The 57,671-nt window shown below is 58.0% G+C and carries 47 protein-coding genes and 5 tRNA genes; 30 read left to right on the forward strand and 22 right to left on the reverse strand.

The annotated features are described in order from the left end of the window. Window positions 1–102 precede the first annotated feature (102 nt). The 7 genes from DSM3645_RS26420 (at window position 103) to DSM3645_RS26450 (ending at window position 6,671) form a co-directional block, all read left to right on the forward strand. Entirely contained in the window at window positions 103–1,146 is a 1,044-nt protein-coding gene (locus tag DSM3645_RS26420; RefSeq protein ID WP_040353416.1) for a Gfo/Idh/MocA family protein, read from the forward strand. Between the two features lie 204 nt (window positions 1,147–1,350). Then, on the forward strand, window positions 1,351–1,821 hold the full coding sequence (locus DSM3645_RS26425; RefSeq protein ID WP_002655731.1) for a VOC family protein: 471 nt from the start codon (window positions 1,351–1,353) through the stop codon (window positions 1,819–1,821). Window positions 1,822–2,135: 314 nt separating this feature from the next. After that, window positions 2,136–3,194 (forward strand): DUF1559 domain-containing protein, encoded by a 1,059-nt coding sequence (locus tag DSM3645_RS26430; protein ID WP_040353039.1) that lies wholly within the window; start codon window positions 2,136–2,138, stop codon window positions 3,192–3,194. 88 nt (window positions 3,195–3,282) lie between these two features. Beyond that, window positions 3,283–3,723 (forward strand): carboxypeptidase-like regulatory domain-containing protein, encoded by a 441-nt coding sequence (locus DSM3645_RS26435; RefSeq protein WP_237564942.1) that lies wholly within the window; start codon window positions 3,283–3,285, stop codon window positions 3,721–3,723. A 712-nt stretch (window positions 3,724–4,435) separates the two neighbouring features. After that, on the forward strand, window positions 4,436–5,020 hold the full coding sequence (locus tag DSM3645_RS26440; protein ID WP_131282848.1) for a hypothetical protein: 585 nt from the start codon (window positions 4,436–4,438) through the stop codon (window positions 5,018–5,020). A gap of 87 nt (window positions 5,021–5,107) precedes the next feature. Next, window positions 5,108–6,115, forward strand: coding sequence for a hypothetical protein (locus tag DSM3645_RS26445; RefSeq protein ID WP_002655736.1), 1,008 nt, complete (start codon window positions 5,108–5,110; stop codon window positions 6,113–6,115). Window positions 6,116–6,392: 277 nt separating this feature from the next. Further along, a complete protein-coding gene (locus tag DSM3645_RS26450) occupies window positions 6,393–6,671 on the forward strand; it encodes a DUF1294 domain-containing protein (protein ID WP_002655737.1) in 279 nt (92 codons plus the stop codon). An 18-nt stretch (window positions 6,672–6,689) separates the two neighbouring features. On the opposite strand, the gene DSM3645_RS26455 is transcribed toward DSM3645_RS26450, so the two are convergent. Further along, the gene (locus DSM3645_RS26455) at window positions 6,690–7,067 is read right to left on the reverse strand and encodes a hypothetical protein (protein ID WP_002655738.1); all 378 of its coding nucleotides are present in this window, start codon (window positions 7,065–7,067) and stop codon (window positions 6,690–6,692) included. A gap of 781 nt (window positions 7,068–7,848) precedes the next feature. On the opposite strand from DSM3645_RS26455, the gene DSM3645_RS26460 reads away from it, so the two are divergent. Genes DSM3645_RS26460 through DSM3645_RS30755 form a run of 4 tightly spaced genes read left to right on the forward strand, consistent with a single transcriptional unit; the run spans window position 7,849 to window position 10,810 of the window. Further along, the gene (locus DSM3645_RS26460) at window positions 7,849–8,079 is read left to right on the forward strand and encodes a FeoA family protein (protein WP_002655741.1); all 231 of its coding nucleotides are present in this window, start codon (window positions 7,849–7,851) and stop codon (window positions 8,077–8,079) included. Next, on the forward strand, window positions 8,076–8,300 hold the full coding sequence (locus DSM3645_RS26465) for a FeoA family protein (RefSeq protein ID WP_002655742.1): 225 nt from the start codon (window positions 8,076–8,078) through the stop codon (window positions 8,298–8,300). The genes DSM3645_RS26460 and DSM3645_RS26465 overlap by 4 nt, the downstream gene beginning before the upstream one ends. A gap of 30 nt (window positions 8,301–8,330) precedes the next feature. Beyond that, entirely contained in the window at window positions 8,331–10,562 is a 2,232-nt protein-coding gene (feoB, locus tag DSM3645_RS26470; RefSeq protein WP_002655743.1) for a ferrous iron transport protein B, read from the forward strand. A gap of 41 nt (window positions 10,563–10,603) precedes the next feature. Then, window positions 10,604–10,810, forward strand: a complete 207-nt coding sequence (locus DSM3645_RS30755) for a FeoB-associated Cys-rich membrane protein (RefSeq protein ID WP_040353040.1) — start codon at window positions 10,604–10,606, stop codon at window positions 10,808–10,810. Window positions 10,811–10,904: 94 nt separating this feature from the next. Here the strand turns inward: DSM3645_RS30755 and DSM3645_RS26480 are convergent, their stop codons facing one another. Beyond that, the gene (locus DSM3645_RS26480) at window positions 10,905–11,825 is read right to left on the reverse strand and encodes a DUF4282 domain-containing protein (protein WP_002655745.1); all 921 of its coding nucleotides are present in this window, start codon (window positions 11,823–11,825) and stop codon (window positions 10,905–10,907) included. A 233-nt stretch (window positions 11,826–12,058) separates the two neighbouring features. On the opposite strand from DSM3645_RS26480, the gene DSM3645_RS26485 reads away from it, so the two are divergent. The 8 genes from DSM3645_RS26485 to DSM3645_RS26525 all read left to right on the forward strand — a co-directional run bounded on the left by DSM3645_RS26485 (window position 12,059) and on the right by DSM3645_RS26525 (window position 20,939). Next, on the forward strand, window positions 12,059–13,756 hold the full coding sequence (locus DSM3645_RS26485) for a M3 family oligoendopeptidase (RefSeq protein WP_002655746.1): 1,698 nt from the start codon (window positions 12,059–12,061) through the stop codon (window positions 13,754–13,756). Between the two features lie 20 nt (window positions 13,757–13,776). Continuing rightward, on the forward strand, window positions 13,777–14,925 hold the full coding sequence (locus DSM3645_RS26490; protein ID WP_002655747.1) for a YcxB family protein: 1,149 nt from the start codon (window positions 13,777–13,779) through the stop codon (window positions 14,923–14,925). A gap of 38 nt (window positions 14,926–14,963) precedes the next feature. Beyond that, a complete protein-coding gene (locus DSM3645_RS26495) occupies window positions 14,964–16,106 on the forward strand; it encodes a YcxB family protein (protein ID WP_002655748.1) in 1,143 nt (380 codons plus the stop codon). An 83-nt stretch (window positions 16,107–16,189) separates the two neighbouring features. Then, entirely contained in the window at window positions 16,190–17,362 is a 1,173-nt protein-coding gene (locus tag DSM3645_RS26500; protein ID WP_002655749.1) for a YcxB family protein, read from the forward strand. Window positions 17,363–17,549: 187 nt separating this feature from the next. Next, on the forward strand, window positions 17,550–18,860 hold the full coding sequence (locus DSM3645_RS26510; protein WP_002655750.1) for a hypothetical protein: 1,311 nt from the start codon (window positions 17,550–17,552) through the stop codon (window positions 18,858–18,860). 390 nt (window positions 18,861–19,250) lie between these two features. Then, window positions 19,251–19,673 carry a hypothetical protein gene (locus tag DSM3645_RS26515; RefSeq protein WP_002655751.1) on the forward strand — a complete coding sequence of 141 codons (423 nt, stop codon included), beginning with the start codon at window positions 19,251–19,253 and terminating at the stop codon, window positions 19,671–19,673. Between the two features lie 73 nt (window positions 19,674–19,746). Next, on the forward strand, window positions 19,747–20,196 hold the full coding sequence (locus DSM3645_RS26520) for a response regulator (RefSeq protein ID WP_002655752.1): 450 nt from the start codon (window positions 19,747–19,749) through the stop codon (window positions 20,194–20,196). Window positions 20,197–20,423: 227 nt separating this feature from the next. Next, complete coding sequence (locus tag DSM3645_RS26525) at window positions 20,424–20,939, forward strand: REP-associated tyrosine transposase (protein ID WP_002655753.1); 516 nt, start codon at window positions 20,424–20,426, stop codon at window positions 20,937–20,939. A 196-nt stretch (window positions 20,940–21,135) separates the two neighbouring features. On the opposite strand, the gene def is transcribed toward DSM3645_RS26525, so the two are convergent. Further along, window positions 21,136–21,720 carry a peptide deformylase gene (gene def, locus DSM3645_RS26530; RefSeq protein WP_002655754.1) on the reverse strand — a complete coding sequence of 195 codons (585 nt, stop codon included), beginning with the start codon at window positions 21,718–21,720 and terminating at the stop codon, window positions 21,136–21,138. Between the two features lie 238 nt (window positions 21,721–21,958). Further along, window positions 21,959–23,413: a DUF1570 domain-containing protein gene (locus DSM3645_RS26535; RefSeq protein ID WP_002655755.1), complete on the reverse strand. Its 1,455-nt coding sequence runs from the start codon at window positions 23,411–23,413 to the stop codon at window positions 21,959–21,961. Window positions 23,414–23,908: 495 nt separating this feature from the next. Here DSM3645_RS26535 and DSM3645_RS26540 point away from each other — a divergent pair, with 495 nt between their 5' ends. From DSM3645_RS26540 to DSM3645_RS26565, 6 genes are read left to right on the forward strand one after another with little or no spacing between them, the layout of a single operon-like run. Further along, window positions 23,909–24,898: a hypothetical protein gene (locus DSM3645_RS26540; RefSeq protein ID WP_002655756.1), complete on the forward strand. Its 990-nt coding sequence runs from the start codon at window positions 23,909–23,911 to the stop codon at window positions 24,896–24,898. Further along, window positions 24,895–25,914, forward strand: coding sequence for a tetratricopeptide repeat protein (locus tag DSM3645_RS26545; RefSeq protein WP_002655757.1), 1,020 nt, complete (start codon window positions 24,895–24,897; stop codon window positions 25,912–25,914). Before DSM3645_RS26540 ends, DSM3645_RS26545 begins: the two co-directional genes overlap by 4 nt. 19 nt (window positions 25,915–25,933) lie before the next feature. Beyond that, a complete protein-coding gene (locus DSM3645_RS26550; protein WP_237564961.1) occupies window positions 25,934–26,764 on the forward strand; it encodes a MotA/TolQ/ExbB proton channel family protein in 831 nt (276 codons plus the stop codon). Continuing rightward, the gene (locus DSM3645_RS26555) at window positions 26,761–27,189 is read left to right on the forward strand and encodes an ExbD/TolR family protein (protein WP_002655759.1); all 429 of its coding nucleotides are present in this window, start codon (window positions 26,761–26,763) and stop codon (window positions 27,187–27,189) included. The genes DSM3645_RS26550 and DSM3645_RS26555 overlap by 4 nt, the downstream gene beginning before the upstream one ends. Then, the gene (locus DSM3645_RS26560) at window positions 27,189–27,635 is read left to right on the forward strand and encodes an ExbD/TolR family protein (RefSeq protein ID WP_002655760.1); all 447 of its coding nucleotides are present in this window, start codon (window positions 27,189–27,191) and stop codon (window positions 27,633–27,635) included. The genes DSM3645_RS26555 and DSM3645_RS26560 overlap by 1 nt, the downstream gene beginning before the upstream one ends. A gap of 9 nt (window positions 27,636–27,644) precedes the next feature. Beyond that, complete coding sequence (locus DSM3645_RS26565; protein ID WP_002655761.1) at window positions 27,645–30,128, forward strand: hypothetical protein; 2,484 nt, start codon at window positions 27,645–27,647, stop codon at window positions 30,126–30,128. Between the two features lie 17 nt (window positions 30,129–30,145). On the opposite strand, the gene DSM3645_RS29065 is transcribed toward DSM3645_RS26565, so the two are convergent. The 8 genes from DSM3645_RS29065 to DSM3645_RS26605 all read right to left on the reverse strand — a co-directional run bounded on the left by DSM3645_RS29065 (window position 30,146) and on the right by DSM3645_RS26605 (window position 37,812). Further along, entirely contained in the window at window positions 30,146–30,610 is a 465-nt protein-coding gene (locus DSM3645_RS29065; RefSeq protein WP_050769513.1) for a hypothetical protein, read from the reverse strand. 20 nt (window positions 30,611–30,630) lie between these two features. After that, window positions 30,631–31,506, reverse strand: a complete 876-nt coding sequence (locus DSM3645_RS26575; protein ID WP_002655763.1) for a DUF1559 domain-containing protein — start codon at window positions 31,504–31,506, stop codon at window positions 30,631–30,633. 207 nt (window positions 31,507–31,713) lie between these two features. After that, window positions 31,714–32,589, reverse strand: a complete 876-nt coding sequence (locus DSM3645_RS26580) for a ThuA domain-containing protein (RefSeq protein WP_002655764.1) — start codon at window positions 32,587–32,589, stop codon at window positions 31,714–31,716. A 57-nt stretch (window positions 32,590–32,646) separates the two neighbouring features. Beyond that, window positions 32,647–33,258 (reverse strand): thioredoxin family protein, encoded by a 612-nt coding sequence (locus tag DSM3645_RS26585; protein WP_002655765.1) that lies wholly within the window; start codon window positions 33,256–33,258, stop codon window positions 32,647–32,649. Between the two features lie 249 nt (window positions 33,259–33,507). After that, window positions 33,508–35,385, reverse strand: a complete 1,878-nt coding sequence (locus DSM3645_RS26590; protein ID WP_002655766.1) for a vWA domain-containing protein — start codon at window positions 35,383–35,385, stop codon at window positions 33,508–33,510. Between the two features lie 53 nt (window positions 35,386–35,438). After that, the gene (locus DSM3645_RS29070) at window positions 35,439–35,918 is read right to left on the reverse strand and encodes a TadE/TadG family type IV pilus assembly protein (protein ID WP_002655767.1); all 480 of its coding nucleotides are present in this window, start codon (window positions 35,916–35,918) and stop codon (window positions 35,439–35,441) included. Between the two features lie 48 nt (window positions 35,919–35,966). Continuing rightward, window positions 35,967–36,443 (reverse strand): TadE/TadG family type IV pilus assembly protein, encoded by a 477-nt coding sequence (locus tag DSM3645_RS29075; RefSeq protein ID WP_081445021.1) that lies wholly within the window; start codon window positions 36,441–36,443, stop codon window positions 35,967–35,969. 316 nt (window positions 36,444–36,759) lie between these two features. Next, window positions 36,760–37,812 (reverse strand): twin-arginine translocation signal domain-containing protein, encoded by a 1,053-nt coding sequence (locus DSM3645_RS26605; protein WP_002655770.1) that lies wholly within the window; start codon window positions 37,810–37,812, stop codon window positions 36,760–36,762. A 101-nt stretch (window positions 37,813–37,913) separates the two neighbouring features. Between DSM3645_RS26605 and DSM3645_RS26610 the strand changes: the two genes are divergently transcribed. Both DSM3645_RS26610 and DSM3645_RS26615 read left to right on the forward strand, forming a co-directional pair. Then, on the forward strand, window positions 37,914–40,919 hold the full coding sequence (locus DSM3645_RS26610; RefSeq protein WP_002655771.1) for a DEAD/DEAH box helicase: 3,006 nt from the start codon (window positions 37,914–37,916) through the stop codon (window positions 40,917–40,919). Between the two features lie 15 nt (window positions 40,920–40,934). Next, window positions 40,935–41,771, forward strand: a complete 837-nt coding sequence (locus DSM3645_RS26615) for a SecDF P1 head subdomain-containing protein (RefSeq protein WP_002655772.1) — start codon at window positions 40,935–40,937, stop codon at window positions 41,769–41,771. A gap of 124 nt (window positions 41,772–41,895) precedes the next feature. Here DSM3645_RS26615 and DSM3645_RS26620 read toward each other — a convergent pair whose 3' ends face one another. After that, complete coding sequence (locus tag DSM3645_RS26620; RefSeq protein ID WP_002655773.1) at window positions 41,896–42,831, reverse strand: FxLYD domain-containing protein; 936 nt, start codon at window positions 42,829–42,831, stop codon at window positions 41,896–41,898. 814 nt (window positions 42,832–43,645) lie between these two features. Here DSM3645_RS26620 and DSM3645_RS29085 point away from each other — a divergent pair. The 3 genes from DSM3645_RS29085 to DSM3645_RS26635 all read left to right on the forward strand — a co-directional run bounded on the left by DSM3645_RS29085 (window position 43,646) and on the right by DSM3645_RS26635 (window position 52,620). Then, window positions 43,646–45,298: a tetratricopeptide repeat protein gene (locus DSM3645_RS29085; protein ID WP_002655775.1), complete on the forward strand. Its 1,653-nt coding sequence runs from the start codon at window positions 43,646–43,648 to the stop codon at window positions 45,296–45,298. Window positions 45,299–45,438: 140 nt separating this feature from the next. Beyond that, window positions 45,439–47,712 carry a serine proteinase gene (locus DSM3645_RS26630; RefSeq protein ID WP_002655776.1) on the forward strand — a complete coding sequence of 758 codons (2,274 nt, stop codon included), beginning with the start codon at window positions 45,439–45,441 and terminating at the stop codon, window positions 47,710–47,712. Between the two features lie 357 nt (window positions 47,713–48,069). Beyond that, window positions 48,070–52,620, forward strand: coding sequence for a DUF885 family protein (locus tag DSM3645_RS26635; RefSeq protein WP_002655777.1), 4,551 nt, complete (start codon window positions 48,070–48,072; stop codon window positions 52,618–52,620). Window positions 52,621–52,641: 21 nt separating this feature from the next. Here the strand turns inward: DSM3645_RS26635 and DSM3645_RS26640 are convergent, their stop codons facing one another. The 9 genes from DSM3645_RS26640 to DSM3645_RS26680 form a co-directional block, all read right to left on the reverse strand. After that, window positions 52,642–53,379 carry an NPCBM/NEW2 domain-containing protein gene (locus DSM3645_RS26640; protein WP_002655778.1) on the reverse strand — a complete coding sequence of 246 codons (738 nt, stop codon included), beginning with the start codon at window positions 53,377–53,379 and terminating at the stop codon, window positions 52,642–52,644. Between the two features lie 228 nt (window positions 53,380–53,607). Then, the gene (locus tag DSM3645_RS26645) at window positions 53,608–54,006 is read right to left on the reverse strand and encodes a hypothetical protein (protein WP_002655779.1); all 399 of its coding nucleotides are present in this window, start codon (window positions 54,004–54,006) and stop codon (window positions 53,608–53,610) included. Window positions 54,007–54,141: 135 nt separating this feature from the next. Continuing rightward, a complete protein-coding gene (locus DSM3645_RS26650) occupies window positions 54,142–55,245 on the reverse strand; it encodes a slipin family protein (protein ID WP_002655780.1) in 1,104 nt (367 codons plus the stop codon). Between the two features lie 445 nt (window positions 55,246–55,690). After that, window positions 55,691–55,761 (reverse strand) — tRNA-His (locus tag DSM3645_RS26655). Window positions 55,762–55,961: 200 nt separating this feature from the next. After that, a tRNA-Cys gene (locus DSM3645_RS30570) sits at window positions 55,962–56,033 on the reverse strand. A 349-nt stretch (window positions 56,034–56,382) separates the two neighbouring features. Continuing rightward, a tRNA-Asp gene (locus DSM3645_RS26665) sits at window positions 56,383–56,457 on the reverse strand. Window positions 56,458–56,494: 37 nt separating this feature from the next. Further along, window positions 56,495–56,569: transfer RNA gene (locus tag DSM3645_RS26670), tRNA-Gln, on the reverse strand. Window positions 56,570–56,681: 112 nt separating this feature from the next. Continuing rightward, the gene (locus tag DSM3645_RS26675) at window positions 56,682–56,975 is read right to left on the reverse strand and encodes a hypothetical protein (RefSeq protein ID WP_002655783.1); all 294 of its coding nucleotides are present in this window, start codon (window positions 56,973–56,975) and stop codon (window positions 56,682–56,684) included. Between the two features lie 17 nt (window positions 56,976–56,992). Continuing rightward, window positions 56,993–57,064 (reverse strand) — tRNA-Phe (locus DSM3645_RS26680). Window positions 57,065–57,671 lie beyond the last annotated feature (607 nt).

The following is a 57,671-nucleotide window of genomic DNA, read 5'->3' on the forward strand; positions in this document are numbered from 1 at the left end:
TCAACGGTTCGCCACTTCAAAAATAACCAAGAACGCCGCGCCGCTTTTCGCATCGCGCGGCCGCAAACCATTTACGAAAACTGCATCAGGAGCAAACAGACTATGATTCGCGTTGGCATCGTCGGAGTCGGTTTCATGGGCTGGATTCACTATCTGGCCTACCAAAAAGTTCGTTCGATGAAACTGGCCGCCGTCAGCTCGCGCGATCCCAAACGGCTCAAAGGGGACTGGCGCGGCATCAAAGGCAACTTTGGTCCTCCCGGCGAAAAGATCGATCTGAAGGGAGTCGCGACCTACACGACCTACGAAGAGATGCTGGCCGACGATTCAATCGATATGGTCGACCTTTGCTTGCCCCCGGCGATTCATGCCGACTTCACCATCCAAGCCTTCGAAGCCGGCAAGCATGTGCTGGTCGAAAAGCCGATCGCCGTGTCGGCGGCCGACGCCAAACGCATGGTCAAAGCGTCGCAAAAGAGCGGCAAGCTGCTGATGACTGCGCATTCGCTGCCGTTTTTCCCCGAGTACAACTTCGCGCTGAAAGCGGCTCGCAGCGGTCAGTATGGCAAACTGCTCGGCGGCAGCTTCAAACGGTCGATCTCCGATCCAACTTGGGTCGACGGCTTTTGGGACGCCGAGAAAGTGGGAGGCCCGATGGTCGACCTGCAGATTCATGACTCGCATTGGATTCGCTTGCTGTTCGGCATGCCGACCGCCGTCACCAGCCAAGGTCGAATGCGCGGCGACGTCGTCGAATATGTCAGTTCGCAGTTCGAGTTCGCCGACCGCAGCTTAGTCGTCAATCTAAACGCCGGCGTGATTGACCAGCCGAGCCGCTCGTTCGCCCACGGCTTTGAGATTCACTTTGAAAAAGCGACGCTGCTGTTCGACTTCTGCGTGATCGACGACCAACCGGTCCTTTCGATGCCGCTGACGGTCATCCCCAAAAAGGGAAAATCGAAGCAGCCGAAGCTCGCCGGCGGCGACCCGGTCGAAGCGTTCATCGCCGAGATGAAAGAAGCGGCCACGTCGATCGAAACCGGCACGCCGTCCGATATCCTCGCCGGAGAAACCGCCGCCGACGCGCTGGTCCTGTGCCACAAACAAACCGAAGCCGTCATCAAAGGCCGCAAGGTGAAGATCTAATTTCAACCGTAGACCGAGGCGCGAGCCGCGGGAATGCGGCCGGATACTTCCAACGGTTTCAGCATCGCCGAGCGGTTTCACTCGGCTCGCGACTCGGGCTACAATTTTTTGCCGAATAGAGCGCTAGCGCGGTGTGTGCATCAACATTTCGTCTGACTTTGCCCAGGCTTTAACGCAAGCATCTCAACCAAGGACCATCCCCAGATGAAACCCAAGAACACGATCTGCTTGTGGTTCAAAGAAGACATGTTGGCCGCAGCGAACTTTTACGCCGCTACCTTTCCCGATAGCCAAGTCACCGCCGTTCACCACGCTCCCAGTGATTATCCCGGCGGCAAGCAGGGAGACGTGCTCACGGTGGAGTTCACCGTCGTAGGCATCCCCTGTCTCGCCCTCGGCGGCGGCCCAGGGTTTACCAACGGCTTCTCCTTTCAGATTGCGACCGACGATCAAGCGGAAACCGACCGCTACTGGAACGCGATCCTCGATAACGGCGGCACGGAACTCGCCTGCGGCTGGTGCAAAGACCGCTGGGGCCTGGCTTGGCAAATCACGCCGCGCGTTCTAACCGACGCTCTGGCGGCCGGCGGCGAAGAAGCAGGCCGAGCCTTCAACGCGATGATGACAATGAAAAAGATCGACGTCGCCGCAATCGAAGCGGCGCGGCGAGGGTAAGATCAACGCTAAGAAGAAAGCGTAAGCCGGCGCCGCCCCCGCCGACTGTCATCCATTTCAACGCATCGTCGATCCCGTTCGCCGCATGGTTCCCTCTTGAACCACGGTAATGAGGAGCACTATATTTTACCGACAAGGCAGGATGATCTCCCCTTGCCGGTGTTAGAATTTTTCAAAACCAATCCAAAATACAGCCGCGGGGTCAGCTTTCCCCCTTGTGTTGCGGTTGCTCCTGGCTACAGTGGCGGTATAAGTTCCTCTTTTTCCATCGTAGCGTATCTCTTGTGTTACTTACGCTCTTAAGGATCCATTCTATGAACAGGTCGGTTCCGAGACGGCGCGTTTCTGCGTTCACGCTCGTTGAATTGCTTGTAGTGATCGCAATTATCGGCACCCTCATCGCTCTCTTGCTTCCCGCCGTACAGCAAGCTCGAGAGGCTGCCCGCCGCATGCAATGCAGCAACAATCAGAAGCAACTCGGCATTGCCTTGCACAATTATCACGACACGTTTGGCGCCTTTCCGGCTCGGTCCTCCGGGACGGGTGCGCCGGGCACCGGTGGAGAGGTATCGCGTCTGTCTGGGACGTTTTTCCTGCTGCCGTTTATGGAGCAGCAGGCCCTCTATGACAACCTGCGAGGAATATTCGTGTGGAACGATCCGTTCAAAATTCGGGTGGGTGCGATGCTCTGCCCCTCGGACTCGGAAATCGCTCCTGACGGAAAGGATCCCAACGGGCAGAATGCCGCCGGAGTCACGAACTATGTTCTCTGTAGCGGCGATAGCCCTGTTGGCATCTGTGAAACGACGAACCGCCCCAATCCGGCCGTCCCCCGTACGTCCCGCGGGATGTTCGCCTACATGACCTGGTACGGTTTCCGCGACTGCACCGATGGCTCCTCGAACACGTTGGCCTTCTCAGAACTGGCCCGCGGTATCGAGAAGCGGAGCTTGGGCATGGTCTCGAATACGACGGCCACGAATCCTGCCGCTTGTACAGCGAGCATTAGCACCAGCGCTTCGAATAAATACAGTGCCGATAGCTGGTCCAGCGGCGCCAACCGCGGCTTTCGCATCTTTGACGGCAGCGAAATCTTCGCCGGGTTCAATACGATCACGCCCCCCAACGGCGCTTCCTGCTTCACCGGAACCAAAGATCACTACGAACCAGGAATGTTCGCCGCGAGCAGCCGACACCCCGGTGGAGTGCTGGGCTGCTTCACCGATGGTTCCGTCAGTTTCATCACCGAGACCATCAATACCGGCGATCAGTCAACGACGGCGCCTGCACGAGACGACGGGGGACAGTCGCCCTACGGCGTCTGGGGCGCTCTTGGCACGAGAAGCGGCGGCGAATCGAAGCAGCTTCCTTAGGCAAATTTCACGAAGGTGATTGATCGATCCGCCGCGATCCGGTTCGCTTCGGCCGTTTTTATCTGGGACTCTTTTTAAAATCAACGACATGAACACCATCCATGCAACTCTATTCTTGATCGCCGTTGCTTTCGTTGGATGCACCCAGAAACCTGATTTGCCCGAGGGCACGCCTCCGCTCTATCCTCTTACCGGAACGGTCGTATACGACGGTCAGCCGCTGACCGATGCGGTGGTCGTGTTCAACCCCACTCAGGGTGAAGTCGCCGGCTCGGCGATGACCGATGCCGAAGGGAAGTTTAGAGCTCGTGCCTATCCACCGCATGATGGTCTTCCCGAAGGTCCCTATATCGTCACGGTTAGCAAGACCAAGGATATCCCACTTCCCGCAGATAAATACGGGCAAACCGGCTCCCGCACGGAAGATGTCATCCCGGCAAAATACAAAAACGCCAAGACGTCTCAGTTGACCGTCGACGTGGCGCCGGAGTACGACAACGACGTGACGCTCGAACTCCAAGCGAAGTAAGCAAAGTGATGGGCCGCGCCAGCTTCGCGGCTGTCGCGGTTGCCCACTCCAGCCATTTCGTCGGGCGGGGGGAGCAAGCGAATCTGATCCGGCAACTTAAAATTAGCGCCGGTCGTTGGGGCAGCTCACTGCCTACATAGAACTCGGCTTCTAGCCAGTGCTTCGGCCAAGGCGCCAAGCTACCAGAATCGCCGCTTATCCAATCCGAGCTCTAACCGCCGGTCAGCAGTTCCAGAACCCGAGGCAGTTGGACGGCGCCGCCCCAGCGATTCACTTTGCATCCAAACCGCCAGCCTGTGGCGAAGTGGTTTCCATCCCTTCAACATGGTGGGCCAAAAACCAAAGCCGACGCCTATCGTAAGCCATCGAACTTTCGAAGTGTTAAATTCTCCTCCGATTTCTCGGAACGCGATCATGCTCTTTGCATCTTGTGCATAGAGACAATAGATCGCCGCACAGAGCAGCGTGCGTCGCTACGAATGAGCTCCAGTTGCGACGAAGAACTCCGCAACTGGCATAGTTGTTGCGGCTTCCTTCCTGACGAAGCAATGCGATTGCCGCCGAACGCTCTGCATTCTTTCGTCCGCGTCTCGAAGCGAATAAAGGGATTGTCATTCGATACTGCGAGATAGCGCAGATTGCGGCGCCCCGTCATTGCAAGTAGCAGGAGGCATTCTGTTTTATTCCTTAGTGAACCCCTTAGGAGGTAAAGATGAACTGGCTAAAGAGGGCAAGACTTTCACTTCTCATATTGTTGCTGGCTGGCGGCGCCGCGCCGCTGACGGCCCATGCGCAAGACGCTGGACAAAGTGACGATTCGCGTGGAGTCACCAACCAAGAAAACAACCGCAACGAAGAGAGCAGGACGAATAACGCAGCTCAATCGTCCGAGCACCAAGATTGGAGCGACAACTGGTGGAAATTAGATGTGAGCCTTTCTAGCCCTAATCGGCAGGCGAACAACACCCCAAGCGCCGGCAATCAACAAGTCGCCCAGCCGAGCAATCAAGCTTCTGAAAATTGGCTAGAAGTTAATCTCAGCCTTTCTGGCAGCGACTGGTGGGAAGAATTCACCGAGCAGGACAATGACCAACAACGCCAGGAACAGCGAGCTAGCCGGCAACCGCTTGAACAGGCAGAGCGGGCCGCTCAGCGGCAAGCCGACCAAGTCGAGCGGGCCACCGAGCGAGAAGTCGAACAGGTGGAACAGGCTAGTGAGCAGCAAGTCGAGGAGGTCGAAGAGCAGGTCGACCAATCTACCGACGATTATTCCACCGATTCGTGGTGGGACTGGTAATCAGCTGTCGGCTCAGTTGCAGAAAACGGAGACGACAACCCTTGATGAAACCATTCTTAACTCACTTATTCAAAGAAAGTAACAATCATGCATTGGAAAAATTGGCAACTCGGTGCGCTAGCCCTGACGGCGACTTTTGGTTTGACCTCCCTGGCGCAAGCTCAACTTAACGACAATCAACGACGTAGCGACAATATCTCGCAACAAGATGATCTGCGCGAGCAACGTTCGCAGTCCAACCCCAACCAAGCGACGGAGCAATCCGCGAATCAAAACCGCCCGAGCGACAACCAAACTCAGTATCGGGTCAATCTGGACGGCTGGGCCCAGATTGCAACCGATTACGATCGCGACGGAAAGTATGACGCTGTCGAAACGATCTACTTGTTTGATTTGGAGAACGCCCGGAAAGCAAGTCGGGCCCGCGCTCAATCTGGCCAAAACGGTCAGGCGTCAGCCAAGCTGGAGCAGCGCAAAAAAGTGCACGTCGCGGGAAAGGTGAAAAGCTTAGAGCATAAGTCGCTGATCAGCTCCAAAGAGAAAAAGGTAGTCGCCAAGATCAGCACCGACCAAGGCGAAACGAAGACCGTCTGCTTGGGCAAGGAGAGCAAAGTTCAGCAGCTCGATCTGCAAACAGGGGATCAGCTGCAAGCCTCCGGCGTTCGTGCTCGGATTGACGGCCAAGAGGTCGTACTAGCGAGCCATGTCTCGGCCGGAGATCGCTCCATCGATAATCCTTTGCCGCAACAACGCGGACTCTCGCGCTATCAAGGCGAAGTTCAAGATACGCGGAAGACGACCTTCCAAGGTCGCAACGGCGAATTTTTGATCGCCACGGTCAAGACTAAGGATCACGGCGACAAACAAGTGAATTTGGGACCGAGTCGAGAAATCACCGATCTTGATATTCACAAGGGAACGCAGATCAAGATGTTGGCCCGCCAGGGAAAAATGAATAATCAAGAAGCCCTTATCGCCGAGGTGATTCGGGTCAATGATCGCAGTGTCGATATTCGCGAAGCGACCAAGCGGACACTGAAGGGCCAAGACTCGCAACAGTCGCAGCAAAGCGATCGTCGCAGCAGCGATAACTAACAAGAGCGGATAGACGCGCATAGCGCGCCTGTCTGAAACTTGGCGATAACGCGAAGGCGGCTTTCCCAGAAAGCCGCCTTCTTTTTTTGCGCTTTTCAAACCGTAACTAAAGCGCTGTTTAGCCAGCTGAACAAATAGTCGTTTTTCTCTCCGGCTTCTCTCCCCATCAGCCGTGCGGCTGATGGGGAGAGAAGCGATAGACAGAGGATGAGACGCCGCTTTAAGATGGGTGAGCGTTTTCTAACTAGAGCGACCCCAGCCCCAAAACGAATGATAAATGTTGATCTTCTACGCGCTGCTGGTCTCGGTAGTGAGTTGCGTTACCTTCGTCGCCTACGGCATCGACAAACGGCGTGCCCAGTTGGGTCGACATCGAATTTCTGAAAACACGCTGCAACTACTCGCGCTCAGCGGCGGCTGGCCAGGAGCGTGGGCCGCGCAGCAGTTCTTTCGGCACAAGACGCAGAAACTCTCCTTCCTGCTCGTCTACTGGCTAATCGTCGCGATGCATGTCGTCTTGCTCGCGGGACTGTGCTATCTGTGGTTAATCGGATAAGAGCCGAGTTGCGCCGGCTCAATCGTCGGACGCAGACGCCACAAAGGACAAGTACACGAGCCCAGGCAGCGCCCCCAGCCCGGCGCCAATCAGCAGTTCCAAGCTAAAAAAGTTGCCGGAGTCGATCAGCATGGAACGGAGGATGACATAGGCGTGGACGCCCACAACGGCGCCGACTCCCATCACCGCTCCGCCGATGCCGCCGTGGATCCACCGCAGCGTGTAGATCGCAGCGCCAACCGCGCCGCCGGCGCCGGCGATCGCCAGCCAGACGAAATACGGCAGCGCGTTCCACTCGGGCATAAAGCCGCTGACAATCATGGAAGGAAGGATGATCGTGATCGCGGCGATCCAGCCGCCGATCATTTCGTTGGGCGTTTCATTATCGCCGCTCATTTGTGGTTGTCCTTGGTTGTTGGCTGAACCAATGTCCCTGCTAGCGATCTCGATTCTAGCACCTACCAAACGCGAACTTCCACTGTTTTTTCGAGCGGCGAAGGAGGATCGCCAGCGGGGCGAACAGCCCCCGCGAATCGCTCGAATTGGGTTGGCTCGGCGACAAACATTATCTCTCGACAAAACGCACGACTTGCGGATGGAATAGGGGATGAATCGATCGGCGGTCAGCAAAGACCGCCGCGAGCGGAGACTGCTGCGCGGTCGGGAACTCGACCGTTGATCGTTCGCCTAGATACCTTTTGCGCATGGCTTGTCCGGTCCAAGCAGGGGAAAATGTCGAAATCTGAACGCCGAATACGGCGAAACGCGGGGCTCAAAAAAAACGCGCGGCGGTCCGGTCCTGTCCGGTCCTGTCCGATCCGGTCCTGTCCGATCCAACGTGGGGAAATTTCGAACGTCGCAACCAGAATGTCGAATGCTCTGGATCGCTGGACTCAAAAAAAAGCGTGGCGGTCCGGTCCAACCCTGTCTATTCGAACCTTCTGGGCAATTGCCAAAATCAATATCGGGAAGTAGCAGCGCCTTGGTAGAGAACCGGATTCGTCATTCACCACTCCCGTCATTCCTGCGGCATTCGGATTTCGACATTCGTCATCGCAATCTCCCCCTCCGTTCCCATTACGACTGCAATGCCTTGCATCGAGCTAGTCCAGCGGGTAAAGTTAAGTCTCGTGACCTGAGATCTAATCTCAATACCAACAAGCCCCCACCGCCTGACATGATGCCACTCGACATGCTTCCGATCGGCCAATCGGCCGAGATTGCTGAAGTTCTGGGAGACCAGAACGACGTCAAGCGCTTGGCCGAGATGGGGTTGAGCGCCGGAGTCGTTGTCCAGGTCGTCCAGCAAGGGAGTCCTTGCATCGTGCGCGTGGCTGGATCGACCCTTTGTTTTCGTGAATGTGACCACCTGCAAATCTTTGTTCAGCCGGTCGCTTCCGTCGCATGAAGTCATTATCCGCCGTCCAAGTTGGAGATCGGGTTACGGTCAACTCGATTGAGGGTGACGATGACATCGCGGTTCGCTTGCTCGAGATGGGTCTAGTGCCGGGGGTCGAACTGACGATCGTCGGCTGTGCCCCGCTGGGGGATCCGATTGAGATCGAACTGATCGGGTATCGGTTGTCGCTACGAAAAACAGAAGCGTCGCGCGTGCTGCTTACCGATTAAAACTCTTTCCGCGAATCCCTCCTGATTTCTATGTCGCTAGAGCAGCAGACCCAGTCGATCGCCGTCGCTTTGATCGGCAATCCGAACACCGGCAAGTCGACGCTGTTCAATGCGCTCTCCGGCGTTCGGCAGCGGACCGGCAACTATCCCGGCGTGACGGTCGAAAAGAAGCACGGCACGTTTCGGATCGGCGACAAATCGATCGAGTTGATCGACTTGCCTGGCTCGTATAGCTTGGCTCCGCGATCGCCCGACGAGATGGTCGCGGTCGACGTGCTGCTCGGCCGCTTGCCGGCCGAACGCAAACCGCAAGCGGTGCTGGTGATTTTGGACGCCGGCAATCTAGAGCGCAATCTCTATATCTTGAGCCAGGTGCTGGAGCTCCGCTTGCCGACGATCGTCGCGCTGAACATGATCGACGTCGCGCAGGACAAAGGGGTGACCGTCGATGCTCCTCTGTTGGCGCAACGTCTCGGCGTTCCCGTGCTAGAGACCCGCGCCAATCATGGCGCCGGAGTCCAGCAACTGCGCGAAGCGCTGGCCCATATCGCAGCCCAGTCGCCGCCTGAGTACACGAGCCCCTTTCCACCGGCGTTTCGCGAAGAAGTCGCCGGCCTGCAAGGGAAAATGGTCGCGAGCAACGTCTCGGCGCCCCGCTATCTGGTCGAGCGTTTGCTGCTGGATACGAGCGGCTATCTCGAAAAAGAACTGGAGCTGGGTGGGGACAATTTCCACCAAACGATTGAAGAGGCCCGAGCGCGCCTGAAGGAATCAGGCGTTCCGGTTCCCGCCGTCGAAGCGATGTCGCGTTATGCGTGGGTGCGCGAAACGCTGAACGGCGTCGTGCAGCGCAAGCCGGTCGCACCGCCGCTTTCCGACCGGATTGATCGGGTCATGACGCACCCCATCTTGGGCTCGTTCTTTTTCGCGATCTTAATGCTAACGGTGTTCACCGCGGTCTTTAGCGAGTACATCGCCGGCGTCCCGATGAGCGGGATCGAGTGGCTGTTTGAAACCATCGGCGGATTGGTCGGCGACAGCATGGCGGAAGGTCCATTTCGCTCCCTGCTGGTCGACGGCGTGATTGCCGGCGTCGGCGGCGTGTTGGTCTTTCTGCCGCAGATCTGCATCTTGTTCTTCTTTATCGCGATCCTGGAAGACTGCGGGTACATGGCCCGGGCCGCTTACTTGATGGACCGCTTGTTCTCGAACGTTGGTCTGAGCGGCAAGTCGTTTATTCCGCTGTTGTCGTCGTTCGCGTGTGCGATTCCCGGCGTGATGGCGACACGCGTGATCGAGAACCGCCGCGATCGCTTGACCACGATGATGATCGCGCCGCTGATGAGCTGCGCGGCGCGGATCCCGGTTTATGTGGTGATGATCGCGGCGTTCGTCCCGTACTATTCGTTCGCCGGCGGCTTGCTCAACTCGCACGCGCTGACCTTTGCCGGGATGTACCTGGTGGGGATCTTCGCGGCGGTGCTGGTCGCTTTGGTGCTGAAGAAGACATTACTGCGTGGAGCGACGCCGCCGTTTGTGATGGAGTTGCCGTCGTACAAATGGCCCTCGCTGACGACCGTCGGCTTGCGCGTCTTTGAAAAAGGCTGGTCATTCATCTATCGCGCTGGCACGTTGATCTTCGCTTCGAGCGTGTTGGTTTGGGCGGCCGCTTACTATCCGCATAACGATGCCGCCGTCGCGACTTGGACGCCGCGTCTGGCCGAAGTCGAAACGGAACTGGCGCAAGCGACTGAGCCGGCGCAAATCGAGGAACTGGAAGCGGAGCAAGGGGACCTGGAACATCACATCGCCGGCGCCTACCTGCGCGACAGCTTTCTGGGCCGAGCCGGGCAGTGGGTCGAGCCGGTCGTCCGTCCGCTCGGCTGGGATTGGCGAATCGGCTGTGCGACGATCGCGTCGTTTCCGGCGCGCGAAGTGATTATTGGTACCCTCGGCGTGATCTACGACCTGGGGGGAGAGGAAGACGAAGCGTCCATTCCGCTGCGCGAGAAGCTGAAATCGGCGACTTGGGACGGAACTGACCGCCCTGTCTATAATTTGCCGGTCGCTTTGTCGGTAATGGTGTTTTTCGCTCTTTGCGCCCAGTGTGCAGCGACTTTAGCGGTGATCAAACGAGAAACTAACTCTTGGCGATGGCCGATATTTACTTTTGTTTACATGACCTTACTGGCGTATTGTGGCGCCTTTATTGTCTATCGAATCGCGGCTTTTTTCACCACAACGCCGATTGTCTCCGTATAATGGGAGTTGTCTCGGACATCCCCATTTCCCAAGGCGCAAGCATGTCAGACGTATTGCAGAACGTCGGCGTTTTGCTCTTCATCGCCGGCAGCGGCCTGTATATCGCCATCTTGATGTGGCGTACGGTTCGCGAAGAAAAAGAAGGCTGCGGAAGCAGTTGCGGCGGCTGTTCGTCCAAACAGTCCTCGCCCAACATCCGCACGACGTTGATCCAGCTCGATACGAAGATCGTCGAGCCGAAGAGCTAAGTCCCCATGATTCGTCCGCTTTTCGCGGCGCGAAAAAAAGAAGCGTGCCATGGTTGCACGCTTCTCTTGCTTGGTAGGGACGCGTTTTCGACGGCTACGGCTTCTCTTCTTGATGAGCACGGATCGCGGCCAAGTCATCGGCGGCACGGAAGAAGGCGATCACCACCTCGGCGCTGATTCGCAGCCCGAGAATGTACAACAGCGCCATGACTCCGCCGATGAAGAAAAAGCCGATGGCGCCCCCGATGGCGCCGATCGCGTCGCCGGCGACCAAGCCGGCGATCAGGACGGCGACGCAGCCGCCTAGCCAACCCACGACAATCAGCGCCAGGCAAAGGTAATAGACAACCTTGGCGACCGTCGGCGCAATCATCGTCTGAAAGCTGAAAAGCCCGCCGATTCCGCCGCCAGACTTCGCTTCGTCCGAGGAGGACCGCGCGGAGCGATGCTTCGCTTTCTTCTTTTTTGCTTTTCCTTCCGCTTTGTCGGTCGGAGTGACCGCAATCATCTCTGAGATCTCGGACGATTCCGACTTGCCCTTGGTTTCGACAGCCGTCGCGACTTGCGCGGTAGGCGGAGCCGGCGGAGGCGGCGGCGGTGCGGTGATCGACGGCGGGGTCGGCGTATCTTCATCAAAGGCACGCGACTCCACCGTAGGAGGCTGTACTTGCGCTTCGCTGGTCGCGCCGGTGGGATCGGCGATCCGCGGCGAAAGGGAGATCCCTTGATCGTCATCCGGCCCAGCGGGAATCGCTGAGACGACTCCATCGGAGGGAGTTACCGGAATCCCCATCGGAACGACATCCTCCGAAGGCGGCGGCGATAGCGGCGCCGAACCGGTAGGAACCTCTAATCCACGCACGCTGGTCGCATGAACCCACGAGCTTTCCCCCCGCCGCACGAGGGTCTCGGGCGTAATCTGCCCAGCGGCGGCAAGTTGCCGCATCTTCTTCGACGAAAACGGGCCGGTCTCCGGCGCATTTTCGGTTGCTTTCAGGTAGAATTCTTCGGCCATGAGATTTCTCGGGGTGGGTCTTCACGGTCAGAAAGCCGGATCGCCTACTCTGTGCCGTCCATCTATCTTGAACGCGGCGCAGCGTCAAGTCAACGAAACAATGGAACAGACTTGCGCCGGAAACCCCATGGCATTGCTGCTCTTCGCCGCTAGACGCACTCCCGGTCGGCGGTTACGTTGAGCCGAGCGTGAGAAGATTCCGCGAGCCGACCTACCTCCCCCAGTTTTCGACCATGGATGATTTTTCGAACTACTGCCTTCCGAACCCCACTTTAGATGCGGTGACGGCAGAGTATGCAACGCTCGAACAAGAGCTCGACATCGCATTGGCGAGCCCCAATCCGTCTGACGATGCGCTGCGCGCGGTAGTTGGCAAATGGGACCAGATCCGGCGAGGACTCGAGTCGTGGAGCAATCTGGTCGAAATCCGTTTCAATCAAGAAACGCATGATCCAGACTTCAAAGCGGCGCAAGACTATCGGGACGAAATCGCGCCGAAGCTAACCGAACTGAACGTGCGGATTCAAAAGAAGCTGGTCGAAACGCCGCTGCGGCCCCGTCTGGAAGAAATCTTCGGCGCCCATGCGTTCAAACTGTGGGAAGTGCAAAATAGCACGTTTGATCCCTGCATCCATGACGATCTGGTGCAAGAGTCGAAGCTGGTCTCGCGCTATAACGAGCTAACCGCGTCGGCGAAGGTCGAATTTCAGGGAGAAGAATACAATCTCTCCAGCATCTCAAAGTTCGAAGAGCATGCCGATCGCGAAGTGCGCTACGGCGCCGCCCGTGCGGTCTGGCAATGGTTCGCCGCGAATCGAGTCGAGCTGGATCAGATCTACGGCGATCTCGTCACGCTGCGACATGGCGTCGCGCAAAAGCTGGGCTTTGACAGCTTTGTCGAACTCGCCTATCGCCGCATGTCGCGGACCGACTACGGCTCGGAAGATGTCGCGCGATATCGCGAAGAAGTGCGCGAGCATGTCGTCCCGCTCTGCCGCGAGATCCATCGCACGCAGGAAGATACCCTCAATCTCGAGGACTTGATGTTCTGGGACGAAGGGCTGTTCGACAGCGCCGGCAACCCGACTCCGCAGGGTTCGTACGAAAAGCAAATCGAGCTGGCGCAGCAGATGTTCAATGATATGAACGCCGACCTGGGCAAGTTCTTCCAGTTAATGTGCGAGAAAAACCTCCTCGATCTGAAGATTCGCCCCTGGAAGGCAGGCGGCGGATTTTGCTCCAGTCTGCCGAGCGAAGAGCTGCCGTTTATCTTCGCCAACTTCAACGGCAGCAAAGGGGACGTTGAAGTTTTCACGCACGAGATGGGACACGCGTTCCAGTGTTACAGCAGCTTTGACGGCGCCGCGCTGCTCGAGCATGTTTGGCCCACTTACGAAGCGTGCGAGATTCACTCGATGAGTCTTGAGTTTCTCACGTGGCCTCACATGGAGCTGTTCTTTGGCGACGCAGCCGAGCGGTTCCGTCGCATCCATCTGCTGACGTCGCTGCTGTTCCTGCCGTATGGCGTCGCGGTCGATCATTTTCAGCATGCGATCTTCGCCGAGCCCGAAGCGACGCCGGAGCGCCGTCACGCGATCTGGCAAGAGATGGAACGGCTCTATCTGCCTGACACCAACTACGGCGACATGCCGCACGTATCGAGCGGCGGCCGTTGGCAACAGAAGCGGCACATCTACATGTCGCCGTTTTATTACATCGACTACACGCTGGCCCAATGCTGTGCGCTGCAGTTTTGGGTTCGATCCGAGCGCGATTTCGCCACCGCGATGCAAGACTATGTCGACCTCTGCAAACGGGGCGGCACGATGCCGTTCTCCGGTTTGGTCGACAGCGCCGGCTTGAAGAATCCGTTTAAGCCCGGCAGCTTGAAAGAAGTGGTCCAACAGGCCCGCGAGTATTTGAAGCTGTAGTCAATTATTGGGCGAGGGCGATGGACAAAGTTGAATTTGTACAGCGGCCAGAAGATGCTTGGGCCATTCCTTCGTCGCGAACTCCGGCGCAAATGAAACGAGCCGTTTGGTTGGTGATCATCGCCGGCGCGTTGACGGGGATCATCGGCGTAATACCTGCCTATGTGATTGGGCGCCCTCTTTTAGCAAGTACGATCCTGATCTTGTTTGGGCTCATTCTTTTCAAAGCTAGTCGACAGCTGTGGAACCAAGTCTTGTTGCTGCGCGGCGAGAGTCGGCTCGTCCGACTTCGCTTGACGCCCAACTTTGTAGAATCATCGACCGACAATGGCCGCGAAAGAGTCGCGTGGGCCGGAATCGACGGCGTCACGGATACCGGCGATTTTTTGCTGATCGTTCAGGACGAGCACCGAGCTTACGTCATTCCCCGCGGCGCCTTCGCCAGCGTGGGCGAGATGTGTCAATTCGCCGCCTTGGCCCAGCAATATCGTGAAGCCGCGATTCGATCTCCTTCCCACGAAATAGGCCTGGATGATGACCGCTACTTCGCCAAGTGGACGAGCGTCGCAGGTCCCAGCGTGACCTATCAAAACATGCGTGCTGACTTGGCGTACGTTTGGGAATATGGCGTCGATGCGAAGCCGCGGGATAGCGATTGGGTGCGATTCCAGCAGTTATTCAGCTGCCTTGGCTTAAGCATGATGCTGGGGTTGCTGATCCCCAACGTCCTGTTCCTATTCCCCGAATTTTTACGGAACGGAATTTTGGTCTTCGCTTTGATCTTTTCCGCAATCTTCTGGTATGCCGGCTCCATTCCGCTGATGTGTATGGCGTTTGAATTCAAAAAAAGATCGATGGTGCAGGAGAAGTGGCTAATGCAGCAAACGGTCACGATTTCGCCAGCCGGGGCGATCGTGCACACTCCTACTTTGATCCTTTGCCGAAGTTGGAAAACGTACGATCGCATCATTCACGGCCCCACCTTGATTTGCTTTCCCACGGATGTCGGCGGCGCCGACTTCCTCATTCCGAAATCTGCTTTTCCTTCCACCGAGCAGGCCGAGCATTTCGCGGCCGAGGCCGTTCGATGGCATGAGGCCGCTGGCAAGTTGCCGAATGAGAACTTCCCTTCAAATGAAATGATGGAGGCCGAACTCTGTGACGATTAGAACCCGAGTCGCTCCCCTCACGCGAGATTGTCGGCGCCATGGAAGTTGAGTTTCAATATTGCGATGAAGATGCGGACGCGTTTGGCCCTGAAGAAGCGCCTCAGCATCGCTGGCGAAACAATGTGCTGCTGATCGTCGGCGGCGTATTGATCGGCGTTCCCGGCGTGATTCCGGCGCTGCTGCTCGACTTTCGTTGGGTGGCCGGCATGATTGCGATCGCCTACTATAGCGCTTTGTACCGTTACGCTCGCTATCTGTTCCAACTACCGGCTGCTGCGATCTTCCCCAGCGGCGGATTCCGTGTACGACTAACCCCCAACTTTCTTGAAGAAGCAGGGGACAATCATCGAGCACGATTCTCCTGGTCCCATATTGAAGAGGTGATCGAGAATCGTGAAGCCGTGTTGATCTACCCCGATCCGCACCGAGCGATCGTCATCCCCAAGCGGGCCTTCGCATCGTCCAGCGAGATGCGTCAGTTCGCCGCATTGGCGCAGCAGTATCGCAAAGAAGCTCTAGAGACAACGTCGCCGGCGATCGGTTTGTACGATGACGACTTCTTCTCCGCCTGGACGCGCGACGCCGGGCTGAGCGTCGAATATCAGAACACTCGCGCCGATTGGGCCCACGCGATGCAGTTTGGCGCCTACGAGTCTCCCTGGCAAAGCATGGGAACGCGAGTTTCGAAGTACGTAATCTTTCTGATTCTCAGCGTCGTGATGCTGTATATGGCGTGGACCATCAATCACATCGGGTTCAAAGCCTTTTGCCTGGTCGCTTCGGCCGCCTTTTGGTATGTCGGTTCGATCTCGCTGGCTCTGGTCGTGAGCGAGCGAGGCCGGCGGCAAGACGTGCCAGAGCAATGGCTCGCCAGACGAACGCTCTTCATTTCACCGATCGGCGCCATTGCGTTAACGCCGTTCGCGATCCATTGCACCAAGTGGATTGGATTGGAAGCCGTGTTGCAAAACACAAGCTTCCTTTATTTTCTTGAATCTTCCGTCCACATTTGCCAGATCGCGCCCAAGCGCGCGTTTCCCACCTTCGGCCAAGCCGAACACTTCGCGCACGAGGCCATCCAGTGGCGTCAAGCGGCCTTCGCCGTCGCCGAAGAAGAAGCGGCCAACGATGCAGCCCACGCCGTCGACGGCGAGAATCCGTTCCGTTCGCCGCAAGCTTGAGTCGCGACCGTATGTCGGCGACAATGACGCCTTCGAATGGCGCACCGTTTTCGAGAACCTAGCAGCTCATCATCGGCAACTCCATGGAAGTCGAATACGAAAACGCGCCGGAAGACATTCGGTACATGACTCGCGTCTTGCCCTGGCCGACCATCGCCGAACTACTGATCACGTCCCCCGGTTTGGTCCTGGGTGCGACGGCGCCGGCGATTCTGATTTTTCTCGCATCCGACCACTTCATCATCGGCATGGGCCTCTTATTAGCGGCGGTGCTATTCGCCGCGCGACTCCTTTGGCAGACGCTGCAATTCTTCCGCAAGATCCCCGTCAAACCGGGCCGCATTCGTCTGCGAATTACGCCCGAGTTTATCGAAACCGAACATGCCGAATATCGATCGCGGCAAGCATGGCCCTATTTGAAATCGGTGCGGCGTGTGGAGGGCGCGATCATCCTGACGCGACCGCTGAACCGCGCCTACATTGTGCCCGACCGTGATTTTGATTCTGTCCAAACGGCCGAGCAGTTTTATCAAACGGCGCTCGCCTATCACGCCGCAGCGGTCAACCAACCGGTCGCGGATCTGGTCCATGATCTCGCAGCGTTCTTACCGGATTGGTCGCACAATCTGCGGCGCACAACTTCGTATCAAAACACGATCGGCGATTGGGCGCACGCGATGAATCCTGGGGCGACATCCCCGCGATCCTCCTGGCTGGGCTATTTCACCACGTTTTTGTTCGCCGGTTTCATGAATGTCATCCTCGCCGTGATCGCCTCTAGGACGCATTGGCAGGACGGCGCGCCGCTTGCCTTTTCGCCTTGGCTGGGGTTCTTCGCGCTCGCCATGGCGACGGTCTCGGCGGTGATCCTGACTTTTCGGGCCCTGCTCAAGTTGCGTGAAATCATCAATCGTTGGCGGGTTCCGGAGATGCTTTTAGAGCCGCGAACGATTGGTATTTCGCCGCCAGGCATGGTCGCCCACAATCGGCTCATGGTGCTGGCGATCCGTTGGCCAGCCCTGGCCCAGATTACGCACAACGCCGACGCGATCTACGTCAGCGACGTCTTGCCGGCGATTGCCTTTGTCATCCCGAAATCGGCGTTCACGGATCCCATCGCCGGCGAATCGTTCGCCGCAGAGATGCTGGAGTGGTACACGACCGCGATCGAAACGTCGAATCTCGGTGACGACGCCGAGCTGATCGAAGCCGAAGTGGTCGACGGCGACAATCCTTATCGTTCGCCAAAAGCGTAAGCGGCCGCTCGTCGGTTGTAACGGTTGCTTCGATTAACGCAATTCGACCCGCTTGAATGCCGCGCGCCCAGCCACTTCCTCCCTCTCCTCTCCCGCGACGTCTCGATTTACATGCCATGTTGAAGGTGGAAGACGCCCGATTCGCGGCGTCCCATACTGACTGCTTCGTCTTGGAGAATTCACCGCTATGTCGCGACTTATATCGCTCTCGACCGTTACGTTGGCTCTATTACTGATCGCTCCCCTGACGTTGGAAGCTGGTCCCCGCGGCGGCGCTCGCGGAGGTGCGCGCGGCGGTGCAGGCGGTGGAGCTCGCCCTGCTGGCGGCGGCAACCGTCCTTCGCCTGGCGGCGGAAACTTTGGCGGGGGTAACTTCAACGGCGGCCAAAATCTGGGAAGTCGCGCTGGCGGCGGCAATGGCCCGGCTGGAAATGGTTCGATGGCCGGTAACAGTCCGTTTGGCGGCGGGGATCGCGGCCCGCAAAGCCTGGGCGGAAACTCACGTTTGTCGAGCGCCCTGGAAGGGGGCAACCTCGATAAGTTCGGCGGCAACGGCGCTGCTGGCGGTCGCAATCCGGCTGGCAATGGTCGTCCCAACAACAACCAGCTGAATAACTTTTTGGGAATCGACGGCGGCAAAGGGAACGTCAATCCGACCAATCGTGACCTGACTGATCGCAACGTGAACCCGGCCAACCGCGATTTGAATAACAACAATCTGGATCTGAACAATCGGAATCTGGACAACCGCAACGTCGATGTTCGCAACAACAATACGAACATCCGCAACAACAACATCAACAACGTCAACGTGAACAACAATCACGTGAACGTGAATGCTCGCGGCGGCCAGATCTACAACAACATGAACGGCTATTGGAACAACGGGCCCCGTCCCTTCTCCAACGGCTGGTACGGCGCTCACCCCAACGCATGGCATTATCAATATCCGCACGCCGATGCTTGGGCGGCCGCCAGTTTTGGCGCGGTGACCGGCTGGATGATCGGCGCGGCCGCGACTCCGACCACCTATGTCTATAGCGATTCGTACTACTACCCCGAAGGAACGACCGTCGAAGATCAGCAGACGTACGCCGCGCAACAAGCGACTGACGCGTCGCAGTTGGCTTCTTCGGCGCCGCAGCCGAACGCCGATGACGGCCAGCAATGGATGCCGCTGGGCGTTTATGCGATCGTCGACGGCCAAGATGCGACTTCTTCTAAGATGCTGATCCAATTGGCGGTCAGCAAATCGGGGAACATCGCCGGCACCTACTATCACGCAGAGACCGGCAACAGCCAAACCGTCCACGGCGCCGTCGATTTGAAGACGCAGCAGGTCGCATGGCAGATCGGCGACAACACGACCGTCACCTTCCAGACCGACCTGGAAAGCTTGACCAAAGCGGAAACTCCGGTGCTCGTTCATTACGCAAGCGGCCAAAGTGAGCAGGTCGAGATGGTCCGGATGCCGGACGAAGATTCGTCAAAATCGTAAGGCGGACCGCAAACCGTAAAGTTGAGAGGAGAGCCGTTTACGGCTCTCCTTTTTTTATTGCCAAACTCGACCCGTTTTATGCCAGAACGTGGATGGGTGATTGCGCAGCGGTTAGGCATTTCTGCTTCGGACCAGCGAAAAACGTGCGCACTATCAATTTCCTCGATAGTGCTAGAGCCCTAGATTTCGGATTTCTTATTTTCCGCAAGGTATTACCTGATATCAGGTAACGACCACTCTTCGGTACTCCGCAAGCGAATTGGCATAGATTTCGCCTTAGGACTGCTCTGCCTGCGGCATTACGTCGCAAGCGACTCGCCGACCCTTCGCCGCTTCGGAACAGGGCGAGGGGTATATCCCTCAACCATGGATGGATGAAAGGAAACGAGCATGACTAGTCTCATCGCTGCGAGCATTCTGACGCTCGCCATCGCTGGCGCCGCTCCCCAGGAAACGGCTGCTGTCGACAAGGTCGACCTGATTGAGGTCAACCACTTGTACGATCAACAAGGAAGGCACGTAATCGACCAGCTCATCTTTTATGACTGGGACAGTTCACACGGCCGCTTCCAGGTTCGCGCCTGGCGATTGATCAAAAGTCCTGGGCAAATGCCGCAGCGCGATTGGAGCAAAGACGCCTACGTCAGCTACTGGCGCGACATGCACGTGATGCGCCGCGTTTACGCGAGCCGGATCAAAGAAACGTGGACCACCTACGATCCCGAGGTCCTGGAACGAGAAGTGCTGCCGATCGAGTATCGCCAAGAGCTCAGCCAGGCGGTCCCGTCGCGGCGGAGAATCGCTTCGAACTAGCGTCATTCTCGTCTATCGAGATTCCCCGTATAATTCCGTAGGAGACGTGATATTCGCCTACGGAAAGGGGCCGATGGCCGAGACCAACAAAATACTGATCGCCGACGACAATCAAGCCAACGTCGAACTGCTGGAAGCCTATCTTGCCGGAGTCGACTGCGATGTCGAAATCGCCGTCAACGGGCAGGACGCGCTCGACAAAGCGGCCTCGTTTGGGCCGGATTTGATCTTGCTTGACGTGATGATGCCAAAGCTGAGCGGTTTTGAAGTTTGCCAAAAACTAAAGAGCGATCCGGCGACCTCCAGGATCATGATCCTGATGGTGACGGCGCTCAACGAACTTGGAGACATCGAACGTGCAGTTACTGCCGGGACAGATGATTTTCTCTCGAAACCCGTCAACAAAGTCGAGCTGCTCAAACGCGTATCGAACATGCTCCGCATCAAAGATATGCAGGACGAAAACGAGCGACTTCGGCGGTACATCGCGGACATGGAAACCGAGTCCGGACACAATCAATAACCGGCCAGAGAACAAAGACCAGGGTTAGCCCCGATAGCTCCGCTATCGGGGCGGCGCAGCCGCAAGAGGCATCAAGTCGCCACGCGGCGGCTAATGCAACTGTCGATATCGCAAAATAGGTTGGCGAGCCGCCGATTTAACTTCAACCGCGGCATAATGCCTCTTACCGACTTCGTCGGCCCCGATAGCGGAGCTATCGCGGCCAACCATGTACGGAAGGAAACCCCATGGCCGAACGTCGGAGCATCGCCGATGATGAGCGCTACTGCCACTTCGTCACCTTCTCTTGTGATCGGCGGCGCAAACTGTTGGAAATGGAGCAACCCTGCCGGTACTTATTGGGGCAGCTCAACATGCAATTGCAAAGCCATACGGCCAAGTGCGCTGGCTTTGTCATCATGCCGAACCACGTTCACTTTCTGATTTGGCTGCCTGAAACGGGTCAACTAAGTTCGTTTCTCCAAAACTGGAAGCGGCTTACCAGTTTTCAAATTCGATCTTGGTACGAAGACCATCAATCCCACTACCTGAAAGTTTCCGGACCGATAGATCGACTCTGGACTCCCAAGTACTATTCCGTACCGATTTATTCCGAAGTTAAGCTGGTGCAAAAGCTGGAATACATCCATCAGAATCCGGTGCGCGCGGGATTAGTAGACGGTCCGGTCGATTGGAAGTGGAGCTCTGCCCGCTGGTATGAGCAGGGCAAGAGCGTCGGCGTGCCAATTGACTGGCTATTCTAAAACTGGTTGGCCGCGGATAGCTCCGCTATCGGGGCGGCGCAGCCGCAAGAGGCATCAAAGCCCGGTGGGCGGCAAGTGGAGCGTTCCCACGTCAAATAGCGTCGGTGTTTGCCGATTCGAGGCCAACCGCGGGCTGACGCTTCTTGCCGACTTCGTCGGCCCAGATAGCGGAGCTATCTGGGCTAACCGCCATACCCTAGCAATAGGTCGCTTCATACTGCTGACGACGCTCGGCGATCTCTTCGTCGGTGGGCATTCCTCCGACATCGCGGCGGCTTTTAAAGTCGATTACAAACTCTTCAATGTCGTAGGCGATCTCTTGGATCGCCGAGGGCTGCATTCGATCAAAGAACATGATTCCGTCCAGGTGATCGGTTTCGTGCTGTACGACGCGGGCCAGCATGCCGTCGATTCGCTGGCTGAAGAGTTCCCCTTGCAGGTTATAGGCGTCAAACTGGATCTCGGCCGGTCGCTTCACCGGTCCAAATACCTGCGGCAAGCTTAGGCAGCCTTCTTCCTCTTCTTCGTTCCCTTTGGGGCGCGAGATGACAGGGTTGATGAAAACCAGTTCTTCCCCTTCTCCCTTTGTCCCGGACAGATTGGCCACAAACAGGCGAATCGGCAGATCGACCTGATTCGCGGCGAGTCCGATGCCCCGATTCTCGTACATCAACTCGAACATCTCGGCGACGATCTTGCGCAGATCGGCGTCGACCCGTTTGACCGGTTTGGATTGGTAACGAAGCGTGGGATGCGGATAATGGACGACTTCAAGCGGCAACGGACGACTCCTCAATGGGCCTCTTTCCCAACTGGGAACGGAGAGGGCATGGCGATAATCCTTCAATTATAGGCGAAATCTCCGTTCGGGGGAGGATGCCGTCCGCCCGCGCTGCTGCAAATCGCCGAGACAAGAGTACTGTCGCGCGATCCCATGCATCGCCAAAGTCCCCCTAGCCAAACGGGGGCGAGCCCAAACGGCTTCGATCATCTGGCGATCAATACCTGGGCGACACCGTTTATCTGGCGTCTTCCAGAGTTTTCTCCAGGTCGGTTTTCAGCGAACGCATGTAGGCTCGCCACTGGCCGTCTAGGGCCTGCTTGTCTTTGCCAAAGACTTGGTCAAACACCTGTTGCAACTCCTCCGGCTGGGCATGGCTCGCTTTGGGAAGCTTGCCCAGTTCGCGATAATACTCGACCAGCTTGTCAAAGTGCTTTTCCATCAGAAAGTGGGTGAAGGCCCACGCTTGGCCATAGGCGTGCAGCGTCGCAAAGTTGTTGGACGAGCGGGTAAAGATTTGATCCGACGCGATAAAATCGATGTTGGAAACGCTCCGCAGGGGCGCAAGTTCTCGGTACCATTCCAATCGTTCAGAGTTCACCGCGCCAATCCCGCTCCAAGCCGCTTGCTTGGGAGATTCAAAGTAGGTGGCCAGACCTTCGGCGACCCACACCGGAATCGGTGAGTCGGCCGGCATCAGTCCTGTGTTGGCGGCCAGTTGGTGAGTCGCTTCGTGGCTGACGACTTCGATGTCGAGATTCTCGCGTTTCACTTCAATCAACAGACTCAGCGTATCGGCGAAGCGAATTACCTCGGCCATTCCCCGGATCTTGCGACGGACAATCTCGTCTCGCTCGGATTGGATCTGCTTGTTCAGAAGATTAAGCACCTCGAACGACTCGTCGGTTCCCTGATCGTAAAAGACGGCCACATTGTCAATTCGATGATAGAACCCGGCCGCCGACGCCAGATCGGGGCCCAGGAGATTCACGAACTGCAGGTACTCGGTGTGCTCGGCGAAGAGCACCACCATCAACAGTTTGTCAGGCACTTCTAGTTCGACCCCTTCCAGGCAGAACTTCATCAGGAAGCTTGCATAGACCGTTTCTAGCAGCGTGAGCCGTTCCTCGGCGCGCGTCATCCCAGTGCGCTCATCCTTTTTGCTAGAGGTGTCGTGCAACAACAAAAAATGCTTGCTGCGGAGGAATTTCATATCGGCGCGGTTCTTGGTGAAGTCCCGCATGATCTTTTCCTGCGCCGGATCGATCGGGATCGGCTTGTCGACCGCCTGTTTTAGTTCGACCAGCTTCTTCACGCGATCGTCTTGGGGATCAATTTCCCATGCTGCTTTGCAGGCCTGGTAAAAGAGATCGAGCTTGCCGATCTTCAACGCATGCTGGGCCGCAGCGAGACAACCGGCCAGATCGCCGGCCGCTTTGGCCGAACTCAACTCATTGACGGCTTGCGACTGAACGGAACGAACTTTGTAGATCTTGACGTCCGCGGCGCTCATGTACAGATTGCCGAACTTCGAATGCCGGAAGGTGACATTCGCGCCTGGATTGACGGTGGCGCGGCCTTGGAGAATAAAGACCAAACTCGTTCCGGGTACGTTGTACAGAACAAGGTCCGCTATGGATTGCGAGACGCAAGCGAACCCCAGCAGCAGCCCCAACAGGCCTCGAATCATCATGACAATCTCTCGGAACAAAGACGAACGACGGGTGGGGCGTGAATCACCCAAATTATGCACTGTATGTCCGGCGAGGGCAAAATCATCCTGGGGGAAGTTTGGCGAAATCGCCAGCCCGATTGCTCTAGTTCTGGCCTGTCGGCCGAGAGAATCCGGAACAAGTCACCTCGCATGCAGCACTCGCTTCGAGAAATTCCGCTGCTTCTCCCTGGACACAAGTCATGCTCTGAGAAGGACTTGGCGCAGCGACGCTAATGCGGGATCGCACCCAGCTGGCCACCATCCAGCTGGCCACCATAGTGAATGTTGCATTCGAGACCTCTGATCGGCAAATTTCGCCCTCAATTGCGAAAACGGGGCATAATAAGTAGCAGAGCAAACCCGCTAGCAACGTCGGTCGCTGATCCACGTTGACCCCGATTACACGCCGCTCTAGAATCCGCGCCCTAGGCGCGGCTCGCGTCTTCCTTTCCCTGCAACTACTTACGGTCACTGATGATCGCACCAGTCCATCCGCCTGACGCCGAGAGCGACATTGCGAAACGCCGTTTTGCGTTGCCGGCCTGGCTGATGTCGATGCTGGTCCATACGTCGGTCATCGTCGTATTGGCGATCACTATTCGCTCGGCGCCGCGCGGCGCCGCGAGCGAACCCAGTCGTAGCGGCGGCATTGTCCTGGCCGAGCGCTCCGATGGCCGGACCGACTACGTCGACGGCGATCAAAACGACGCCGCCGAGTCGGCTAATGCGCCGTCGACCGCCGAAGCGGCCATGTCCGAAAGCTTGCCGTCGGCCGACCAACCGCCGTTAGATATGACCGGCTTTCTACCGACCGGCGAGGGCGGAGAAACCAACGGTTCCGACATGAGCGGCCTCCCCAGCGCCAGCGGCTTGACCGGTGGCGGAGGAGGTTCGAAGGCAGGCATCGACGGCGCCGGCACGACACGCGTGTTTGGGATCGAAGGGACCGGCAGCAAGTTCGCCTACGTCTTTGATCGTTCCGGCAGCATGGGCAACTCGGCAGGCCGCCCGCTGGCCGCCGCCAAAAGCGAGCTGCTGGCAAGCCTGCGCGAGCTCGACAAGCTGCATCAATTTCAAATCATCTTCTATAACGAAGAACCACGCGTCTTTAATCCGTTGGGCGGAACGCCGCGGCTGATGTTCGCCGACGAACAAGGTAAAGCCCTGGCCGAGCAATTTGTGGGCAGCATTGTCGCGACCGGCGGCACGCAGCATCTCAAGGCGCTGTACATGGCGCTCGCGATGAGCCCCGATGTGATCTTCTTTTTGACCGACGCTGACGGCTCACCCAGCGAAGAAGAGATGGCCGACATCCGCCGTCGCAACCGGAGCGCCGTGATCAACACGATCGAGTTTGGGGTCGGCCCTTGGGATGGTCGCCGCAACTTTCTCGTTCGCCTGGCCGAAGAAAACGGTGGACAGCACGTTTACGTCGACACCTCCAAGTTGAGGGCGCGCCGTTGAACCCGTTTCGCTTGATTTCATTCGCGCTGCTGTTGGTCAGCGGCAGCGCCGCCGCCGAAGATCGCGTCTACCTGCGGCACGCGGCCGACTCACGCGCGCCGGAAGTTTATGTCGGCGACGTGAACGACTACACCGGCGAAACTTTGAGGATGACCACTCTAAGCGGTCGACAGATCGAGATTCCCGCCGCCAAAGTGGCGCAGGTCGATTCGGATTGGCCCGCAATAATGCGTCAGGCGCAAGCCCTTGTCGCCCAAAACAAATTCGCCGAAGCCGAGATCGCGTTCCAAGAAGCCTATCGCGGCGAAATGCGATCATGGGTCAAACGTATGTTGATCGCCGAGATGGCCCGCTGCCGACGCAATCTCGGTCGCAACGATGCCGCTGGCGACGCCTTTTTGGCGTTGGTCGCATCGGATCCTTACACGCCGTATCTCGATGCGATGCCGCTGGCCTGGAAGACCGGCGAGCCTGACGTCAACTTGCATCGTGCGGCGCTCGCATGGCTTGAGAAAACCGATTCGCCCCACGCCCAACTGATGGGAGCCAGCTTTTTGCTCAGCGCCGCCGAACGGAGTCAGGCGATCGCGGCGCTGCAACAACTGCGCAGCACCGCTCCTGCCGAGTTGGCTTTGCTGGCCGAAATGCAACTGTGGCGCACCGAACCGCCGACGCTGCAAACGTCCGACCGAATCGCCGAGCGCCGCTCAAAGATCGAGCGTTTGCCGCGGAGCGTGCAAAGCGGCCCACGACTATTGCTAGGAGACGCGCTTGCCCGCGACGAACAGTCGGAACCTGCGGCGCTCGAATACCTGCGGATCCCGATCCTCGACAACGTCGACCGACCGCTCGCGGCCGAAGCGCTGTTGCGGGCCGGCAAACAACTAGAATTATTGGGGCGCCCGGTGCAAGCCAAGCGTCTCTATCGCGAAATCATTACTGACTACACCGCCGCCAATGCGATCGCCCGAGAGGCTTCCGCACGCATGGAACAAGCAGGCGGCGCCTCGCCGTAAGGAGACGAACTTGGCGAATATGACGCGAATCATGATCTGGTCCCTCGCGCTGACGTTGATCGGCGGCGGCTACTGGTTCACCACGCAGCAACCCTCGACCGCAACCAGGCTACTGGCGCAAGACGCCAACACGCCGCCGGGCGCTGCGCCAATCGAAAGTTCGCCCAGTCCACCGCCGCAAGGGACCGGCTTTATCGACATTTTGCTTTCCGGCGGGATCGTCGGCAATTTGATCATGCTGCTGTTGCTCGCGCTCTCGTTGACCGCGGCTTACCTGGTGTTTGAACACGCAATGGCGATTCGCCACAAAGAGCTCTCGCCGCCGGGGCTGGCCGATGAAGTCCGCGAACAGTTGATCGCCGGCAACGTGAAGGAAGCGGAGAAGGTTTGCCATACGCATCCCAGCTTTCTGTCGTTTGTGTTGTTAAGCGGAATCGCCGAACTCGACAGCGGTTGGACCGGCGTCGAGAAGGCGCTTGAAGATTCCGTTGCGGAGCAATCCGCACGGCTCTTTCGCAAGATCGAGTATCTCTCGGTGATCGGCAACATCGCGCCGATGGTCGGTCTGCTGGGGACGGTGACCGGGATGATTTTCGCCTTCCAGCAAGTCGCCAGCACGCAAGGCGCCGCCGGCGCGGCCGATCTGGCGGAAGGAATTTATCAAGCGCTGGTCACCACGGTCGGCGGACTGCTGGTCGCGATTCCTTCGCTCGGCGCCTTCGCCGTGTTTCGCAACTGGGTCGACGAGCTGGTCGCGGAATGCGCTTATGAAGCGCAGCAGGTCTTTACGCCGCTCAAGCGTCGCCGGCGTCAAGCGGCCGCGCCCACGCAGGGAGGCCGCAGCGGATGAAAGTCCACGCCAACCTGAGGCCAGGACAATTCGACTTCAACATGACGCCGATGATCGACGTCGTCTTTTTGTTGATCATTTTCTTTCTTGTCTCCAGCCATTTAGCGAAACAAGAAAGTCAATTGCCGTTGCCGCTGCCGACCGCGGAAACCGGCGCCGAGATCATCGACGACGAACGTCCGCGCGTGGTCGTCAACGTCGAGAAAGATGGTCGCGTCTTGTTGGCGGGCAAGCCCGTGACGCTGGAAGAGATCGGCCAGCGACTCGAGTTTCAGCGCAGTCAATCCGGCGACGATCTGGAAGTTCGCATCCGCTGCGATCGTGATGTCGCCTACGAACATGTGAAACCAATCATGCTGGCCGCCGCCGAAGCCGGCGTCTGGAATGTGAACTTCGCGGTGATTCGCAGGGAGGATGCTCGCTGATGCGCCGCTCTTCTCCCTATGTCGATCGCCAGAGTTTGCAGATTTCGATGACGCCGATGATCGACGTCGTCTTCCTGCTGCTGGTCTTCTTTTTGTGGACCGCCAGCTTTCAGGTCGTCGAGTATTCGCTCCCCAGCAACATTACGCCGCCGATGGGAACCGGCGCCAACGTCCAACCACCTCCTGAGATGGCCGACTTCGAGCAAGTGGTCGTCCGCCTGACCAAAGAAGGGGGACGTTTGATCTGGAAGGTGAACGATCAACCCCGTTTTCAGTTGCCTGAGGTGCGCCAATTGATGCAGACGTTGGCCTCGATCAAGAACGACGTGCCGCTGGTCATTGACGCCGATGGGCCGGTCGGAGTCGGCGACGTAATCGATATTTATGACATGGCCCGTGAGCTGAATTTCCAAGACATCCAATTCGCCGTCGACGCGAAAAACTGATCGTTCGTCATGCCGCCTAAACCGACAATCTGCACGCTCCTCGGACTGACGCTGCTGCTTTGCGCTGGCCGTCTCTGGGGCGACGAATCGGCCGACGTGCAGATGGTCGCCGGACTGCGGCAAAGGCAATTGTTCGCCTTGGCCGAAAAATACGCCGCCGAGCGATTGGTCGCGACAGACCAGGATCCGGTCGAGCGCAGCGTGTTGGCCGGCGAGTTGATTCGCACCTTCGCCGCGCATGCGCTCAATTCGCCCACCGGTGATCGCAATCGTTGGTGGACCGCCGCCCAGAGCGTGCCGACCGAGTACGCCAAACAGTTTGGGGACGATCCGCGACAAATTATCGTTGAAGCCCAAAGCGCTCTCGCGATGCTCGCCCAGGCCGAGCAAATTCGGCAGGAGTCCGAGCTTGGCGCCGCGGGAGCCGAGTCGGTCGAGCAGACGCGATTGCTATTGCGCAAGTCGATCGCGCGCTTAGAAGGTTTACTCGCCGAAGCAAAACGTCTGACGATCGCCGCCGATCTGCAGCGCGGCGCAGCGGGACTGTCGGGCGAAGAGCTGACCGGGCTGTCGCGCAATATACAGTTTGAATTGGCCCGCGCGTTCGAGAATCAGGCGCTCACCTATCCGCCGGAAAGTCTCGATCGGATCAACTCGCTGACCCAAGTTTTGTCGACGCTCGACCCGCTGACCAAGTTGGGCGACTCGTCGCCGATTACGTGGCCCAGTCGTCTGGCCGAGATCCGAGCTTTGCGTCTGTTGCAAAAATACGCCGATGCGGAGAACGCGATCACGACGCTCGCAGCCGATAAGCCGCCGGCTGAGGTGCTCCTAAAAGCGAAGGCAGAGCAAATCAACTTGGCGCTCGACGCCGGGCAAGTCGACGTCGCGAAAACATTAGTCGATCAAGGACGTCAATTGAACGGCGTCACGTCTCCAGAGCTCGACTTCGCCTACTTTCAGACCTACGTGGCGCTTTGGCAAGCGGCGGCCAAAAATGGGGACGCCGCAGGCGCCAAATGGCAAGCGCAAGCTTCGGCCGTCATTCGCGATCTCGAACAACTTTACGGCGCCTATTGGGCGCGTCGCGCTGAACTGCTGTTGACGCAAAACGCTCAATCGGCCGGAACCAAAGACATCGATCTGCTGCAGCGAACGGCAGACGGATACTACCGCCGTGGGCAATATGTCGATGCGATCGCGACCTATGATCGTGCGGCTGCGGCCGCGGCGGAAGAAAAAGAGGGGGACCGCGAGTTTCAACTGCGACAGACCGCCGCGGCGGTCTTGGCCAAGCAACAGCGATATGCCGACGCCGCCAAACGGCTCCGGCAACTCGCGAATCTATTTCCGGCGCAAGAGACGGCAGGCGAAACTCACTTAACTTCCGCCTACTACCAATCGCTGGCGATGCGCGCCGATCCAAGCCTGGACGAGAAGACCTATGTCGATCAGTTGCGTGAACATCTGATCCGCTGGCCGACCAGCAAGACGGCCGATCGGGCGCGGCTCTGGTTGGCTCAGTATCAATTGGCCCGCGGCGACGCCGGCGACGCGATCGAAACGTTGCTGTCGATCCCGGCCAATTTTGACGAAGCGGAAGAAGCGGCGGTATTGGCGGCGGCGGCGATTCGGGACCATTTCTCCCAAGCCAGCGCCTCCGGAGAACTATCGCCGCGCGATGTCGCCAAAGTGCAAACGTTTCTCGAAGAGTATGCGCTGACCTCTCCATCGGCCCAGGCTCGCCGCACGGCCGCCGAAGCGCTGGCCGAACTGCTGCTGTTCTACGTGAAGAACGGCTATGCGACGGCGCAAACAACCATCCGCTTGACGCTGCAAGCCAACGCCGACGCTCCGATAAATTGGCGCAGTCGAATGCAGTCGCTGTTGGTCATCGCCTTAGCCGGCGGAGGCGACGAACAAGGCGCCGCCGCCGCATTGAACGACGTGAGCGGCGGAGAGCCGGAGAAACTGTTTCAAGTGATCGCCGCTCTGCAACAAATCAGCCGAACCGCCGGAGGCGACGCAAAATCGCAACTCGCCCGACTGCAGCTGCAAGCGATCAAACAGCTCAAGCCGCGGGCCCTGCAATTGCCGCCGCCGCAACAAGCGCAACTGCAGCAGTTCGAAGCCGAAGCGCTGGCCGCTTCTGGCAATCGTCATGCGGCCCTAGCTGAGATGCGCGCCGTCGCCCAAGCCCAGCCCAAGGATGTGGTGCTGCAAGTCGCGCTGGCCGAGCTGCTAGCCGCCGACGGCTCGGCCGCCGAACGTCGCGAAGCTTTAAATATTTGGCGTTTGATCGGCGCCAGGATGAGCCAACCGCAATCGGATCGCTGGTATCAAGCAAAGTACGAAACGGCCCGCCTGCAGATCACGCTGGGCGAGAACGCGGAAGCGGCGAAGCTGCTGAAGTATCTGCAAACGCTCTACCCTGATCTCGGCGGCCCCCAGTGGAAGCCGAGATTTGAGAAGTTAATTTCTACCGCGGGCTAAGCGGTGAACGACCTTCGTTAGAAGCCGGGGTCGTCTCCCAGCGCCGCAGGATCGTAGGTCTTAACGTGCCGTTTGAGCGGCCCCTCCAATTCGATAATCAGCGAATCGGTCGGACCATCGATCGTGACGTTTAATCCTGACGTAGCAAACTCTTGGTACTTTTTAGGAATCAGAGAGATCGGATTTCCGCCGGCGCCGGTTGCATTTACCGATACCGTGACTTCGTGTTCGCCAACCAGAACGCCATCCCCCGCTTCATTGGTCGAGAGCGTGAAAGCGCCGTTGCTGGGATCAATCTTACCGATCGCCGCGCGGCCTGCGCGCGGTTGGAAGGTAATAAAACCAACTTCGCCGGCCGCCATCGGCGCGCCATCCAGCCGCACTGTACCGGAAACCGGAACAATTATTTCACCCCGCTCGCCGCACCCAGCGAGAATTACAAAACCGACGCCGATCATTGCGGCAAAATGTGCTTGAATCATTCGAAGCTCCTTTTTCCCGCTTAGTACGATTTTACTTTTCCAGAATCACGACGCCCCAAGTTGCGATAGACCGTGAGATTGATCGTCTCAGGGATGAACTTGACCGAACCGTCGCCGAACCCAAAATTCGCTCCGCCAGGATGGCGACTCGCAAATGCGGCGTTCAAATCGTGGTCGTACGGCTTATGAACTTCCCCCATTCCCGGCAACGTGTTTACCGGATTCCGCGTGGAACGAAGCGAATCGAGCAAGCGAGAGCCGATCGCCCAGCGATTGGAGCTGGTCGGCTTATCGCCGTCGACCACTTCGCCGATGACAAACAGATTGCTCAAGCCGTCGGTCGCATCCGAGATTTTTCGAGAGTCGCGGTAGATGAACAAACCGCTGTTATCCCACTTCACTTTCGCACCGATCCCTTGATCGGGACCATAGTGGCCCGAGCAAAACGCATAGCTCGAGGTCGCCCACTCCTTGCCGCTTAGTGTGACCGACGGCGGCATGATCGAACTCGGGCAGACGAACGCATCGGGCCGCTGCGAAAGCACCGTGCTAGGCAGATTGCCGGGAAACGCACTGCCGGGTCCATAGGGAGCGAACTGATCGTACAGCGCCCCTTGCTCAATCTGCGGCAGCATCAACACAAAGCCGCTCGTGCTTGGTCCCGACTTAGGATCGCAAGCGCCATCGCAACCAACGCGGCCGGTCGGAAAAACCAGGAACGAGGACTCGTAGTTATGTAGCGCAAGCACAAGCTGTTTGATGTTGTTTGTGCAGGACATCCGGCGAGCCGCTTCGCGAGCTTGCTGAACCGCAGGCAATAATAGAGCGATCAAGACGCCGATGATGGCGATCACCACCAACAGCTCCACCAGCGTAAAAGCGTTTTTTTTGTCCATATCTAGGCCTAAGGGATAAGATGGGATCGTAGAAAAATAGAAGGCTCGAATTATTACGCCTCCGAACGACCCTGGATAGACAAAAGTCTCTATATCTATGCATTTTTTAGCGCAAACCCCTCATTAGTTCCGTGCTTGCGCAAAAAAAAGCGAGCGCCGAAAGTGCCGGCGCCCGCCAAAGGTGGGTTGAGAATGGTTGTATTGGAACTATTTCGCCATCCGCTTGCTCTCTTCGGTTGCGGTCGGAAAGTCATCCGGGATCGGCTGCGTCACCGCGCCGGTGGCCGCCCATTCGGCGCCGCGGCACAGCGTGGTGATAAAACCGACGCACTCCATCGAATACTCGGCGTGCCCCATCGGCGTGTGAAAGACGCGCCCGTCGCCATACTGAATGGTCATCAACATCGGTTCGTGCCGGCCGCTCCCTCCCTTGCCTGGCTCGGCGTAGGCAGTCGCGAGGATGTGCATATTCTCTCCGGGGCCGCGGAGCAGGTCGTAGAGTTCGTCTTGGCTGTGCATCCAGGCCTTTGGCATCCCCTTGGTGATCGGGTGCTCGGCGTCGCGCACGACAATCTGAAAGGGATGTTGCGCGCCATGATGGCCGCCGGAGCCGGGATCGGTGTTGCGGACGACCTCTCCTTCTTGGCCGTAATAGACGTAGGGGCCTGACTTCTCGTTGCGGCCGCCCCAGCCGCCGAGTCCAATCATGCGGTTGTACTGCTCCCAATTGCCAAACGCATTGTCGGCGGCATGAATCACCACAAAGCCGCCGCCGTTTTTCACGTACTCCACAAACGCTTCCTGCGTCGCTTTCGGCCAGGACTGACCGTTGTAGTTGCTAATCACAACGTCGTAATCTTTAAACTGCGGCGCAAAACCTTCCGTCGACTTCGGCTCGGTCGTCGCGACATCGACCGTAAACAGACCAGTTTCGATCAGATCCGCTTTCATCATCTGCGTCGTCTTGGGCCAGACGCCGTGGTTGTTTTGACCATCGACGATCAGCGCTTTTAATTTTGCGTCGGCGGCAAAGCTCGGCGCCGCCAGCGCCAGCAGGCAAACAAAGGTGCAGAACATGCGCATGAGGGAAACTCCGAAGTGCAGGAGGGGGAAGGGGGATAGTATTGGAACACGCGTCGCTTAGCGTCGCGAACGTTTGTAACGGATGTTGCAACCAATCGCGATCGTCTCGGTCTTTTGGGGGCGTTCTCCCTTCAGCGCGGCGTCGATCGCAAGGCGCACATAATTGGTCTGCGCCTTGTCGGCGTCGGTCGAATCGTCGAGGGCGCCCATGTAGACGATCTCACGATTTTTGTTCAGCACAAAGAACTCCGGCGTACGCGTCGCCCCAAATTGCTTACCGCTCTGTTGCGACGTATCGGCCAAGTAGGCGAAGGCGAACTTTTTCTCGGCGGCGCGCTCTTTCATCGCTTCCAAGGAATCTTCTTCCACCAAATTGCAATTAATCGCAACGACGGCGACGCGGCTATCGGCCGCCGCATACGGCGCAGCGAGTTGATTTAGTCGATCTTCGTAGTCGACGGCGTAAGGACACGTATTGCAGGTAAAAGCAACGACGACGACCTCTTTGGCTTGCAGATCAGCTAGCGAGTGCTTTTGCCCATCTACGCCTGGCAGATCTTGCCAGACAGGCGCTTTGTCGCCGATGTTTTTGACGGGGTTAAACTCGCCGGCCGTCAGCAACGTGGTCAGACCAAATAGCGCGACGAGAGTCCAGAGTCGTGAGCGCATTTTCCACTGTGGGGTTAGAGATCGAGGGACGTATCGTTCTTTCTAGTTTAACGAGCCGCGGCCCAGATTTCACCTTGAATGGAGGGGACCAAGAAAAACAAAGGCCGTCCCCAGGACAGGACGGCCTTTGTCAGCAACGGGCGACACTCGCAACAAACGACTCGAAGTTATTCTCTCTGCTGTTTTGTAGGGAGGATGGCCGACGACGACCGAAATCGCCGCCGACCATCCGGCAGGACACGTCCCGTATTAATCCAATGTGATCTCATACACCAATTGCGGCGGCGGAACTTTGGCCGCGATCTGTCCAAACGCGTCCAACAATTGCTGCTCCATTTCGGCCACCGTCGCTCCGCCGGGGACCGCGATATGAACGCCGCCGCAAGCGAACGCGATCGCCGTCATCAAGCTGCGATCGGCGTCCAAGCCGACGCTCATCGTATGGATGGTCACGTCCAGCTTATGAGCCTGGACCGCTTCATAGAAAGCGTATTGCTTCGAGCGATCACTAGTGCTGTAGTCCGCATTTCCATCCCCATCGAAGTCGGTGTAGTCGGCCCAATTCCAGTTGTACGGCAGGCTCCACCTGTTGGGATAGCGATTCGCCTGGCCGTCGGTCATCACCACCATCGTCGGCCGAGCTCCATGCCGCGAATGTTCGGTTAGCAGCTCACTCGCCTCTTTCACGCCGTATCCCATGCCGGTGTATGAACCGTAGTGGCCTGACTGCTTGTGCCGCTGAATCAAGTCGAGGGTATCGTAGTCTTCGCTGATGTTGTTCCCTCCAAGCGTCGCGTACTCGCCGTGCTCGTCCAGCGTATGTTCGACGCGGGCGCTTTCGTCGTACGAGACGATGCCGACTTCGTCGCCAAAGTCGAGGTCATCCAAAAACGAAAGGAACAATGTGAAGCCGTTCTTCACCGCGTGAAACGGATAGTGGGGCGCCTTCCAGAGATCTTGGGTCTGCCAAGAGTTGTACTTTTTCGCCAGCCAATAGTTGGCCAGCGTAACGCCGCCGTACATGTTGCGATAGTCGGCCGAACGGACATCGTTGTCATTGCGGCAATAGTTGATATAGTCATCCCAACTGCCGGACGCATAAGGGTAGGGAACGTGATTAAGCCCGAACGCATTTTTCACGGCGCTGTTGGTGTCTTCAAAGCGCTCGCCATAACCAGAACCTTCACCGCTGCTGTTGCAACCCGATTTGACCCAGGCTTTGGTGATCACGCGATTGTAGTTGCCGCCGTTCCCCTGAAAGGTCCCGGTCTTCCCTTGATTGAGATTGTCGTACTTGTATTTATTGCCGTTATCAAACTGCAGCACGACGTTCGACAGATCTTTTGACGATTTCACGTAGATCTCCGTTCCTTTGAACGTGACCTGAACTTGCGAATCGCAGCCGCTTGTCGGCGCCGCGCCGACCACGGTCAGATAGGTCGGGTCGAGCGGCAAACTGCCGACGTTGGGACTCATCGACGTAAAGATGTCTCGCAAGTTTTGCGTCACCGCATCATTGCCCAAGCGATTGATCGCTTTGAACTGGCTGTCGTCATTCATCGAGCCCGAGAAGTCGAGCACGACCACCATATCGCGAGCTTCGACAAAGCTGGTCGCGGAAGTAACCAGCGGAATCGAAGGGACGCCGACCGCCCAACCAAACGCCAACGGCACGCGGCCGTCAGGAGCTTCCAGGTTCGGCTGATCGCGATGGGCTTCGACCTTCACCACGTTATAGGGGCCGGTCGTCCAATCATACGCCCACTCGCCGCTGCCGGGATCATAGGTCCGCTTGCCGAACACGATATCGCGATCCGCGTTGAGATAAACGCCGTTGGCCGCGGCGACGTCGACCGCCATTTGTTTGGCGAACGAAATCGAGATCGAGTTGGGGTCGCCGCCGCTATCGCCTGCTTGAGCGACGGCCGAAGTGATCTCTTGCGAAGCGGCCAAGGCCGCGGCGTCCACCGCGTTTTGCATTCGGGTTTGTTCCAGCGAAATCAACCCAGTGTCGATGCCGAACGAAATGAATCCGAACAAGACGACCATCACGACGGCGGCCAACACGACGAAGATGCCCTTGCGAGCCGAACGTCGATTGGTCAAGTTGCAGGCGAAACAAGGCATAGCGAAATTCTCCCCAGATCTGGCGTTTTCAAAAGGTCGTCGCGACAGCGCGATCACTGGACAATCGTGCTCTTGCTATTGCGAAACACGACCTTGCTCACCAATTTCAATTGGTTCTCGTTGTCGTTATGCGTTGAAGTCAACGGACTCAGCGGCGCCTCGATGCGCAGTTCAAACAGTTGGAAGTCATTCGCGGGATCATCTAGATCAAACGTGTTGCCTGGATCGTCAGGAAACTCGATAAAGACGTCGACATCCTCTGGGTCAAATCCAGCGGCGGCCAACGTGTTGCGTACGTCTTGCGTGATTTTGTTGTTGGACTGAATCCCTTGCGCCACCCAGTCCGCACGGTCCATAGCGCCCAAGCGAGCGCCGTCTCGGGCCGCTTGCGCCATCACTGAGTGGGAGTCAAACAGCTTGCTGCCTTGGATCAGGCCGATGACCATCGTCAAAAACAGCGGCGCTACGACGGCGAATTCTACGGTCGCAGTTCCGCGACGATTGGCGACTTGTTTTTGGCGAAAGCGTACCATCGGCTTTTCTCCCTTCCTACAACTTGTGTTTTGCTGTGACGTAACCGGTTATTCGTGCCGCGTGATCGATTGGCCCCCCAAAATCGCGTTCGCCGACCAGGGCTGCGGCAAGATGGTGACGTCTCCGTAACGTACCGTCGCGCGGATCAGAAACATCTGGCGCGACTCGGCGTCGGACAATTCGATATCGGGCAAGTCAGCCCAATCATCGGAACTGGCGGGAAGATCGCCGCCGTCATCAAAGAAACTAGCGTCTTTGACCTGGATGGTCACCGCATTCGTGTTGACGGCGGATTTCATTTGGTTGCGTGCGTAGGCGACCACTTCTTCGGTCGTCGCTCCGCTCGCCGCGCCCCAGCGGGCCGCGTTTCGACATCCATTTTTCAGGACGTTCGATACCATCGTCGCATGGCCGAACTCCATGATCGCGAATACAAACAGGAAGAACACCGGCAATACCAAAGCGGTTTCTACCAAAGTTGCGCCGCGGCGATCGGCAGTTCGTACTTTGCGTACTCGTAGCATGCGGCGTGCGTCTTTACGAAAAGTGGATCGCCGAGAAAGGCCGGCGAACAAGGACAAGGAATCGAGCGAGATAAGGTGCGCCGACAGCCAAAACGGCCGCCAACAGAAACGTAGTTCAAAACGCCGGCGAGAGTCGCCGAAGAATGGAGAATTCTTGATAGATTTCCGGCTGCATCGATCGTAGCGATTGTGCGGCCTGTCTGATTGCTAGAACGGGAGCAATGCCTCGAAAAACAGGCAACCAGCAAGAAATGAAAAACGGCGCCCACCCCTAGCGGACGCCGTTGGCTCATCGTCAGTTCTTTTCGACGCGGCCTTAACCAACCTTTTTCAGGAAGGAGACGCGTCCGCCGACAACCCATTCGGCCAGGTAGATATTGCCATCCGCGTCAAACGTCGCGTCGTGCGGATGGACAAACTTGCCGGCGACCCATTTGTCGCGCTGCGACCGGATGCGACGACCATTCGCGTTGACCGTCTTCCGCCAGGCCGGATCGTCATCCAGATAAGTAATAACGTGGTTCTCCTTGTCGAGCAGCGTCAGCCGCGAATCCAACTCGCCAACCAACATCACGTCTCCCTGCACGTCGAGCGACGAAGGATAAACCAAGTTGTCGACGTAGCTCAAATGCTCGCCATCCAGCGTAAAATATTGCAGGCGATTGTTGGCCCGATCGGTCACCGCCAACGACGGCTCACGACCAGGACGCGTATCGACGTACAAACCGTGCGGACAATTCAGCTCGCCTGGCTTGGTTCCGCGACCTCCCCAACTCCGAACCCAATTCGCATCGGCGTCATACTGGTGGACATAGTGCGAACCATATCCGTCCCCCACATAAAAGCCGCCGCTCGGCGCCAGCGCGATATTGGTCGGGCAATACCCGTTCGCATCTTTGTACTTGCCTGACTGCTCAGGAAAACCTTTCTTCCAAACGACTTCGCCCTGCAGATCGAGCTTGGCGATCTGGCGATTCTTGACGTCGCACAGGTAAAGAAACTCTTGCCCCTCTTCGGACCGCAGTTCCAGCCCATGTCCGCCGCCGTGAAACTCTTTGCCGAACGAACGCACGCATTTGCCAGCGGCGTCAAATGCGACGATTGCGTCCATCGCTTCGCCAGCGGGACTTTGATGCGTGATATAAATGAGGCCCGACTTATCGATCGCGACGCCGTGCGTCGCGCCCCACTGGATGCTGCTGGGAAGTTCGCCCCAATAGTGATGACATTCGTAGGTATGCTCTCCCGAACCAACGCGCACCGGCGCCGAGCTTGATTTGTTTTCGGCACGCAGAAACAAAGGAGTCGCCGCAACCGTAGCGGCGGCGGCAGTCGTTTGGAGAAATTGTCGTCGGGTCGGCGAAGCCATGCGGCGGGAACCTTATCTGAGACTAAACTAGGAAGGCGTTTGCGTTAGCGGTAAGCCAGAAACTCTGTACGCAATCTCTTCATTTTACGAGAACTCGCCTAATGGCCAACGCCCAATTCCCGGAAGTTCGGTTTCGCGGCAAATTGCGCCCTTCCCAGCAAGATGCGGTGGAGATTGCCCGCAAAAGCCTTGATTCCGGCGAGCGGCAGCTCTATGTCGTCGCTCCGCCGGGCTCGGGAAAGACCGTTTTGGGTCTTTATCTCTGGGCCGAATGCGTCAAGCGTCCAGCGCTGGTCCTCTCTCCCAATTCGGCCATCCAAATGCAATGGGCGGCGCGGACCGACTTGTTTGATCGCACGCCTCCCGGCGGCGAACTGGCCAGCACCGATCCGAAGCTCCCCGGCCTGTTGACTTCGCTGACCTATCAATCGGTCACATTGCCGCGCCGCGGTGATGACGGACTGGATGACGCAGCGCTTGAACTCTGGCGCAGCAAGCTGATCGAAAAAGAAGCGGCTCGCGATCCCGCAGAGGCCCGCATTTGGATTCGCGATCTGCAGAAACACAATCGCGACTATTACGATCAACGTCTGTCCGCCTATCGCAAAGAGATTCGAGACGAAGCGAGCCAGCGCGGGGATACGCTCGACATGCTGCATCGTTCGTCGCTAGCGACCCTCGATCGCTTGAAGACGCAGCAGATTGGGCTGATCATCTTGGACGAGTGTCATCATCTGGTCGGCCATTGGGGACGTGTGCTGGCCGACGCCGCGGTGATGTTCGACAACCCAGTCATCCTGGGACTGACGGCGACGCCCCCGGATGCCGATAACAAATCACCCCAAGACTTCGAGCGCTACACCACCTTCTTTGGCCCGATCGATTACGACGTCCCGGTCCCGGCGGTGGTGAAGGACGGCTTTCTGGCGCCCTACCAAGACCTCGCGTACTTTGTGCGGCCCAGCGAAGCCGAGTTGCGCTATGTCGCTAACGCCGATGATCTGCTGCACGAGATTGTCGATCTCGCCAGCGCACCGCGCGATGGTAGCGCAGCCCCCCCGGAAGTCGTCGCCGCCAAGCCGGTCAAACCGCTGACATCCGAGCCGACCGAAGAAGAACAGCCGCCGATTCAGCTGCTCGACCTTTCGGCGCTGCAAGTCGTCGGTTCGGCGGAAGCGGCCTACGCCGAAGAGGCCGAGTCTGAACCAACCACCGCAGTCGATCCGGTCGCCGTCGCCGCAGAAGAAGTCGAAACCATCGCCGACGCGCCCCGCATCGCGCCGCTCCCCGCGTGGCTGCTGGCTTCGCTCGCCGAAAAGCGGCATGCGGCGCAGAAATTCAACACTTGGTCCGCCTTTGAACGTCGCGATCCCGAGTTCGCCGCCGCGGCCCGCGTCTTCTTACAAATGCGCGAGTTGGCCTTGCCCGAGGATGTTCCGCCTGCCGAGTGGGATCCAGCCGCCGAAGCTCCCGAGATGGCGATCCTCGTTCCCGTGCTGGATCGTTACGTCCGACACGCGCTGCGACGTTCTCCGAATTCGGACGACCACGCGCTGGCTCGCGACATCATCACACGACTGCGGATGCTCGGCGTGCAGATTACCGAAACCGGCTGTCAGGCCTGCGCCTCGCCGGTCGGTCGCGTGCTGGCGTACTCGCGTGAAAAAGCCCGCGCTGTCATACCGATCTTGCATGCCGAGATCGCGACGCTCGGAGATTCGATTCGCGCCATCGTGGTCGCCGACTACGAGAAGACCGCCGCAGTCATGCCCGAAACGGCCGATCTGCTCGACGAAGAAGCGGGGGGCGCCGTCGCCGCATTTCGGATGCTGCTGCAAGATGAACAAACCGATCGGCTGCAACCGATTCTGGTGACCGGCTCCAGCGTGCTGATCGATGACGATCTGCAACCGCAGTTTGATCATGTGGCGCATGCCTGGCTCGAGAAAGAAGGGTTTCGCGTCGAGCTGGAATATGGCGAAGAAGAAGGGTTTTGCGTCGTCCGCGGGCAAGGCGCCGACTGGTCGCCGCGCGTCTATATCGAGATGATCACCCAACTCTTCCAACAAGGCGTGTCGCGCTGCCTGGTCGGTACCCGCGGTCTGTTGGGCGAAGGTTGGGACGCCAACAAGATCAACGTCTTGATCGATCTGACGACCGTCACGACGAGCATGTCGGTGCGGCAACTTCGCGGGCGATCGTTTCGGCTCGATCCATCCGTGCCCGAGAAAGTCGCCAACAACTGGGACGTGGTCTGTATCGCGCCGGAGTTCAGCAAGGGGCTGGACGACTACGCCCGCTTCCGCAAGAAGCATGACAATATCTACGGCGTGACCGACGACGGCGAGATCGAAAAAGGGGTCGGCCATGTCCATGCCGCGCTGACCGATTTGCGTCCCGAATTACTGGAAGACTCGGTTCGTCTGCTCAACGGCGACATGCTGGTCCGCGCCGGCCGGCGGACGACCGCCCGCGAACATTGGAAGATCGGCCAACCCTATCACGGCGAGCCGCGGACGACGCTGGAAGTTCGACTCGATCGTGACGAGCGCGAGCAATCCGGCTTTCCGCCGTTCGCCGCCAAGGGTGAAGTGTGGCGCGACGATTCGTTAGCGATGAGCATCGGGACCGCGATCTTGTCAGCCCTGGCCGAAACCAAGCAGATTTCGCCAGCGGCTCGGCCGCAGGTAAAATCGCGAGCCGGCGGCTACGTCCGGATGTTCCTCGACGACGCAACCGAGGAAGAGAGCGAACGATTCGCCACAGCGCTGCGTGAGGCGCTCGGCCCGCTGCATCGCCCCCGGTATGTGGTCCCGCGGAAGTTGCGTTTCTCGACGCCCACATTTTGGTCAAAGTTATTGCCCCAATTTTTGGGTCAGTATCTCGAACAACAAAATGACGAGATGGTGATGCTGCACGCAGTGCCGTCAGCGCTGGCCAAAAAGAAAGAGAGCGCCGAGATCTACGAAAAATATTGGAACCAATACGTCAGCCCCGGCCAGGCCCTGTTCTCGCTCCGCGGCGCCGGCGAAGACCTCCGCATTGAAGCCGAAAAAGCAGGCCTCACCCCACGCGGCTCGTATCATGAGAAAGAAGTTTTTTCCTAATCGCTGGATGACCTGATGCCAAATTCAAATTGGATTCTACGATTCCCGGCGATCATCTTACTGACGTCGCTTGTCGGCTGCGAAACGAAACCACCTCCAACGCTTGCTGACGACGGTGGATTTCAGTTGATCTACAAAATCAGCGAGAACGAGCAAAAACTCTCGGAAGCGAAAATCTTGCAGCATATCGACGATCGCCTCCAGAACTACGCCCAAGTTTCCGCTCATGCTCACTACGGTGCGGACAAAACCGTGATCGTCGATTTGCCTGCCGCCGATGATGAGCAGCAACAACTTTGTCAAAAGATCTTAAGCCAACCGGCCCGAATCGGCCTGAGGATCATCGCCGACCCGACCATCGACGTCCCCCTATTTGCGGTCGCGGATCAAAGCGATGCCCCCAGCGTGACCACTCCTGCAGGAGAGAATGCGATTTGGACGGCGATCGACCAAAAACTCGACTTGAAAGCCGGAATGTCGACGCGAGATTTTGGCGGAGTCGCTCACGCTTTGTTGATTCAACAGCAAGACGACATCCATGGCCAACACTTTTTGTCGTTTCAAATTGCAAGTGATCCCAATATGGGTCTCGGGATTGAGTTTGCGATGACACCTGCCGGAGCGAAACATCTTCGCCGTCTGACGCAGGCCAATTTGCAGCGAAGATTGGCGATCGTCTTTGAAAACAAAATCATCTCCGCCCCTACGATTCAAGCGACAATCGGCGAGCGCGGAATCATTACAGGCCGTTTCACTCAAGCAGAAGTCGAGCAGCTCGTCGAAACCGGCGAACTCGCGAAACATGGCGAAATCCCCCAACTCGTTTTGATCTCGTCTAAGAAAGTAGAGTAGAGTCCGCTGTGGGGACCAAGACCTGCCCAAGAGCGCCAATTCGCCATCGCGTGGCCACACGCAATCGCACCGCCGGTTGCGTGGCCATGTCCATGAATGGGGCCCGGCGTTCTACAGCCGCCGATTACTCTTGAATTAATTGGAACCACTTTTCCGCCTGGAAAGTATGATCAGCCCGGTCTTTCACCGTAACTCCATCCAACTTCAGATCGACCTTCGCAACATTATAGGTGGATGTGTTCCTGCAGAGGACCTGGATGACGACTGTCTCTCCTGGTGAAATATCCGACTCGTTGGAGGTTTCTTTGCCGACATAGCCGCCGTCACGATCATAAAGGGTCGCCGAAATTCCCAGGTAGCTCAGGTAGGCTTGCGAGCTATTTTTAACCTGAACGTGGAGATACGTATATTCGCCGACTTGCTCTTTCTTCAGCAGCTTGGTCACGATGGTCGCACCTTCGAGGTTCCATTTCGCAATCAGCTCTTGCTCTTTCTGCGCTTTGATTTTTTCATCATCCATCGCCCATTTTCTTTTGGACGCTAACCAATCAATTCTGGGACCTTCGCTGGTCTGGATCACGATATAGTTGGCGATGTTATTCTCGACCGTCACTTGGACCAGCAAGGCGCCGTTCTTACTCAGGTCTCCGATGATCGGATGGATCTTGTAGGAGGCTGGTCGGACGTATCGCTCGTAGTGCGCTTCCATCACCGGCCGAGCCGCTTCCGGATCTCGTAACAAGGGAAGTCGTTCCGGCCAGGTTTCCGCTTGCATGTAAGCCGTCATCAACCGCTCCGCCGTCCAACTTTTATCCGGAATGTTGGGATCAATTTTTCCCCGATGCTTGGGAGGCGGCTGCAGGAAACTGGGAAGCGATCGATTGGCGAGCACGCTCTCTAGATTAGCGGTGCGATTCTCCAGTTCTTCAAAGTCATTTCTAAGATTCGCCAGCTCGACTTGCAAATCGGTCGATCCAGGTTTCGCGTTCAACCAGATTGCGCCCCCCAAAAGCGCAAAGCAGATAATGACAATCAGAGTGATGGTGCTTGCCGGCTTCATTTTTCCTCTCCCAAACAGACGCTCTATACCACCAACCCTACCTCACCCCATACGCGGGGGTCGGCAAAATTGCCTCTCGACAAAGCGTACGGCGTTGGGATCCATTGCGGGGTGACGAACCGCCGGCGGTCCGTAATGCCCGGCGAAAGAAAACTGCGCCAGCCCAGAACCGGTGGACAAACCAACGATGCGGTCCGGTCCAACGAAGAAAACCGTAAGGCCAGGCCTTGGCCTGCCGCAGCGTAAAAGCCCACAAATTAACCCTCCGGCAAACTAGATAAGTTGACGCAAAAAAAATCAGCGGTCCGGTCCAACCCATCGTGCAAATGAGGAATGTCAAAACCAGAACATCAAGCCACCCGACAGGGGAAAGTCTGCAACTTCGCCATTCAGGACTTTGGGGCATTCCTTCGACATTTGGATTTCGACATTCGGCATTTTTCAACAGTCCAGTCCGATCCAATCCCCCCGCAGCGAGTCCATGAACAACAGCCCTCCTCAAAAGCGCCCTCTGTTTGGACGCTTCGTTCCGGCCAGTACGCCCCGATCGGCGGGTTCTGGGGTGGAAATTGCTGGACCGGGCCGGTTTGCTTGTGTTCGTCAAAATGCGCAACTACGATATACGCTGGAAGTTGCCGCTATTTTGCTGGGTGCTATAGGATCGCTAGAGCGGGCGTTTTCGTCCCCTCTTTTCTCAGGATGAGTCCCTCCTTCGGCCTTTCCAACATGGGGTGCAAGCACAGACTTGGCCCACTTATCTTGTCAACTAATCCATTCAATCGCTTCGGTTTGAATCTGTAGGGAGATTCGTTTGATGACGAGGAACGTTGTCTCGGCGTCGGCTGTCGCCGCACTGCTGTGGCTGGGAAACCCGTGCGTCGTTTCGGCTCAAGAGCCGATCGTCGTCGAGCTCTACGGCCAAGGCGTGCATCAGTTCAATCGCGGTGAAATGTCGGAGGCGTTCATCACGCTCTCGACCGCCATCGACCAAGGTTCGAAAGATCCGCGGGCCTATTACTTTCGAGGGCTGGCCCTCTGGAACCTGGGTCGTCCGGAACAAGCCGAGCTCGATTTTGAGGAAGGCGCCAAATTGGAGCTGACCACCGATCGCTCGTTCGCGATCGGCAAATCGCTCGAGCGCGTCCAGGGCTCGGCTCGTTTGAAGCTGGAAGACTATCGCCAAAAAATCCGCGTCCAGGAGTTCATCGCTCGTAAGCAGTGGGAACGCCAACGCTATGAATTATTGAAACAGGCCGAAGAAGAAGTTCTGCGCGGCGCCGCGCCGGCCAGCGCCACTTTGCCGGTCGAACCTAAAGCGTCGGATCCGACCGATCCGTTTGGAAGCGGCGAAGCGGTCTCGCCGGGCGCTCCGACGCCCACGCCTCCCACCACTCCGGCCGAACCGGCGACGCCGGCGAGCGAAGACCCGTTTGGATCGTCTGCCGAACCGGCCATGCCGGCGCCGATGAACGACGACCCGTTTGGATCTCCGACGACTCCGACCGAGGATCCGTTCGCCGCGCCGACCAAGCCAGCGATGGAATCCGCCCCCGGCGCTCCGGCGACCAACGATCCTTTTGACGCCGGCGCCGGTACGACTCCCGCGCCGAACAATGTTCCCGAAATGGAAAACGCCGAAGCGACGCCTTCGCTCGACGATCCCTTTGGCGGATCGGCCAAACCGGCGATGGACGATCCGTTCGCCGCGCCGACCAAGCCGGCGATGGAATCCGCCCCCGGCGCTCCAGCGACCAACGATCCTTTTGACGCCGGCGCCGGTACGACTCCAGCGCCGAACAATGTTCCCGAAATGGAAGACGCCGAAGCGACGCCTTCGCTCGACGATCCCTTTGGCGGATCAGCCAAACCGGCGATGGACGATCCGTTCGCCGCGCCGACCAAGCCGGCGATGGAGTCCGCCCCCGGCGCTCCGGCGACCAACGATCCTTTTGACGCTGGAGCCGGTACGACTCCCGCGCCGAATAATGTTCCTGAAATGGAAACTGCCGAAGCAGGTCGTGCGCCGCTTCGCGGCACGGCCAATGCAATGGAAGGCGCTGCAGCCGCCGGCGGATCGACGACCCGCGTGGTTGGCGCCGCGATCAGCGCGATCGGCAGCGCGTTTACGCCGAAGCTGAAAACGCCTAGCGTGCCTGGCCTGAGCGGCCCCTCGGCTCCGGCCAGCGATGATCCGTTCGCGGCTCCGGCCGACATGAAGCCAGCTGCTTCGGATGATCCGTTTGGCGCAAGTCCGGCGCCGGCCAGTGATGATCCTTTCGCGACGCCCGCTTCGGATGACCCGTTTGGCGCGACTCCGCCAGCCGCGATGAAACCAGCGCCGGCGAATGACGATCCTTTCGCGGCGCCCGCGTCGGATGACCCGTTTGGCGCGGCTCCGGCGAAAGAGATGGAAGCGAAACCGGCCGCCGGCAGTTCGGACCCGTTCGCCGATCCTTTCGCCAACTAAGAGGCCTCGCAAGAATTTGCGGGACTCAAGCAAAAAAAATGATTAAAGTAAAGGACGCCGGAATTGCTCTGGCGTCCTTTTTTTCATACCCGCCCCAGCTCCCGCCTATCCCTCCGCTTAATTGAAGAGAGCCCCGAACCATGCTGCGCGCCGCATCGCTTTCGCTCGCCTTCTCGCTGCTGGCAACCCACAGTTGGGCCGCTCCCACGATTCAAAACGTCACGCCGCGTGGTCTGCAGATCGGAGGCGTCACGCGCATCACCATTACCGGATCAGAACTCGCCGCAGAGCCGCAGTTGCTGCTACCAGACGACGGGACGGCGGTGCTTGTCGGCGAAGCGAAACCGAATCAATTGCAATTTGACGTCACCCTGCCTGCGGAAGCGAAGCCTGGGATTCGCACCCTGCGCGTCAGCAGCGCCACGGGAATTTCGGCCGCCGTCAAAGTCGGAGTCGATGATTTGCCGCAAGCCGCGATCACCGCGTCGATCGAGCAATTGCCGATCGCGCTGACCGGCGACTTGACCGGCGCACAACTCGTCAAAACAGCGTTTGCCGGCAAGCAAGGGGATCGCGTGGTGGTCGATGTCGAAGCGCAGCGACTAGGGAGCAAACTGCGTCCCGTCGTCCGTTTGCTCGACGAGCGCGGTTCGCAGATCGCCTTCTCGCCGCAGCAGGAAGCGATCGCCGGCGACGCTCGCCTAGAGTTCATCCTGCCGCACGACGGACAGTACCTGATTCAGTTGCAAGACGCGCTCTACAAAGGCGCCGGCCCCGGTTACTTTCGGATGAAAATCGGCGATCTGCACTACGCCGATCTGACGTTTCCCTTGGGCGTCGCACGCGAATCTACGGTCGAACTGGAGCCGCTGAGCTCGAGTCTCGGCGATACCAAACTGACGGCCGCGGCGGTCGTCGACTTTGCTCCGACCGTTTCGCCTGCGATTACCGCCGCTCATTTTACCGGCGCAGTTCCTCGTCTGCTGGTTAGTCAAGGCGCCGAGTTCAGCGAACAACGCGAGAAGCCCGGCGAGCGCATCGAAACGCCGGCGGCGCCGGTTACGATCAACGGGCGCTTCCTCGGCGAGAATGAACGTGACGAGTATCTGGTTCCGATTGAGCCCGGCAAGAAGTATCGGGTCGAAGTTCTGGCCCAGCGTTTGGGAACGCCGGTCGACGGCGTGCTGGAGGTTCACAAGTCGCAAGGGGGAAGTCTCGGCTCCAATGACGATCAGCCCAATACGTCAGACTCCGGTTTGACGTTCGACGCGCCGGCCGACGTCTCTAAGCTGTTGATCGTGCTGCGTGACCTGCAGGGTCGCTATGGCCCCGAGTTTGTCTATCGCATTGAAGTCACGCCGCTCTCGATCGGCGATTTTACGCTCACGGCTGACAGTAACGTCTGGAATGTTCCGGCCGGCGGCGTGCTAACCACGGCGGTCACCGTCAAACGCCGCGGCTACGGCGGCCCGATCGAACTGACGTGGGATGGGGAGCTCGAGAACTTCACGCTCTCTGGTGCGACGATTCCGGCTGGTGCTACGGCGACGCTGCTTTCGATTTCGGCGAAATCTCCTGGCCAATTTGAGGTCGCCCGTTTGATCGGCAAAGCGTCGATCGGTGGTCGAGAAGTGGTGAAGAACGTCGTCGTCAAGCCGAGCGACGCCGGCTACGTCACCGCCGACGAAGTCGAAATCGGCTTGGGCGTCGATCAACATTCCAAACTCGGCGTCGCGCTGACGAGCGCGTTCTCGAGCGACAAACTGTCACTGGGCGAAACGTTGACCGCGCCGGTTCAGATCGTGCGCGGTGCAGGCGTCACAGGCCCGGTGCGACTAAAGTTGCTGACGACGCAAGTGACGCCGCAAAAGGAAGTTCCCGATCCGAAGAACGCCAAAAAGAAGATCAAAGTCGACGACGTCGAACGAACGCTGCGTCTGGCGGCGGACGTGATCATTCCGGCCGATCAAACCGACGCACAAGTCCAGATCGCCACGCCGCAAGATCTGGCCGATCACAGCTGGGATCTGGCCATCGTCGCCGAGTTGCTCTCGGCCGATCAGAAGCAAGTGATCGCGACGGCGACGACCTCAGCGCAGCGGTTTTCGCTGGCTTCGCCGATCTACCTGCAACTTGCCGGCGAGACTATCTTTCGCAGGAGCGGCAAGCTCGTGCGGGCCGGCGGATTCCAAGGCGCCGCGACCATTTCGGTGAGCGGATTGCCTGAGGGCGCAACCGCCGAACCGGTCGAAGTGCCGGCCGACAAAAGCGACTACACAATCGAAATCAAACTCCCCGCAGGCGTCTCGACCGCCGCGTTGGCCAATGTCAAAGTGACCGCGACTTCTAAGACTGGGGAGGCCGACGTCACGAGCAATGCAGTCGAAATCTCGCTTCCGATTGCGCCCCAGTGAACAAGTTAATCACCGCATCGATTGCGTGACAGGGCTACGCAACGATTGGTCTCTTCCCGCCAGAGCGCCCCCACCGGTGGACAAACAAAGTTTGACTCGACGCATGTCTGTCACGCTCAACGGACTCGATCAGAAGTCGCGTATCACTCGAAATCTCTCACTTTTCCAGGGAATTGGATAACGCTGTTTCTCGCATTTTCTGACCCACATGTTGTGTACAAGAGCACAGGATCGTGCCAATATTGCATACTAGGAGATACCGGCGGGTCATCCCTGTGACTGTGGCCCACCTTATCAGCGATCGAGAGCATGACTCTCTTTCGCACGTTCACTCGACGCAAGCCTAGGAGCGCGTGGATGTCGTATTCGGGAAGATTGCGATTGGCCGCAATCGGTTGTCTGTTTCTGCTGGCCGCAGCGGCTCTCGCTCAGCGCCCCACTGCTCTCAAGCTAGAAATCCAACCGCACTGGTTCGCCGACGACGCTTTCTGTTGGTACAAGAACGAACTGGGGCATGGAAACTGCGAATATATCCTGATCGATGTCGCGCAGGGAGAACGTCGACCAGCATTTGACCATGCGCAACTTGCCGCCGCGCTGACCAGCGCCGCAGGAGTTGACGCCAAGCCCGAAAAGTTATCGCTGCCGCAACTCTGTTTTCAAGCAGACGCCCAACGCATCTTCTTTCGCGCCGGCGACAAAATCTGGGGTTGCGATCTTGCGATTTACAAACTGAGCGAAGTCAACGAAGAGACGCTCCACAACTACCAAGAGCTGCAACGTCAGGGGACGCCCAGCGCTAGCGGCGATTCTGACGCGTCGATGACGCTGACGTTTCACAACCGGTTGGACGAGCCGGTCGAAATCTTCTGGATCGAACCGTCCGGCGGCGCCGCTACTTATGGACATCTCGCGGCCCACGAAAAGCGCAGTCAGCACACCTACGCCGGACACCTCTGGGAAGCGCGCACGCCAAGCGGTGAAGTGATCGCCAGATTCAAAGCGGCCCACGACGCGACCACTGTGAATATCGAGAAGCAGACGCGGCCCACTCGCGACCGCCGCGCACGCGGAAGTCGCGCACCGCGCGATCGCTCTCCAGATGGCGTTTGGTCGGCGGCGATTCGTGACGGCGACGTGATCTTGCGAGACGTCGACAGCGGTGACGAAACATCGTTAACTTCCGATGGAGACGAACAATCTCCTTATGGTCACCTGCAGTGGTCTCCCGACTCCCAGTCGCTGATTGCGCTGAAGATTACGCCGGGCGATCGGGGTGAAGTTTATCGCGTCGAGTCGTCGCCAACCGGCGGCGGACGCGCGCGGTTGCATACTCACCTTTACCCCTTGCCGGGCGACAAGTTCGCCGCTCACCAGCTGCATCTGTTTGACATCCCGAACAAGCAAGAGATCGCCTGCGACGCCGACATCATCGACTTTGGCGTTCCTCGATTGCGTTTCCGCGGCGATACGGTCACCTACGAGCAAGTGGATCGTGGGCACCAACGGTTTCGTCTGGTCGAAGTTAACCTGCGTACCGGCGGCGTCCGAAACTTGATCGACGAGAAGTCCTCTACATTTCTCTGGACGGCTCACCCCGAAGCGATCGGCGTTCGCCGCGTGACTTGGCTCGCTGGAGACGAGCTGATCTATTGCTCGGAACAAGATGGCTGGCGTCATCTCTATCTCTACGACGCGAAGTCGGGAGAGCTGAAAAACCCAATCACCCGCGGCGACTGGGTCGTGCGCGCTATTGATCGCGTTGATGAGGCCGCGCGTCAGATCTGGTTTCGCGCCAGCGGAATGAATACTGGACAAGATCCTTATCTCGTCCACTTCTATCGGATCAATTTCGATGGAACCGGTCTGACTGCGTTGACCGCCGCGAATGGAAACCACACGATCACCTATTCGCCGACCGGCAAGTACTTGCTCGATCGCTATTCGCGTGTCGACTTGCCGCCGAAGCACGAGTTGCGCCGAGCCAACGACGGTTCGCTGGTCTGCTCGCTGGAAGAGGCCGACATCTCGCCGTTGATCAGCGCCGGCTTCCAACTTCCCGAGGTTTTTTCGGCCAAAGGGCGGGACGGCCAAACCGATATCTGGGGCGTTATCTACCGGCCGCACGATTATGATCCCACGAAAAAGTATCCGGTGATCGAAGATATCTACGCGGGCCCGCACAACTTCCACACGCCCAAAACGTTCAGCACGCAAAATCCTTATCGTGATCTGACCGATTTGGGCTTTGTCGTCGTCAAACTGGACGGCATGGGCACGGCAGGTCGCTCGAAAGCGTTTCACGACGTCTGTTTTCAGAACCTGAAAGACGCCGGATTCCCGGATCGAATTGCCTGGATGAAAGCGGCGGCGGCCGTGGATTCTGGTCTCGATCTGTCGCGAGTCGGCGTCTACGGCGCCTCGGCCGGCGGTCAAAACGCGGCTGGAGCGCTGTTGTTTCATCCCGACTTTTACAAGGTCGCGGTCGCATCTTGCGGGTGCCATGACAATCGCATGGACAAAGCGTCTTGGAACGAACAATGGATGGGCTACCCGGTCGGCCCGCACTACGCGGCTTGCTCCAACATCGAGAACGCCGCACGCCTACAAGGCGCGTTGCTATTGATCGTGGGCGAAATGGACAACAACGTTCCGCCTGAATCGACGCTTCGTTTCGCCGATGCGCTGATCAAAGCCGACAAAGATTTCGATCTGCTGGTGCTGCCTGGCGTCGGCCATTCCAATGGCGGAGCCTACGGCGTGCGTCGTCGCAATCAATTCTTCGTCGAGCATCTCCTCAATCAAGAGTCGCCCAATCACAACGCATCCTCCCCAACGCCGACGCCGCCGTACAAGATCGACTGGCGAAAGATCGAAGCGTCTTCCAATCGCGTCAGCCGTTTGACAGAGCGCTTTCGCGCCGATGATAACAGCTTGCGACGACGCTACTCAATGCGAGAATCTCCCCAACGCCAACAACGGATGCTCAGCTTCTACGCCGATTGGCTAACGACGTTGAAACAATATGACACGCAGGGTCTGACCGCCGCCGAACAGCAGTCGTTCGCCGCGTTGCGTCGCGATGTCGCCGCCCAACTGGCCGAAGTCGCCCACGACCAACGACAAACCAGCGAATTGGCCGAGTTCTTTCCGTTTGCGCCTTCGATTGTCCAACTGGTCGAAGCCCGCCAAGCGTTCGCTAAAGTCGATCCAGAACAAGCGGCCGCCGAGATCGTAAAAATCGCCGAGCAAACCGCAGCGATCCAACAAAAAACGGCGGCCGATCTGGGTTCGCAGGATCCGCAAGTGATCGCAGCTGCCGGCAAACGCGCCGCGCGACTACACGCGGCGCTGAAAGAATGGCATCAATTTTACGATGGCTATGATCCCCTGTTCACCTGGTGGGTCAAGCAGCCGATGGCCGACGCCGACGCGAAACTGGGCGCCTATGTCGACTTGCTGAAGTCGGTAAAGCTAGAGGAAAAAGAAGCAGCAGTCCCAGCAGCGCCGTCGCTCACTGACGAAGCGCTGACTGCAGCGATCGCCGCAGCGCCCCAGTCCGACGACGCCGCGGCGCTCGATCCGTTGCTCGCTCGTTCGGTCGGCAAGCTGGAAGCGGCCATCCAGACGTATCGCCAAGATGCGCGTCGTCATCTTCGTCGCCGCAAAGAAGAAGTGAGCGAAAGCGAACGCGCCGCCTTCTTCGCTACTTGGCGATCGGCGCTCAGCGAGATCGATTTCGCCGCACTCTCGTACGACGATCAAATCGACTACGTCCTCTTCCAGAACGAGCTGGACTATCAAGTTAAGCTTTCGCAGCTAAAGATCCGCGGCGCCGATACGCTGGGATCGGCCAGCACCGACGAGAGCGGCATCAAGGGGATTCCGGTCGGCCGCGAACGACTGCTGCTGGAGCTTCAGCATGAGATGATTCCCTACTCGCCGGAACAACTGCTGGAAATCGCCGAGCAAGAGTACGCTTGGTGCCGCGCCGAAATGTTGAAGGCCTCCCGCGAACTGGGCTGCGGCGATGATTGGCGAGCCGCCGTCGAAAAAGTGAAGCGAATGCATGTCGCTCCCGGCGAACAACCCCAATTGATCAAAATGCTTTCGGACGAAGCGATCGAGTTTCTCAAGCAGCATGATCTGATGTCGATTCCGCCGTTGGCCGAAGAAACCTGGCGAATGGAGATGATGACGCCGGAGCGGCAATTGGTGAATCCGTTTTTCACCGGCGGCGAAATGATCAGCGTCGCGTTTCCGACTGATACGATGCCCCACCGTGACAAGCTGCAAAGCTTACGCGGCAACAACATCCCGTTCGCTCGCGCAACGGTCCATCACGAACTGATTCCCGGGCATCACATGCAGGGGTTCATGAACGATCGCTATCGCACCTACCGCGAAACGTTCCGCACGCCGTTTTGGCTCGAAGGCTGGGCGCTCTATTGGGAAATGCTGCTGTACGATCATGGCTTCCCGCAGACGCCCGAGGATCGCATCGGCTTTCTGGTTTGGCGTTCGCATCGCTGTGCGCGAATCACCTTTTCACTGGGCTTTCATCTGGGCAAAATGACGCCGCAACAGTGTGTTGATCTGCTGGTCGCTCGGGTCGGGTTTGAGCCGATGAACGCCGCGGCCGAAGTTCGCCGTTCGGTCGGACCCAGCTATCCGCCCCTCTATCAGGCAGGCTACATGCTCGGCGGCCTTCAATTCCGTTCGCTGCATCGCCAACTGGTCGACTCGGGCGAAATGTCGGATCGCCAATTTCATGATGCGATCATCCAGCAGAACTTCGCACCAGTGTCGATGGTCAGGGACATCCTGATGCAAAAAGAGTTGACCGCCGACTATCGACCGCAGTGGAACTTTTACGACTTCCAAGAAGCGGAAGCGACGGCGAACTAAGCTGCTGACGCTTCCATCCGCTTACCGTCCCAAGACCGGCTCGAGCCAGACGCTCCAGTCGCCGTCTCTGCCGTCGCCGCCATCTTCGACGACCAACTCAAGTCGAGCAGCATTGTCGACATCGACCCAAAAGTCACGCAGTTCGCCCGGCTTGGTTTTCGGACTTCGCCATAGCTCTTTACCATCGGCGTTGATCACAAAAACAACCTGGCCTCGGTTGCCGGCGACTCCGGCTGATCCCGAAAAATTCTTCCAGGCGCCCCCCAAATCGTACGTGTGTTGGGCAGGCGCGTGCGCCCAAATGCCGTGACGAAAGATGCGACCGCGAACCTCGAGCAGCGGCATGTCTTGCGGCACCCGATCGTACGCCGGACGCCCATGTCCAACGTGGGCCGTCTCTGGCTGGCAGTCCGACAAGGGGACTTCGGCAATCTCCTTCGGCACATAGAGCGGCGAAATGTGAGGGCGTTTGGCTTTCTCCGAAGCGGTCAATCGCTTGGCGACTTCCGCCACCAATTTGTCGTCAGAGGCCTGCAGCTTTTCGCTGATCGCTTGAATCTTTTCCTTGTCTTTGGATTTCAACGCGTCGACTAGCGGCAGCAGTTGCAATCTCTGCTGAATCACTTGCGGTTGCGGCTTCCCTTTGGCGTCGGGCAACAAATCGATCTCTTGCTGCGGAGTCGGATCTGCGGCAGTAGTCAACGCAACGAAACTAAACAAAAAGGAGGCGGTAAGCGCAACGGCGTTAGTTTGCAGCATAACAGTGATTTCAATGATGGATGGGGCTGAAATTCAAACACGCGTAAAGCAGGTCGCCACGCGATCCGATTCCATTCTACGTCACGACGTTCTTTCCGATAGCTAATTCTCCAAGCGGTTTTTCGCGACTTTTTCGTCACGAGACCGTGATTTGAACCAACTACGTTTTCGTTTCTCAAATTGACTGGAAGTCGTTGCGACTCCGCGCGTCCACTTCCATCGCCGCGATCAGAAATCAACGGCGACGTGCCAAAGCACTTGATGCTTGTCGGCGGTCTGCAGCAACGATTGCCACTGCCGCAGTTCTCGCCGGACCGAATCCTCTGCAGAAATCGTGGCCGGCTTCGCTTCCAGATGCGCCAATAGCGCGGCGATCGTCAGCAAACCCTCGGCCGGAGCGAACCAAGTCTCTTGCGGCAACTCAAAACCACCGCCCAGATCGAGTTCGTCCTCCAAAAAGAAATCGGTCTCGTCAGCGCCTTGGCCAAAGAAATCCATCAGCGGCCTTACGCCCAACGACTGGGCCAACAGCGTGAGTTCTTCTTCTCGCTCGGACAATTCGTGCCCATGCACGTACGACTGGACGTCGGGGATTTCGCGTTTCAGGACGATCATCAGCGTGGGCATGAGTGGTGACGTCGTGTGAGAAGTTGGTAAGGGAAGCGAACTCGCTCAATCGTACCTCATCGCCGACCACGCTGGCAGATGAATTCAGAAAACGAAAAAACGCCCTGAAAACGTTCGCTTTCAGGGCGTTCCGGTTTACAACAAGTTGACGATCCGGTCGGCCAGCCCCTTTTCGCCCACGACGATGTTCAGCTTGCCTTGGGCGGCGATCTTTTCCAAGACCTCCAACTCGCGAAGCCGCATCAACGTAGGGTTATCGGCCAACAGCCGCGCCGTGTTCGCCTGGCTGCGCATCGCGGCCGTCTCTTCTCGGCGGAAGATCAGGTTCGCTTCGGCCGCCTTCTTGGCCTGCGTCACCTTGTTCAGCAGGTCCTTCATCTCGCCTGGCAAGATCGCGTCGCGAACGCCGACCGAGATCAGTTCCAGTCCGAGCGTTTCGGCTCGGCGGCGCGTGATCGCGGCAATCTCGTCCGCTACGTTCTCTTTGTCGGTGAGAAACGCGTCCAGTTCGCGGGCGCCGATCACCGCTCGCGCGGCGAGCTGCGCATCGCGATACAGCGCCTGTTGCACGTCGATCGTCGCAGCCGCCGCTTTCAGCGGATCCACAACGCGATAGGTCGCGACCAAGTTCAGCCGGAGCGTCACCTTGTCGGCCGTCATGATGTCTTGACCGGCGACGTCGAGCGTTTGCTCACGCAGATCGATCTCGACGACGCGGGCATCGACCGTCTCCTTCCAGAACGCGTAGACGCCTGGCTCTAGCGTCTCGACATACTTGCCGTCGTAAAACAGCACGCCCCGATGGAACCGCTGCACTTCGCAAACGTCAAGCGCCAAACGGACCGCCGGTTCGCGAGCAATCCGCGACAAGTGATCGCGCTGCAGTCGTACTTCGCGAGCGTCGTAGCGTTCGATCTCGACCTTGCGCACGCCGTTCCAGTAGACATACAGACCTGGCTTGAGGATCCGGTCAAACCGGCCGTCGATCATGACGATCGCACGTTCGTGCTCGGTCAAGTCAACAACAACCGCTTGATCGGCCAACTTGCCGCTACGCGCGATCACGTCGAGTTTGTCGTGGCGCAACCAAGGATCACGTCGCGAGACGATATCGACATGCTGCTTCCGCAGCCACGCGAACAGGCGATGACGACCTGGCATGAGCACGCCGACGAACTCGCCGTCGACAAAGTGCAAGCCGGCCTCGTAGGTTTGAATCTGAATTTGCTTGTAGATCATCGTAGTCACCTCCTGTTCCGCTCGTGTGGTTAACGCATCGGAAGCTGCTCCTCGTAAAAGTGGAAACGTAAGTGAAGTTAATTCGTTCGGTCGTGATTGGATATGTGCGAAAAAATGCCGTCCAGGACGCAAGCAGTCGCCGCGATCCCATCCACTGCGACGGAGGATCGTGGGCGCGCATCGCGTACGATTGGAGAGGATCCGCTTGAGCGATCCTTTGCCCTAGGGGCGAAAAGACCGCGGCCGCAGCCGTCTATCAATCGAACCTTCGATGCGGGCCGGTCATCCCGCAAAGCCGCAGCCGTATGGTGTCGCCGACACGATGCATGTCATTCCAGGCATCTCCGCCAAACGGCCGAAGCCCAATAGCGTAGTTACGCTGAACCGACAAGTCGCCGCGTCGACAACGGATCGTGTGAAAGTTACGTCCCTTTCGGCGGGGTTGTGAACCGTGCAAGATTCGAACTTGCTACAGCCAGATTCATAGTCTGGTGCTCTACCATTGAGCTAACGGTCTGGCATGCTTCGCATACCAGTGGTGCAGTGGATGGGATTCGAACCCATATTTCCGGCGCGCAGCCGGCGTCTGTACCTCACTAGACGACCACCAGAGAAACGCGACCGTCGAACCCGTTGTCGCGGAACGCTACGAATCGATCTGCTGAAGAGACCGCAGCGCCGCCGGAGTATCGCGTCTCCCGTTGCTTGCATCAAAAAAACGTCGGCGGGGATCGAACCCGCAAGCGAGCTGCTTTGCAGGCAACCGGCTGACCATCAGCGACGACGTTAAAAAAAGCGGCTCGCCCAGGAATTGAACCTGGCCTACGACCTTCGCAAAGTCGCGTGCGAATCCGGCACACTCGCGAGCCGAGTTGGGGGATAAAAGGAAAAACATGGACACTAGCCCGTAGCGCAAGCAACGGAATTCGGCTGGCATCCATACGAAAATTAGGACTTCGCCGGCGAAGTCGAACATGATGAAATGTTGCTCGACACTTCAAACCGCATTCCCTCGCTTGCGCTGCGGGCTAGTGTCAAAATTTGGAAGCGGACGCGGGAGTTGAAACCGCTGCGCGAAGCTTATGAGACTTCGCCGAGCGCCGGCTCGTCCGCAATGATGAATCGTGAAAACAAAAGCGCCCCAGACAGGATTTGAACCTGCGACCTCCGCTCTGACAAAGCGGCGAGCATTCCGGACTGCTCCGCAAGGGCTTGTTCGAAGTAGGGGCCGCTGTGCGGACCCTACAGGCTGCGAGAGCTGGAATCGAACCAGCGTCAACCTGATTCAAAGTCAGGCATCACTACCAACAGCGAACCTCTCGCAACAAAAATCACGTACCGAATTTTCAAAGACCAAATCTGCCGTGAACGGCGCTGCGGACTCCGCGGCGCGGTCCCCCCACCAAATTTAGAATGGGAGCGCGCCGCTGCGTCAGTCACTCAATCACATCGAAGTAGTCGACCGACACTTCCAGCGCCAATCGACCGCCTCCGAGTCGAAGCTCACAGGCAGCGTCGTCGATGCGGCTTTTCCGCAGATCGACGTCTACTTCTTCGCCGCCAAAAAACTGTAAACGCTGCGGCTCGTCCGCTTCCTGCGGTCCCAGCACCACGGCGTAACGCTTGCTTGCGTCGCCTCGGAAGCGGATGCGAGCCGAGCGGATCGCCGGCTGTCTGGGAATTTCAAAGCAGGCGGCGATCGCTTGTTGAAATAAGGGTTGGTTGCTCATTTTCTTTCTCCGGTAAGTGGACGGGGGAGCGCTCGAATCTCCGTCTCCTGGTTTTCAGCCAGGCGCTATTCCATCTCAGCTATCCGTCCGTCGGTTCGGTTCAAACACAAAAAAAGCCCGGCGTCTTAAGCGACCCGGGCTTGTGCAGAACATCAGCGCAAGTTTCCGCGTCACCAGCGAAAATCGAGATTCATCGATCGCATTGGGCAACAGCCCAAGCTCGAATAAGATTCGTGTTGTCGATCGGTGAACGTCATTGCAGAAAGCGTTTCTCAGTAAGGGTTTGATTTCAATTCAACGTTTCGCCGGCGGTTGTCGCACAAGCGGCGTACCAGAAGTAGACGAGCGACTACCAGAAAGGTTCGAGGTTGGACGAAAAAAAATGCGCGAAAGCATGTGTCTTCGTAGCCCGCTTGCGCATTTTGGAGTTGCGCTATTTTGTCAAACCGCATCCGGTTGGCCCGGATAGCTCCGCTATCTGGGCCGACGAAGTCGGTAGGAAGCATCGGGCCGCAGTTGGACTTACTGCGGTGGTGGCTGCACCGTTTGAAATGGCGAACAGACCCCGAACTGCTTACTGGGCACAAATGCTTCTTACGGCTGCGCCGCCCCGATAGCGGAGCTATCGCGGCCACCCTGGATAATTGCGCAACTTCAAACCTTGCTGCGCTGCGGGCTACAAAAAAAGCCTGCTCG

This window comes from Blastopirellula marina DSM 3645, assembly GCF_000153105.1.
GTDB classification, from domain to species: Bacteria; Planctomycetota; Planctomycetia; order Pirellulales; family Pirellulaceae; genus Blastopirellula; species Blastopirellula marina.

Excerpts from the sequence above, each read along its gene's own strand:
- DSM3645_RS26580 (WP_002655764.1), bottom strand. The coding sequence starts at position 32,589 with ATGCGCATGTTCTGCACCTTTGTTTGCCTGCTGGCGCTGGCGGCGCCG.
- DSM3645_RS26635 (WP_002655777.1), top strand. The coding sequence starts at position 48,070 with ATGTCGTATTCGGGAAGATTGCGATTGGCCGCAATCGGTTGTCTGTTT.
- DSM3645_RS29085 (WP_002655775.1), top strand. The coding sequence starts at position 43,646 with ATGACGAGGAACGTTGTCTCGGCGTCGGCTGTCGCCGCACTGCTGTGG.
- DSM3645_RS26590 (WP_002655766.1), bottom strand. The coding sequence starts at position 35,385 with ATGCCTTGTTTCGCCTGCAACTTGACCAATCGACGTTCGGCTCGCAAG.
- DSM3645_RS26610 (WP_002655771.1), top strand. The coding sequence starts at position 37,914 with ATGGCCAACGCCCAATTCCCGGAAGTTCGGTTTCGCGGCAAATTGCGC.
- DSM3645_RS29070 (WP_002655767.1), bottom strand. The coding sequence starts at position 35,918 with ATGGTACGCTTTCGCCAAAAACAAGTCGCCAATCGTCGCGGAACTGCG.
- DSM3645_RS26645 (WP_002655779.1), bottom strand. The coding sequence starts at position 54,006 with ATGCCCACGCTGATGATCGTCCTGAAACGCGAAATCCCCGACGTCCAG.
- DSM3645_RS26500 (WP_002655749.1), top strand. The coding sequence starts at position 16,190 with ATGGAAGTCGAATACGAAAACGCGCCGGAAGACATTCGGTACATGACT.
- DSM3645_RS26520 (WP_002655752.1), top strand. The coding sequence starts at position 19,747 with ATGGCCGAGACCAACAAAATACTGATCGCCGACGACAATCAAGCCAAC.
- DSM3645_RS26675 (WP_002655783.1), bottom strand. The coding sequence starts at position 56,975 with ATGAGCAACCAACCCTTATTTCAACAAGCGATCGCCGCCTGCTTTGAA.
- DSM3645_RS26480 (WP_002655745.1), bottom strand. The coding sequence starts at position 11,825 with ATGGCCGAAGAATTCTACCTGAAAGCAACCGAAAATGCGCCGGAGACC.
- DSM3645_RS29065 (WP_050769513.1), bottom strand. The coding sequence starts at position 30,610 with ATGATTCAAGCACATTTTGCCGCAATGATCGGCGTCGGTTTTGTAATT.
- DSM3645_RS26450 (WP_002655737.1), top strand. The coding sequence starts at position 6,393 with ATGTTGATCTTCTACGCGCTGCTGGTCTCGGTAGTGAGTTGCGTTACC.
- DSM3645_RS26430 (WP_040353039.1), top strand. The coding sequence starts at position 2,136 with ATGAACAGGTCGGTTCCGAGACGGCGCGTTTCTGCGTTCACGCTCGTT.
- DSM3645_RS26515 (WP_002655751.1), top strand. The coding sequence starts at position 19,251 with ATGACTAGTCTCATCGCTGCGAGCATTCTGACGCTCGCCATCGCTGGC.
- DSM3645_RS26555 (WP_002655759.1), top strand. The coding sequence starts at position 26,761 with ATGAAAGTCCACGCCAACCTGAGGCCAGGACAATTCGACTTCAACATG.
- DSM3645_RS26565 (WP_002655761.1), top strand. The coding sequence starts at position 27,645 with ATGCCGCCTAAACCGACAATCTGCACGCTCCTCGGACTGACGCTGCTG.
- DSM3645_RS26615 (WP_002655772.1), top strand. The coding sequence starts at position 40,935 with ATGCCAAATTCAAATTGGATTCTACGATTCCCGGCGATCATCTTACTG.
- DSM3645_RS26575 (WP_002655763.1), bottom strand. The coding sequence starts at position 31,506 with ATGGACAAAAAAAACGCTTTTACGCTGGTGGAGCTGTTGGTGGTGATC.
- DSM3645_RS26560 (WP_002655760.1), top strand. The coding sequence starts at position 27,189 with ATGCGCCGCTCTTCTCCCTATGTCGATCGCCAGAGTTTGCAGATTTCG.
- DSM3645_RS26550 (WP_237564961.1), top strand. The coding sequence starts at position 25,934 with ATGACGCGAATCATGATCTGGTCCCTCGCGCTGACGTTGATCGGCGGC.
- DSM3645_RS26460 (WP_002655741.1), top strand. The coding sequence starts at position 7,849 with ATGATGCCACTCGACATGCTTCCGATCGGCCAATCGGCCGAGATTGCT.
- DSM3645_RS26420 (WP_040353416.1), top strand. The coding sequence starts at position 103 with ATGATTCGCGTTGGCATCGTCGGAGTCGGTTTCATGGGCTGGATTCAC.
- DSM3645_RS26640 (WP_002655778.1), bottom strand. The coding sequence starts at position 53,379 with ATGCTGCAAACTAACGCCGTTGCGCTTACCGCCTCCTTTTTGTTTAGT.
- DSM3645_RS26445 (WP_002655736.1), top strand. The coding sequence starts at position 5,108 with ATGCATTGGAAAAATTGGCAACTCGGTGCGCTAGCCCTGACGGCGACT.
- DSM3645_RS26495 (WP_002655748.1), top strand. The coding sequence starts at position 14,964 with ATGGAAGTTGAGTTTCAATATTGCGATGAAGATGCGGACGCGTTTGGC.
- DSM3645_RS26605 (WP_002655770.1), bottom strand. The coding sequence starts at position 37,812 with ATGGCTTCGCCGACCCGACGACAATTTCTCCAAACGACTGCCGCCGCC.
- DSM3645_RS26535 (WP_002655755.1), bottom strand. The coding sequence starts at position 23,413 with ATGATGATTCGAGGCCTGTTGGGGCTGCTGCTGGGGTTCGCTTGCGTC.
- DSM3645_RS26525 (WP_002655753.1), top strand. The coding sequence starts at position 20,424 with ATGGCCGAACGTCGGAGCATCGCCGATGATGAGCGCTACTGCCACTTC.
- DSM3645_RS26540 (WP_002655756.1), top strand. The coding sequence starts at position 23,909 with ATGATCGCACCAGTCCATCCGCCTGACGCCGAGAGCGACATTGCGAAA.
- DSM3645_RS26485 (WP_002655746.1), top strand. The coding sequence starts at position 12,059 with ATGGATGATTTTTCGAACTACTGCCTTCCGAACCCCACTTTAGATGCG.
- DSM3645_RS26650 (WP_002655780.1), bottom strand. The coding sequence starts at position 55,245 with ATGATCTACAAGCAAATTCAGATTCAAACCTACGAGGCCGGCTTGCAC.
- DSM3645_RS26435 (WP_237564942.1), top strand. The coding sequence starts at position 3,283 with ATGAACACCATCCATGCAACTCTATTCTTGATCGCCGTTGCTTTCGTT.
- DSM3645_RS26465 (WP_002655742.1), top strand. The coding sequence starts at position 8,076 with ATGAAGTCATTATCCGCCGTCCAAGTTGGAGATCGGGTTACGGTCAAC.
- DSM3645_RS26620 (WP_002655773.1), bottom strand. The coding sequence starts at position 42,831 with ATGAAGCCGGCAAGCACCATCACTCTGATTGTCATTATCTGCTTTGCG.
- DSM3645_RS26510 (WP_002655750.1), top strand. The coding sequence starts at position 17,550 with ATGTCGCGACTTATATCGCTCTCGACCGTTACGTTGGCTCTATTACTG.
- DSM3645_RS26630 (WP_002655776.1), top strand. The coding sequence starts at position 45,439 with ATGCTGCGCGCCGCATCGCTTTCGCTCGCCTTCTCGCTGCTGGCAACC.
- DSM3645_RS26585 (WP_002655765.1), bottom strand. The coding sequence starts at position 33,258 with ATGCGCTCACGACTCTGGACTCTCGTCGCGCTATTTGGTCTGACCACG.
- DSM3645_RS29075 (WP_081445021.1), bottom strand. The coding sequence starts at position 36,443 with ATGCTACGAGTACGCAAAGTACGAACTGCCGATCGCCGCGGCGCAACT.
- DSM3645_RS30755 (WP_040353040.1), top strand. The coding sequence starts at position 10,604 with ATGTCAGACGTATTGCAGAACGTCGGCGTTTTGCTCTTCATCGCCGGC.
- feoB (WP_002655743.1), top strand. The coding sequence starts at position 8,331 with ATGTCGCTAGAGCAGCAGACCCAGTCGATCGCCGTCGCTTTGATCGGC.
- DSM3645_RS26455 (WP_002655738.1), bottom strand. The coding sequence starts at position 7,067 with ATGAGCGGCGATAATGAAACGCCCAACGAAATGATCGGCGGCTGGATC.
- DSM3645_RS26440 (WP_131282848.1), top strand. The coding sequence starts at position 4,436 with ATGAACTGGCTAAAGAGGGCAAGACTTTCACTTCTCATATTGTTGCTG.
- DSM3645_RS26425 (WP_002655731.1), top strand. The coding sequence starts at position 1,351 with ATGAAACCCAAGAACACGATCTGCTTGTGGTTCAAAGAAGACATGTTG.
- DSM3645_RS26490 (WP_002655747.1), top strand. The coding sequence starts at position 13,777 with ATGGACAAAGTTGAATTTGTACAGCGGCCAGAAGATGCTTGGGCCATT.